The 57671-nt window shown below is 36.5% G+C and carries 46 protein-coding genes, 4 tRNA genes and 1 pseudogene (2 of these 51 cut by a window edge); 12 read left to right on the top strand and 39 right to left on the bottom strand.

Annotated features, from left to right (window positions below):
• From H7A25_03240 to H7A25_03225, 4 genes are all read right to left on the bottom strand, one after another.
• Nucleotides 1-24 carry the beginning of an ankyrin repeat domain-containing protein gene (locus tag H7A25_03240; GenBank protein MCP5498890.1) on the bottom strand. 576 nt of this gene lie to the left of the window's left edge, so 24 of the gene's 600 nt are visible here — the first part of the coding sequence; its start codon is at nucleotides 22-24; its stop codon lies beyond the left edge, outside the window.
• Between the two features lie 53 nt (nucleotides 25-77).
• Nucleotides 78-491: a MaoC family dehydratase gene (locus tag H7A25_03235; protein MCP5498889.1), complete on the bottom strand. Its 414-nt coding sequence runs from the start codon at nucleotides 489-491 to the stop codon at nucleotides 78-80.
• A gap of 3 nt (nucleotides 492-494) precedes the next feature.
• Nucleotides 495-953 carry a MaoC family dehydratase N-terminal domain-containing protein gene (locus tag H7A25_03230; GenBank protein MCP5498888.1) on the bottom strand — a complete coding sequence of 153 codons (459 nt, stop codon included), beginning with the start codon at nucleotides 951-953 and terminating at the stop codon, nucleotides 495-497.
• An 80-nt stretch (nucleotides 954-1033) separates the two neighbouring features.
• Entirely contained in the window at nucleotides 1034-1705 is a 672-nt protein-coding gene (locus H7A25_03225) for a DnaJ domain-containing protein (protein ID MCP5498887.1), read from the bottom strand.
• Between the two features lie 122 nt (nucleotides 1706-1827).
• Between H7A25_03225 and sixA the strand changes: the two genes are divergently transcribed.
• Both sixA and H7A25_03215 read left to right on the top strand, forming a co-directional pair.
• The gene (gene sixA / locus H7A25_03220; GenBank protein ID MCP5498886.1) at nucleotides 1828-2313 is read left to right on the top strand and encodes a phosphohistidine phosphatase SixA; all 486 of its coding nucleotides are present in this window, start codon (nucleotides 1828-1830) and stop codon (nucleotides 2311-2313) included.
• Nucleotides 2314-2357: 44 nt separating this feature from the next.
• Nucleotides 2358-2429 (top strand) — tRNA-Pro (locus H7A25_03215).
• Between the two features lie 161 nt (nucleotides 2430-2590).
• Here H7A25_03215 and H7A25_03210 read toward each other — a convergent pair.
• The 8 genes from H7A25_03210 to H7A25_03175 form a co-directional block, all read right to left on the bottom strand.
• Nucleotides 2591-3835, bottom strand: coding sequence for a GIY-YIG nuclease family protein (locus H7A25_03210; GenBank protein MCP5498885.1), 1245 nt, complete (start codon nucleotides 3833-3835; stop codon nucleotides 2591-2593).
• Entirely contained in the window at nucleotides 3828-5966 is a 2139-nt protein-coding gene (locus tag H7A25_03205; GenBank protein ID MCP5498884.1) for an ATP-dependent helicase, read from the bottom strand. The genes H7A25_03210 and H7A25_03205 overlap by 8 nt, the downstream gene beginning before the upstream one ends.
• 1 nt (nucleotide 5967) lies before the next feature.
• Entirely contained in the window at nucleotides 5968-7005 is a 1038-nt protein-coding gene (locus H7A25_03200; GenBank protein MCP5498883.1) for a virulence RhuM family protein, read from the bottom strand.
• A 69-nt stretch (nucleotides 7006-7074) separates the two neighbouring features.
• Complete coding sequence (locus H7A25_03195; GenBank protein MCP5498882.1) at nucleotides 7075-7995, bottom strand: Abi family protein; 921 nt, start codon at nucleotides 7993-7995, stop codon at nucleotides 7075-7077.
• Nucleotides 7985-8182 (bottom strand): hypothetical protein, encoded by a 198-nt coding sequence (locus H7A25_03190; protein MCP5498881.1) that lies wholly within the window; start codon nucleotides 8180-8182, stop codon nucleotides 7985-7987. Before H7A25_03190 ends, H7A25_03195 begins: the two co-directional genes overlap by 11 nt.
• A gap of 1 nt (nucleotide 8183) precedes the next feature.
• Nucleotides 8184-8930 (bottom strand): Uma2 family endonuclease, encoded by a 747-nt coding sequence (locus tag H7A25_03185; GenBank protein MCP5498880.1) that lies wholly within the window; start codon nucleotides 8928-8930, stop codon nucleotides 8184-8186.
• On the bottom strand, nucleotides 8927-9301 hold the full coding sequence (locus tag H7A25_03180; GenBank protein ID MCP5498879.1) for a GxxExxY protein: 375 nt from the start codon (nucleotides 9299-9301) through the stop codon (nucleotides 8927-8929). The genes H7A25_03185 and H7A25_03180 overlap by 4 nt, the downstream gene beginning before the upstream one ends.
• A 115-nt stretch (nucleotides 9302-9416) precedes the next feature.
• Nucleotides 9417-12071, bottom strand: coding sequence for a class I SAM-dependent DNA methyltransferase (locus H7A25_03175; protein MCP5498878.1), 2655 nt, complete (start codon nucleotides 12069-12071; stop codon nucleotides 9417-9419).
• A gap of 690 nt (nucleotides 12072-12761) precedes the next feature.
• On the opposite strand from H7A25_03175, the pseudogene H7A25_03170 reads away from it, so the two are divergent.
• Nucleotides 12762-13022, top strand: a pseudogene (locus H7A25_03170) (transposase).
• 190 nt (nucleotides 13023-13212) lie between these two features.
• Here the strand turns inward: H7A25_03170 and H7A25_03165 are convergent.
• Nucleotides 13213-13836 (bottom strand): uracil-DNA glycosylase, encoded by a 624-nt coding sequence (locus H7A25_03165; protein ID MCP5498877.1) that lies wholly within the window; start codon nucleotides 13834-13836, stop codon nucleotides 13213-13215.
• 156 nt (nucleotides 13837-13992) lie between these two features.
• On the opposite strand from H7A25_03165, the gene H7A25_03160 reads away from it, so the two are divergent.
• From H7A25_03160 to H7A25_03140, 5 genes are read left to right on the top strand one after another with little or no spacing between them, the layout of a single operon-like run.
• Complete coding sequence (locus tag H7A25_03160; GenBank protein ID MCP5498876.1) at nucleotides 13993-15051, top strand: DMT family transporter; 1059 nt, start codon at nucleotides 13993-13995, stop codon at nucleotides 15049-15051.
• Nucleotides 15052-15076: 25 nt separating this feature from the next.
• Nucleotides 15077-15427: a hypothetical protein gene (locus tag H7A25_03155; GenBank protein MCP5498875.1), complete on the top strand. Its 351-nt coding sequence runs from the start codon at nucleotides 15077-15079 to the stop codon at nucleotides 15425-15427.
• A 43-nt stretch (nucleotides 15428-15470) separates the two neighbouring features.
• Nucleotides 15471-16736, top strand: coding sequence for a TolC family protein (locus H7A25_03150; GenBank protein MCP5498874.1), 1266 nt, complete (start codon nucleotides 15471-15473; stop codon nucleotides 16734-16736).
• 9 nt (nucleotides 16737-16745) lie between these two features.
• Complete coding sequence (locus H7A25_03145) at nucleotides 16746-19913, top strand: efflux RND transporter permease subunit (protein MCP5498873.1); 3168 nt, start codon at nucleotides 16746-16748, stop codon at nucleotides 19911-19913.
• On the top strand, nucleotides 19894-20910 hold the full coding sequence (locus H7A25_03140; protein MCP5498872.1) for a zinc-binding dehydrogenase: 1017 nt from the start codon (nucleotides 19894-19896) through the stop codon (nucleotides 20908-20910). Before H7A25_03145 ends, H7A25_03140 begins: the two co-directional genes overlap by 20 nt.
• A gap of 121 nt (nucleotides 20911-21031) precedes the next feature.
• On the opposite strand, the gene H7A25_03135 is transcribed toward H7A25_03140, so the two are convergent.
• The 12 genes from H7A25_03135 to H7A25_03080 form a co-directional block, all read right to left on the bottom strand.
• A complete protein-coding gene (locus H7A25_03135) occupies nucleotides 21032-21730 on the bottom strand; it encodes a hypothetical protein (protein MCP5498871.1) in 699 nt (232 codons plus the stop codon).
• Nucleotides 21724-22332 (bottom strand): hypothetical protein, encoded by a 609-nt coding sequence (locus H7A25_03130; GenBank protein MCP5498870.1) that lies wholly within the window; start codon nucleotides 22330-22332, stop codon nucleotides 21724-21726. Before H7A25_03130 ends, H7A25_03135 begins: the two co-directional genes overlap by 7 nt.
• A gap of 78 nt (nucleotides 22333-22410) precedes the next feature.
• Nucleotides 22411-23622: an ATP-binding protein gene (locus tag H7A25_03125; protein MCP5498869.1), complete on the bottom strand. Its 1212-nt coding sequence runs from the start codon at nucleotides 23620-23622 to the stop codon at nucleotides 22411-22413.
• 274 nt (nucleotides 23623-23896) lie between these two features.
• The gene (locus H7A25_03120; GenBank protein MCP5498868.1) at nucleotides 23897-25999 is read right to left on the bottom strand and encodes an Ig-like domain-containing protein; all 2103 of its coding nucleotides are present in this window, start codon (nucleotides 25997-25999) and stop codon (nucleotides 23897-23899) included.
• A 158-nt stretch (nucleotides 26000-26157) separates the two neighbouring features.
• The gene (locus H7A25_03115; protein MCP5498867.1) at nucleotides 26158-27408 is read right to left on the bottom strand and encodes an ATP-binding protein; all 1251 of its coding nucleotides are present in this window, start codon (nucleotides 27406-27408) and stop codon (nucleotides 26158-26160) included.
• Nucleotides 27409-27866: 458 nt separating this feature from the next.
• Entirely contained in the window at nucleotides 27867-28073 is a 207-nt protein-coding gene (locus H7A25_03110) for a DUF2283 domain-containing protein (protein MCP5498866.1), read from the bottom strand.
• The gene (locus tag H7A25_03105) at nucleotides 28057-28344 is read right to left on the bottom strand and encodes a DUF4258 domain-containing protein (GenBank protein MCP5498865.1); all 288 of its coding nucleotides are present in this window, start codon (nucleotides 28342-28344) and stop codon (nucleotides 28057-28059) included. Before H7A25_03105 ends, H7A25_03110 begins: the two co-directional genes overlap by 17 nt.
• Nucleotides 28345-28692: 348 nt before the next feature.
• Nucleotides 28693-29949: a group II intron reverse transcriptase/maturase gene (gene ltrA, locus H7A25_03100; GenBank protein MCP5498864.1), complete on the bottom strand. Its 1257-nt coding sequence runs from the start codon at nucleotides 29947-29949 to the stop codon at nucleotides 28693-28695.
• A gap of 655 nt (nucleotides 29950-30604) precedes the next feature.
• A complete protein-coding gene (locus H7A25_03095; protein MCP5498863.1) occupies nucleotides 30605-32647 on the bottom strand; it encodes an Ig-like domain-containing protein in 2043 nt (680 codons plus the stop codon).
• 74 nt (nucleotides 32648-32721) lie between these two features.
• Nucleotides 32722-34227: an AAA family ATPase gene (locus H7A25_03090; protein MCP5498862.1), complete on the bottom strand. Its 1506-nt coding sequence runs from the start codon at nucleotides 34225-34227 to the stop codon at nucleotides 32722-32724.
• A 270-nt stretch (nucleotides 34228-34497) separates the two neighbouring features.
• Nucleotides 34498-36696, bottom strand: a complete 2199-nt coding sequence (locus tag H7A25_03085) for an Ig-like domain-containing protein (protein ID MCP5498861.1) — start codon at nucleotides 36694-36696, stop codon at nucleotides 34498-34500.
• Between the two features lie 114 nt (nucleotides 36697-36810).
• Nucleotides 36811-37947: an ATP-binding protein gene (locus H7A25_03080; GenBank protein MCP5498860.1), complete on the bottom strand. Its 1137-nt coding sequence runs from the start codon at nucleotides 37945-37947 to the stop codon at nucleotides 36811-36813.
• 526 nt (nucleotides 37948-38473) lie between these two features.
• On the opposite strand from H7A25_03080, the gene H7A25_03075 reads away from it, so the two are divergent.
• Entirely contained in the window at nucleotides 38474-41830 is a 3357-nt protein-coding gene (locus H7A25_03075; GenBank protein MCP5498859.1) for an AAA family ATPase, read from the top strand.
• 10 nt (nucleotides 41831-41840) lie between these two features.
• Nucleotides 41841-42830, top strand: a complete 990-nt coding sequence (locus tag H7A25_03070) for a phosphoglycerate dehydrogenase (protein ID MCP5498858.1) — start codon at nucleotides 41841-41843, stop codon at nucleotides 42828-42830.
• Here the strand turns inward: H7A25_03070 and H7A25_03065 are convergent.
• From H7A25_03065 to H7A25_03015, 11 genes are all read right to left on the bottom strand, one after another.
• Complete coding sequence (locus H7A25_03065; GenBank protein MCP5498857.1) at nucleotides 42827-43345, bottom strand: YkgJ family cysteine cluster protein; 519 nt, start codon at nucleotides 43343-43345, stop codon at nucleotides 42827-42829. The two genes, H7A25_03070 and H7A25_03065, sit on opposite strands and share 4 nt — an antisense overlap.
• Before the next feature lie 14 nt (nucleotides 43346-43359).
• On the bottom strand, nucleotides 43360-44337 hold the full coding sequence (locus H7A25_03060; GenBank protein MCP5498856.1) for a DUF4340 domain-containing protein: 978 nt from the start codon (nucleotides 44335-44337) through the stop codon (nucleotides 43360-43362).
• Nucleotides 44334-46190 (bottom strand): Gldg family protein, encoded by a 1857-nt coding sequence (locus H7A25_03055; GenBank protein ID MCP5498855.1) that lies wholly within the window; start codon nucleotides 46188-46190, stop codon nucleotides 44334-44336. Before H7A25_03055 ends, H7A25_03060 begins: the two co-directional genes overlap by 4 nt.
• A complete protein-coding gene (locus tag H7A25_03050; GenBank protein ID MCP5498854.1) occupies nucleotides 46187-46912 on the bottom strand; it encodes an ABC transporter permease subunit in 726 nt (241 codons plus the stop codon). The genes H7A25_03055 and H7A25_03050 overlap by 4 nt, the downstream gene beginning before the upstream one ends.
• Nucleotides 46909-47838: an ABC transporter ATP-binding protein gene (locus H7A25_03045; GenBank protein MCP5498853.1), complete on the bottom strand. Its 930-nt coding sequence runs from the start codon at nucleotides 47836-47838 to the stop codon at nucleotides 46909-46911. Before H7A25_03045 ends, H7A25_03050 begins: the two co-directional genes overlap by 4 nt.
• Before the next feature lie 53 nt (nucleotides 47839-47891).
• Nucleotides 47892-48500 (bottom strand): PilZ domain-containing protein, encoded by a 609-nt coding sequence (locus tag H7A25_03040; protein MCP5498852.1) that lies wholly within the window; start codon nucleotides 48498-48500, stop codon nucleotides 47892-47894.
• A gap of 18 nt (nucleotides 48501-48518) precedes the next feature.
• Entirely contained in the window at nucleotides 48519-49502 is a 984-nt protein-coding gene (locus H7A25_03035) for a zinc-binding dehydrogenase (protein ID MCP5498851.1), read from the bottom strand.
• Between the two features lie 192 nt (nucleotides 49503-49694).
• Nucleotides 49695-49768, bottom strand: a tRNA-Arg gene (locus H7A25_03030).
• 348 nt (nucleotides 49769-50116) lie between these two features.
• Nucleotides 50117-50575 (bottom strand): hypothetical protein, encoded by a 459-nt coding sequence (locus tag H7A25_03025; GenBank protein ID MCP5498850.1) that lies wholly within the window; start codon nucleotides 50573-50575, stop codon nucleotides 50117-50119.
• Between the two features lie 18 nt (nucleotides 50576-50593).
• Nucleotides 50594-50680, bottom strand: a tRNA-Ser gene (locus H7A25_03020).
• A gap of 11 nt (nucleotides 50681-50691) precedes the next feature.
• Nucleotides 50692-50780 (bottom strand) — tRNA-Ser (locus H7A25_03015).
• Between the two features lie 125 nt (nucleotides 50781-50905).
• On the opposite strand from H7A25_03015, the gene H7A25_03010 reads away from it, so the two are divergent.
• Entirely contained in the window at nucleotides 50906-51700 is a 795-nt protein-coding gene (locus H7A25_03010; protein ID MCP5498849.1) for an SDR family oxidoreductase, read from the top strand.
• A 77-nt stretch (nucleotides 51701-51777) separates the two neighbouring features.
• On the opposite strand, the gene H7A25_03005 is transcribed toward H7A25_03010, so the two are convergent.
• Entirely contained in the window at nucleotides 51778-54066 is a 2289-nt protein-coding gene (locus H7A25_03005) for a response regulator (protein MCP5498848.1), read from the bottom strand.
• Between the two features lie 108 nt (nucleotides 54067-54174).
• Between H7A25_03005 and H7A25_03000 the strand changes: the two genes are divergently transcribed.
• Entirely contained in the window at nucleotides 54175-55119 is a 945-nt protein-coding gene (locus tag H7A25_03000) for a class I SAM-dependent methyltransferase (GenBank protein ID MCP5498847.1), read from the top strand.
• A 52-nt stretch (nucleotides 55120-55171) separates the two neighbouring features.
• On the opposite strand, the gene H7A25_02995 is transcribed toward H7A25_03000, so the two are convergent.
• Together H7A25_02995 and H7A25_02990 are read right to left on the bottom strand one after the other, a co-directional pair.
• Nucleotides 55172-56269: a hypothetical protein gene (locus H7A25_02995; protein ID MCP5498846.1), complete on the bottom strand. Its 1098-nt coding sequence runs from the start codon at nucleotides 56267-56269 to the stop codon at nucleotides 55172-55174.
• Between the two features lie 22 nt (nucleotides 56270-56291).
• A protein-coding gene (locus H7A25_02990; GenBank protein MCP5498845.1) for an N-6 DNA methylase crosses the window boundary here: on the bottom strand, nucleotides 56292-57671 show its 3' portion. 594 nt of this gene lie beyond the right edge of the window; 1380 of the gene's 1974 nt are visible here — the last part of the coding sequence; its start codon lies beyond the right edge, outside the window — the gene reads right to left on this strand; the stop codon is at nucleotides 56292-56294.

Raw genomic sequence — 57671 nt, 5'->3', positions numbered from 1 at the left:
TTTCATGGTGAATTTTAAAATCATGGGATAAACTCCTCTGGACAGGCGATGCTTAAGACACCGCCTTTATTAAAGAATTAACAGGTAATTACAAGATCACCGGAAACTTTGACTTCGCCTTTTTCATCAGCAGCCTGTATTGCTACTGTAACGAGTTTTTCTCCGTTCACTTCTTTTTTCATTTTTACAGCTCCGGAACAGATAAGTGTCTCTCCCGGTTTGGTCATGCTTTTAAACTTAACACCAAAATTTTTGATCTGAGACTGGTCTACCCAGTTTGTGCAAAACCTTCCGAGGTACCCCATAATCAGCATCCCATGGGCTATAGTTCCATCGAGTCCCTGAGATTTTGCAAAATCGTTGTCATTATGAATCGGGTTAAAGTCTCCACTGGCCCCGGCATAACGTACAAGATCCATCTGGCTGATAGGGCCTATTTTTAATTCCGGTAGGGTAGTTCCTTTTTCAACACTGTCAAATTCGATTCTCATGCCTTACTCCTTCGGTCTGATGAAGATTCCCATTTCTGCTTCAATGCAGGCTTCATCTTTTTCATTGTAGAAAGTGGTTTTAAAAGTCACTGTGTTCATCTTACCGGTTTTTACATCGGAAACTTCAGATTGAGCCCACATTTTACCGGGATAAATTGGTTTGAGGTATTTATAATCTTCCTTCAGGTGAACCAGTCTACCTGTATCAACTCCGATGGACTTCATATCTTCCCAGATTTTTGGATACCCCCAGAAGAGGATGGCTGTTTGAAAAGTAGGAGGTGCCGGTATATCGGTATAGCCTGCTTTTTTCGCAGCATCCAGGTCGGTATAGATTGGGTTGGTTTCTCCCAGAGCGAGACAAAATTCCTTGATTTTCCCTCTCTCCACTGTAAATTCAAAACGGTCTAATTTTTTCCCTATAATGTCTTTAGACAGTTCGGGCAGGTTATTTTCACTCATAACTTAAGTACTATCCCTCTGTTTTTATAAAAACAATTTTCTTACAAGAGACCAGAAGAAAGAGAAATTGTCCAGTAATTTCAGGCTTTTGGGTTTCGTTTTAAAATATAGGTTTTCAGGCTCAAAGTTTTTTTCTTAAAGTGGACAAAACGTTCCGGTCGAAATTTCCCGAGATCGAATACAAAAAGTTTGTTATGGATAATCTGACCCGGCTCAAAGCTAATTCTGAGTATTCTGGTTCCTTTATAGTTTCCCTTTCCATTACAGGATTCACAGAATAAATCCGAACCCAGGCAGGAGGGACATAGAACTCGAACGGTAAGGGGTAAGTTTACATGTACAGTTTTTCCACATTCCTCTTCTTTTAAGATAAGGTCTATGTCATGCTGTATTCCCATGTATTTTTCCCTATCTTTGTTTCGAAGACCCACACGCATAAGTCCCCTTCTGGCCAGTTCGGAAATATTTTTTGTATAGATAATACGATTATAAGGTAAAATGAATATGCTATCTACCTGTACAGATTTCAGGTAGACGTCATAGGCTTCTCTTTGCCTCGGTTCTACTAAAAACTTATAGGCACTGTGGATCTGGATAAACCTGTCTCTTGAACCGGTCTGGGGGTTGTCGGGATGGTATAGTTTTGCCAGACGTCGAAAGCTTGCTTTCATTTCATCAGGGCCACAATCTCTTGTTAGCTCCAGAAGAGCATAAAGATCGGGGATAATTCTTTTATCCGGAATGCGAGGCATAAACTTACTTACAATTTATTCATCCGAAAACGGAAATGCAAGAAAGATTTCCCGGTAACAGGAATTTTGAGCTTCATAAAAAATAAATAGAGAAAAAAAAATCCCTTAAAAAAATGGTATCTATGAAACTAATCATAGCCAGGCATGGCGAAGCGGAAATGTTCTCTTCTTCCGGCATGGATAGAAATCGGCAGCTTACCGAAAAAGGTAAAAGTGATATATTAAAAATGTCGTTATTTATCCAGAAATCCCCTATTAAAATAAATCAAATCTATTATAGCCCTTATGATAGGACGAGAAATACGGCTGAAATTTTTTCACAAAATATTGGAATGGAAACAAAGTTAATCGAGGAGAATTGTCTGGCACCGGGTGGGAACTATGATAGCATATTAAAAAGAATATGCTCCTTTTCTAATTCTGAAGGGATTTTATTGGTGGGACATAATCCGGATGTCAGCTTTTTTGCAGCAAAGCTAATTCAGGATCCAACCTTATCTCATAACCTGATTTTTCAACCGGGCACTACTATTGCGTTAAACATTGCGAGGGAAAAGTTCTGTAACGGTCAGATTCTCTGGGTTTTATCACCTGACTTTTTAGGATAAAAAGAGTTTACAAGTAAGCCTTAATTTGAAATAATGTTCAGTAACGGGGTGTAGCGCAGCGGTAGCGCACTTGTCTGGGGGGCAAGTGGTCGCTGGTTCAAATCCAGTCACTCCGAGTCATCATATAAAAAGTCCGTATGCAAATGCGGGCTTTTTTTATGCCTGCTCCCCCAAAACCAATCAGCAGATTTAAATACCTTTTCTCTTCTCTGCTGGCAATCGCTTTTCTAAATATTCCCTGATTGCAGTTCTTAACATGCTGGAAATATTTTTACATTTACGTTTTTTGAACAATAGACCTATTTTTATTATCATATATATAGTGTATAATTTCTCCACTTATGATTAATTCGATTACCCGCTGAATTATTTCTAAGGGTGCTATGAACCATTCTCTGGGACTATGTCTTCTTCCTTTTTCATCATATATCTCTATATCAAGACATGAGTTCCCAAAAAAATTATGCAACAACTGCTCAAGGTTCTGAGGATTCAAATTATAACATTTCCATGTTCCTACAACTTTTACCGATGCCATTAAAAAAGTAGGATCCTTTTCTGCATTACTTATTCGCTTCTCTACATTCATTTTGGAGTAACCTATTTTGTATAAGTTTGAAATATTTTTAATTTCCTCTTTACTGCTCAGAGATTTTAGAACATAGATATATCCTGCTTCTTTGTCTTCTTCAGTTATTCCATTAAAATTTTGTAAAAATTCTTCGTTCACTTTATCGATATTTTCAGTTACGACCATACCATTTTCATATAGTATTTTTTCAACAGAACGTTTTAACATATTAGATTCAGTACCATTTTCAAAAATACAACGAGTTCGACCATCTTCACGAACTCTTGTTCCATCATCCTTATAATGTTCTTTTTTAGTGATGTTGATTTTTTCTAGATAAAACAAGATTCCGTTGTGAATATAGAAAGAATTTATTTTAAGATTATTTTGTACAAATGTCTTTAACTTTCGCTTCCCTATTGCTAAATCTTTTTGTACATCTTTAAATAATTTCTCATATTTCTTAAAATTTTTGCAGGGCTTTCTGCGGGCGATAAAATCAGCTTCTGCTCTATTCTCTTCTTTAGGTATATTTTTTAAATCAAAAATTCCTGCATCGTCATCATCTAAAATGCCGAAAGAGTCATTGCTAAATATATCATCAATTGACTTTATCTCTTTTTGCTCTTTAAGTTTTTTTTGTCGTTCTATTGTATTATGCTCTACTACTTCGGGTAAGAGATTGTAAATATCATGAGGTTTTAGTTTTACTATTTTTTCGTATGAAGATCTCAAAGATTTTAAGCGTGAATACAACTGGTATTCTGAAATATTAGCAAGGCTTGTTGCTTCGGGTTCTTTCTTATTAATTGTAATAAACTCATTAATTTCTAAAAATGAAGCAATAAGACGCTCATCTTCTGTGTGAGTATTTGATTTTCTGGGAATGATATTGAGAAGCCCCAGAGGATCGTTCATAAATATTTCATCCAAAACTTTATCTTTATCCATTTTTTTCAGCTCGCTTTCTCTTTTCTTCTTTTAGATAGATAATACATTCAGCCATGCGTTTTTCCAGAGGATCATTGGAGTTCATATTCGGTTCCCTATTATACATTTTGATAAATTCTTGAATCTTTGGCCAGAGAATCTTAGCTTCTTCAAAGTCCATTCTGATTCGGGTAGATTCTATGTGCTCTTGTATAATACGCAGGACTTTGGTTGTTACCGATTTTGAGAGAACTTCAAAAGCTTTTTGGAATGGATTTATTTTATCAATTAAATCGATGTGAATATCATCAATATCTACGAAGGAACCTGCCATTTTGATAAAACGTTTATCACCTATATCATCTTTAGTTTCCTCTTTTGCCTTGGGAATTCTTTCGAGCATATTTCCAAAATCTTTCGCTTCTTCATTGTCTAAATCGGGGTAAATTGTTTTAATTACTTTAGGAATTAAGGTGTTGCGAATTTCTTCTGTGTTCTCTTTATTTTTTAGTGCAGTTTGGATTTCTGAATTTTCTCGTATAGCCTGTTTTATCTCGTTTAAGTCTACAATATTATTATTTTTAATTAAAGACTCGACGACTAGGTACTGACGAATTTCTTCCACCTGTTCTTCTTCTAAATCAGGATATTTTTCTCTAATTACATCAGGGATAAACTTTGTATTCATTAACTCCGGATCAATTCCACCCATCATTCCGGCACGTACCTTGTTGTCCTGCAAAACTCCGGCTTTTAAGTCATTTAGATCGGACTCAATAATATCCTTTACCCTTTTGGAACTTGGCTCTTTGAAACCTCTGATTTTCAATTCACCCGGTTTTGGTTTGTCATCATCGTTTTCCTTATTTTTAAATTTCCAATTTGGTGCCAATACCTGTTCCATAAGGAGAGACGCAGTAATTGCTTTCAGCATATTATTCACAGATAGGGTTATTAAATCTTTCGCAGCCTCCGGTTGAGCGATAAGATTAGTGAATTGGGCATGGGTTTTATTTTCACTGTCTCTGGTGGCTCTTCCTATGATTTGAATAATTTCTGTAAGCGAACCGCGATAACCGACAGTTAAAGCATGTTCGCAATAGGGCCAATCAAAACCTTCCTTTGCCATACCGAGTGCAATGATTAGGTCCATATCATCCACAGAAGAAATATTACGAAGATAGTTTACAATCTTGTCTCTTTCTTTTGGGTTGTCTTCTACCAGGTCGGCAACTTTTATAATTTTTCCATCTTTATGACGTTTTACATGAATCACTCCGGTTTCTCGTTCTTGCTTTATTACTGTTCCTATTTGGTCAATAATAAAGTCTACTTCATCATGCTTATATTTGGTAGACTCTCCTGAATTTACATTGGGAATATGCAGGATAGTTTTTTTATCAGTGTCGAGCATTTCCATGATAGCTTCAGTATATTTACCCTGATAGAAATGATAGCCAATACCGAGTGACTTCAAATATTCATAACCATTCAATTGTTCATAATAATTGTAAGTGACCTTACTAAACTTCTCTTCATCTTCCGGCAGAAGCACTGGAACACTATCTCCTCGAAAATAGGAGCCTGTCATGGCTATAATATGAGCAGTAGACTTTTTCATAATGTCTCGCAGTAAGTCACCGAGACGATTATCTGAATCAGCAGATACATGATGAAATTCATCAATAGCTAATAAAGTTTTATTGAACTTACTTTCTTCGAGTTCTTCACAGGCAAAACGTAAGGTGGCATGTGTGCAAATTAGAATTTCTTCTTTACTATCCAGGAATTCATGGAAGGTTTTCACTTTGCTTTTGCTGCCGTCGCTGCCGGGAGTGCAGAGGTTGTATTTGTCTTTTGGATTCCAGTCTGCAAAAAAGCCATATTTCTTTAAATTTGTTGGTGCAAAGGAGCTACCGATAGAACGTTCGGGAACTGCGACTATCACTTTTTCGATATTTTGATTGATTAACTTATCCAGACCCAAAAACATCAAAGCTCTAGATTTTCCTGAAGCAGGTGGAGACTTTATCAAAAGATACTGTGCATCACGATATTCAAAAGCACGCTCCTGCATTTGCCGCATTCCATACTGGTTGGTGCTTTTACTCTTTCCTGTTTGCTGATATTTCACATTTACGATATTCGGCATCTTATTTTCTCTCTTCTTCTAATACTCTCTTTATTTCTCTATCAAAATCACTTTCAAATAAACGATCTTGAATAATACGGTATTGTTCAAACTCACTTTCTGCATGTGCTCTGGCAATCTCAGCTGTTACTTTTCCAGCATCCTGTAAAATTTCCCTATCTGTTGCTTCTATAAATCGATTTAGTCGTTTTTCCCAATCTTCCATAGTCATGGGAATCTGCCTTAATGCCATATCTTCAGCAATATCAAGATAAGCAGAAACAAGACGTTGTAGCTGTTCTAATTCTTTTTGTGACAAATAGTTCTTTGCAATAATGACATCAAATTTTTGGATTTTACCTTTCGGGGCATCTTTCCAAGTTGTTAGTCCCATATTTTCTTTTTTATGATCTGCTCTATCTACAATCATCTCTGCAGCAGTTTGTCCGTGAATTGCCCAGTGTAATTTATTCTGAACCGTTGCAAAGAAACGCTTTGTAGCTTTTGCAGTAACATCATAATCTATTGAAGTCGCATAAATATCCGTAATTTTTTGGTAAAACTTTCGCTCACTTAAGCGAATTTCTCGAATTCGCTCTAATTGTTCTTCAAAATATTTTTTTCCAAGAATTGTTCCATCATTTTTAAGACGCTCGTCATCCATTGAGAATCCTTTAATGGTGTATTCCTGGATAATGGTAGTTGCCCATTTACGGAATTGTATCGCTCGCTCTGAGTTCACTTTATATCCAACAGCAATGATAGCCGAAAGGTTGTAATGATTCGTAGTGTAGTTTTTACCATCTGTCGCAGTTATTCGAATTTTTCGAATAACTGAATCTTCCCGTAGTTCACTGTCCGAAAAAACTTTTTTTAAATGATAATTAATGGTATGTGTTTCAACATTATATAAAATACCCATCATCTTTTGAGTGAGCCAGATATTTTCATCTGCATATACTGCTTCAACACCACCTTCACCATTTGCTGCTATAAAGGTTAAATATTCAGCAGCAGAGGAACGGATTATTTCTTTGATTTGCTTTGAATTTTTAGCCATTAGATTTCCCGGTTGGTGCTTTTACTTTTTCCTGTTTGCTGGTATTTTACATTTACGATGTTCGGCATTTTATTTTGTCTCTTCTTTTAAAAGGATATCTTGATTTTTCCAAAATGCAATACTCCTCCAGTTATCAGGAAAACCCATTTCATTTTTTGGGATTTCCGGATAACGATCCAGTAAATCCAACAAGCGATCTTGCCAGTTACTTTGAGGAGCTATAAAATTTAACATATATCGAATTATACATAAAATGACAAAAATTCTATTTGTTTTTATAACTACCGGTCTTTTCCAGGTTTGATCTTTATTAGGAATCATTGGCTTATAACCAAGTTCTCGATTCCAGAAACGCGAATGATGTGCACAAATATTTCTTACTGTATTTAGACTACCCAACCATGAGACCAAAACTTTTTCAGATAACTTATATTTTTTTGCAATAGTTTTTACGGTAACTTTTTTAGCTCCACGGTACATAGTAAATAAGGTACCAAAAGATATTAATTCAGTGACCATCCATATAGGTAATACATCATGCTCATCACCATATTTAGTTTGAAAATGTGATACGAATGTTTCCTTACTTCTTGAATACTCTTTTTGTATTTCTTCCAAAAAAAGAGCATGTTTATCCGGTTGTAAATTGGGGAGATTACTGTTTTCTGTATATCCAAAGGGACCTGTTTCATGACCTAAAATGTAGGTAATATTTGTCCGCAGCGAAATTTCTATTCTTTCTATTCCATCTAAAACGAGGAGGCGTAATTGTCTGTCAAAAACATAACGATTCCAAATCGTCTTAAAATGAGTATCTTTTTTAAAGTGATCATCCGGGAATTTTCTAAAAGGGAACCAGTAGCCACTTAAGCGATAATAGCTTACTTGCTGTAGTTTGTGGATTAAATCGTCCCGATCTGCAATTAAACCTCGCTTGAGTAGCTGGTCGGCTTGTTGCGGGAAACTAAGGGGTGGTTTATTATAAATCATGCAACCCCTGAAATGAAAAGACCTGCCTTATTTGGGCTTGCGAGCAGAGGCCTGGCAGGTATGCTGCTACCATTGTCGATATCTGATTCTTTTTTATCAATAAAAAAAACTGTTTTTTCTGCTCAGAAAATGAATTTTTCAAGCTCTTTCCTGTTTGCTGGTATTTTACGTTTACGATGTTTGGCATTTTATTCTCCTGTCTCTTCCATTGCTTCTTTGAGTAGTTTATCAAATTCCAGAATTAAACCGGGTAATATGGGGTTTTTAAATGGCACTGAAAAGTTTTCTGTTTTATAATCGCCTTCACCGGTGAATACATAATATTTTTTCCGAAAAGGGCAAACGACAAGCCCGAGTTCTGTACCGGAGGGAATCCAGTCATTTTTCATTTTCTCCAGATTTTCTTTGAGGCTATTTTTATTAGAGACGATTTCAATACAAAACGTGGGAGAGCCGAGCCGATACCCTAAATCAATAATTTTTGAGTTAAATTTTTCATACTTAATAAAAGATATATCAGCGAGTCTTCTTTTACTTATGCCTTGAGAATAAATATCGTGATTGGTCGAAGAATCAAAAATCCTTCCCATTTTATGTTTTTTATTCCAGACGTAGATTGCCGCTATGATGACTATACTAAAAGCCCCCACTAAACCAAATGTTCCCATATGAATGATTATCCCCTCTGTATCAAACTCTAACCTGTGACTCCTGTTTGCCTCACCCATACTATCAAAGAAATTCTCTTGAATAGGAAATGGAAAGATTACTTTGAAAAAATCTCTATCAAAAGAGCCTTTCACCTTTTCTTCGATCTTGAGATTATGTTCGAGAACCTCAAAAGAAAAGTTTTGGTTCAAAGCATGAATCTCATCTAATTTTTCTCTCTGCACCGGAAAGCCTTCCGGCAATGTAATTTGAATGGCTGTATTCATGACAGTTTCCTATTTTCTACCCTATGAAATTTTAGTTTTGTTTCTCCAAAATTTATGAGAAGCCCAATTTCTAAATTATATGCTTCTAAATAATTAATCGCCTGCGTCATATGGGCTGGTTCCATTTGGCTTACTGCTTTTATCTCCACACTAATTTTATCATAAACTAAAAAATCGACTCTTCTTGTTCCCACGTTTTTTTCTTTATAGAAAATATCCATTTCCACTTCTCTTTGATGAGGTATTTCACGAAGCTGCATTTCATAAGATAATGCCCTTTGATAAATCACCTCCTGAAAACCACAACCTAAATACGAATGTACTTCCATCGCAGCCCCAATGATATGACCGGTTAAATCAGAATATTTCATTTCCCCTCCCATTGTGTGAACAGGATGGTCAGGATTGATGGGATGAGCAGGATGTAGTACGATAAAAGCTTCATACTACTAATCCTGATTATCCTAAACATCATGAGCATCCTGTTCAAGACTTTTCCTCGGCTATCATTTTCTCATAAAGCTTAAACAAATACTCCAACCGCTCTTCGTCGCTTGTGAAAGGCTTACTGCGGTAACACTTCTCAATAATCAAATCATTCTGCCGGTGAGCCTCGCGTAAACCATCGGGCATCTTATCAGGGTCGTAAAGCTGAGCCAGAGTCTTATCCGAATGCTTCTCGCGTTCTTCCAAGATACGAAACACAGCCTGCGTGATTTCATTTTTCCGTTGTTCGGAGATGGGTGGGAAGGGGAAAGTGTTGTATGAAAGAGTATTAGAGTATCTTAAACTTGTTCCTAAATATCCAGATATAGTTCTAACCCATATCATATGTATATTAGATGATAAAACACCTATTAAAAATGGTTCTGCATTATAGATTACAAAAGCGAGGTTTGAAATAACTGTATCATCATGTAGATAGCCAATGGGTATGTAATCTCTCCGCTCGGATGAAACACTCGGGATAATTATCGCAGATGTTTTTTTATATCTACATTCACCAAATGCATAAGGCTTTTCTGATAATTTTTGAGTTGCAAGCTTTGTACTTTTAACTCTCATGTATTTAACTTGTTGAACTCTATTTTTTATTGACTCAATTTTCATCGCATCCTCAAGCTGGTCATCTTCGATCCATATACAATAGCGAATCTGTCCACGAATATACTCTTGTGAACCAATATACTTTTTAATAAAATTTAAAGAATCAGGTTCTTTATTGACTATTCTTTCCTTTTCTTGCTCCGATAAAATTAAATTTCCGCCATCAGTAGGCTGACTTCCTTTTTGCATTATAGAAAAATTTGAAATAGGCGTTGATCTCATTTCAATTATACAATTTGTTCCTGCTACTAAATATCCATTAATATTATTCACAACTCTTTTTGTTTGAGAAGAATACAAATAGCTATCTTTGTTATTTTTGTTTCTTAATCCAATAATTACAACTGTAACTCCAGCTTTACTCTTTGCATTGTTTGTCCATTTGAATGAAGTATGTGCAAAATTGATTTCAATGCCAAGTTTAAATATATGTGGCCAGAGCAATCCAACCTGTAAACCCTGACAGATTGAATTAGTTGATACAAAGGAACATTTTGAATTGATTCCCTTTATATATTGAGCACCTTTATAAAACCAGATAGAAATATAATCTAAATCTCGATAAGTTTTTAAAAAGGAAAAAACATAATCCATATCTGCTTTTTGTGCTGCTTGTTGCATTCTTGAACCCAAATACGGAGGATTACCCAAAATATACACTTCAGCAGGTTCACCGAACTTATTGGTTTTCGGACACACTTCTTCCCAATCCAAACGACAGGCGTTGCCCTGCACAATATTTCCCGCTTCGCTCAAAGGTAATGTCGGATTGGTTCTACCAAATTCTTTTCGGAATTCTACGTTCATCTGGTGTTCGGCGAGCCACAGGGAGAGTTTGGCGATTTCTCCGGCAAAGTCGTCTATCTCAATTCCATAAAACTGAGATAATTGTATGCCCGACAATGCCATCATGTCTCCTGCTTTAAAGATTTTCATTTCAAGGATACGTAATTCCTTATATGCAATGATTAAAAAATTCCCGCTTCCGCAGGCCGGATCAAAAATTTTTATATTGTGAATACGATGAAGTAAAGCGTCTAACTTCTTTTTACTTTTACCCGCTTTTTCCAACTCTTCATACAACTCACTCAAAAACAAAGGCTCTATCACCTTCATTATATTAGGAACCGATGTATAATGCTGCCCCAAATTTCCACGTTGTTCAGCACCGATAACCGCCTGAAACATAGAACCGAAAATATCAGGATTGATAGCACTCCAATCCTGTTCACCACTGTTGATTAGTGCAGCTCTGGATGTTTTAGAAAATTTAGGAGCGGGCACTGAATCTCGAAAGAGTCCACCATTAACATAGGGAAATGAATTTAAGTATTCCGGCAGTTCTCCGAAGGTTTTCTTTCTTTTATTTTTTGGAGTGTTTAAGACATCAAAGAATTTATCCAGATAGGTGTTTACATCGCTGCCGTCTACCTGTGTATGGGAATCTATAAAGTTTGTGAACTGGTTGTCCTCGAAAATATGAGTATCTTCAGCAAAATAACAGAATAATAGACGGGAGAGAAACAGGTTGAGTCCGTGAATGAACTCAGGTGAGTTATCGGGATTGTCCTTTTTGATGATGTCAAATAGCTTTGCCATCTTCTCAGCCGCTTTTACATCCGCAGGATTCTCATTTACATGCTGCGCTTTTTCCATTCCCGCTAAAGGAAGAAAGAAATCATAATGTTTTGCTAAATCTTTGATTGCACAATCGAGTTTATCTTTCGTTTTGGTATCAACAGCTACAATGGTTTTGTAATCTGTAACTATCACAAAACGCTCTTTATGGGTGATGTTCTCTTCCAGCTCTGCAAGAGTTTTGTGTAATTTGGACTTCTTCTCTACTTTGAAAAAAATGACTTTCTTCCAGCAGATTTCTCCTTCTGTTTTTGCCATGTTCAAATTGCCCTTTTGTAAACGGGTAATCGAAGCCTTGGGTTTACCATAGGCTAATAATAACTCAAAAATAAAGGTTTCTTCAGAAAAAGAGCTTATCAAGTTGTGGATATTCGCCTCTATTTGTGCAATATTCATTAGTTATCCCCTCACCTTATACGGTATTATTTTTTGAATAGAAACAATTATCTAACTTGCAACTGAATTTCTTTTAGAAATTCTATACCGTTTCCTGTTAAAAACAAAAGAATAAATATAATTCCTGTTTTCATAATTCTACATTTATCCTATAATAAAAAATCTTTAAATATTTTTTACTTATTCAAATTCCAAAAACAAGAAGAAAACAAATTGATGTTTAAAAAAAATATTTCTGTTGATCTAAAATCAAGCATTTTTGCTTAATTCCTAAACCTTTCCTGAAAAAAAATTGTAGTATCTATTTTAGAATTATTCAAAAAATTACCCCCACATAGGCAATGTATTTCCCATTTATGAAGTTTTTCTTCAGTGCCTCTTTGTCCATGCTGGAAAAATTCACCAATTGGTGAGTGGTATAGATGAGCTTGATATGCTGTCTGTCAATGGCCATACAGGAAAGTTACGGTATAGTGGAAAATCCTACCAAAAGATTTGACTCCACCTGTAGCAAAGAAACAAAAAGAAGAATCTTTAGCAGCTACAACTTAAATTCTATCTCCGGGCTCAGCACTGCCGGGAGTGGGTTTATGAAACACTTACCTTCAAGTAAATATATAACATTAGGGAACCTCTAAAAACCTCTAAAAAAAAGGTACACAAAAAAGGTAGTCAGTAAATATTTGTTTTATGAGCAATATGAACATATTTGAATCCCAATCACGGAAAAAAAAGCTGGAAAAGATAGGTGATCCATTAAAAAAACTTTCAGAATTAATAGATTTTGAAATTTATCGAGAAGAATTAGAAAGCATGTATCGTTCCGGAACAGAAAAAGGTGGTCGTCCTCCTTATGATCCGGTAAAGATGTTTAAGATCATATTATTACAGAAACTCTACAATTTGTCAGACCAGCAGACAGAATTTCAAATAAACGATAGAGCCTCATTTAAATTATAAAAAAACCTGGCCTGGTGATTTGCTTACTTCTCAGAAAAATGAGGACAACTATAACTTAGTAGTTCTTCCAGAGCATTACAGCTACAATCAAAACACTGATTGCTAATATTACAACTTTAACAATAATCAGAACCCGCAGTAATTTTTTTGCATTCATTATAGATTCCCAAAAGCAGTATATTTAATCCTTCCAGTTTATTGTGGTTCGAATAGGCCAGCCAAGTTGTTTCATAATAAGTTGAAAATCTGACCAGATGTCTTTTTTAACCTGGCTATCTTCTCCTCCGTTTCGTAGAACAAAGCTCGGGTGGTAGGTGGGCAAAACCGGTATTCCTTTAAATTCTTTCCATTTTCCACGAAGTTTGGTAATGCCTTCTGTAGTCTGGAGCAAGAACTGAGTAGAAGGGTTTCCGAGAGTAACAATTACTTTAGGTTGTATAATATCAATTTGTTGTAAAAGAAAGGGGCTACAGGCCTGTGTTTCTTCTTTATCCGGTGCTCTGTCTTTTTGAAGTTTCAAATCCACTGTTGGACGGCATTTTACAATATTCGCGATGAATACACTGGAACGGGGAACTCTCATACCTTTTTCTATTAAGCGAGTGAGTAATTCACCTGCTCTTCCAACAAAAGGTCGTCCGCTCAAATCTTCCTGTTTACCGGGTCCTTCTCCAATAAACAGAAGCTCAGCTTCCGGATTCCCCTCTCCAAAAACTACCCGGCTTCGGGTTCCCGCTAATTTGCAGGATTTACAGGCCTCTACCTTTTTTTGTAGTTCTAAAAGTTTTTTTGCTTTCTCAGACATGAAAATCTTCCTTATCGTATATCATCACTACTCGCAGGATGGGCTTAAAAATCCAGAAAAAACTATTTCTAGATTTTAATTATTGCATTCCTGAGCACAAATTCCGACATTAAACATAGATAGGGCTGACCGAAAAAAAACAGGAGTAGTATTTGAATGGGGCAGACAGAAACCAAAACCCGTACAATTCGAGAACTCAAATCCAAAGACACAGAAGACAAGGATACATCTAGTAATTTTAAGCTGGGAATAACCCTGGTTCTAATCGCATCTTTAATGCTTTCCTTTCAAAATGTTGTAACGAAAGTGATTCTTAGTGAAAAACATGTATTCGGTATTTTCACAATGGGTGGGATACTCAAGCCCAGTATGGGAAATTCCCTTCTCCTGATGATTTTACGTATGGTTGTTACTTTGCCGGTTATGGCATTTATTGTAGCTCCCAAAATTCATAAAAATACCTGGGTTGATATAAAAAGCCTCATCCACTATACTAACCGGGGTCGCTTAATAGCTGCCTTCGGAAGTGCCATGTGTCTATTTGCTTCCCAATTTTTTATTTATCTGGCCCTCGGAAGTATTCCGACCGGGGTCGCTACCACTATATTTTTTGTTTATCCAACTATTACTATACTTCTGGTCTGGATCTTTTTTGGAGAAAAGCCACCCCTGTCCCTTGTTTTTGCCATGCTCACGATTTATATTGGAGGCTTTCTTACTATTCCGATTACAGCCTTTGAAGGTAGAACCGGTGGAATTTATAATTATCCGCTCGGAGCCACCACGGGAGTATTATCCGGAATTTGCTTTGCCGGTTACATGGTTTTAATTAAGCAGGCCAGAATGCACCCGGTACCATTTACCATTGTAAGTTTCTCAACAATTTTAGTCGCCGGAAGCCTGATGCTTCCCCTGTTTCATTTTCATGTAGAATCTCAAAACTGGATTCCTCTTGCAATCGGTGTATTAATTTTGGGACTCACTACCCTTGTAGGCTATCTTCTAAACAACTTCGGGGTTCCCCTTATCGGTCCTTCTCTAACCTCGGTAATTGGTTCGAGCGGGCCTGCGATGACTGCTTTTATGGCCTATTTTTTAATTGCTGAAAAGTTAAACCTCTACCAGGCTCTGGGTGTATTTCTGGTTACACTCTGGGTGCTGGGCATCAGTGTAGAGAATATGAAGAAAACTCAGAAGCCTCCCGCTCCCAAATAGCGGGTTTCGTTTTGAGAAGGAAATCATGAAAGCCTTCACAAAATTTATTATTTTTCTTCTCTTAATCCTTTTTACCTATCAGCACTATGCAGATAGTAGTATTTTTTGCGGAGAAGTCGGTGACGTGGAAGATCACTGTGCCTTTTCCATTCATAACCTTCTTCCGGATTCTGAACATGACAGGGATTCAGAAGAATGCGAGCATATTTGCATTAACTGTCCCTGTAATTTTATTTATTTCTCCAATGTGTCTTTATATCTAAATAAGATTTATACACGAGAACTTCTCTCCTATCGAATCTACGACCTAAAAGATACTTACTTCTTTCTATACAAGGAAAAGCTAATACGCCCTCCAAGGCAAGATATATCCTGAACCATTTAAGCGAAAATGAATTTTATTATATTAGGATATATTTATGATTTGGCATATTATTACATTAACTCTTATATGCTTCTTTTCTCTTGAGCTTCGTGCTGAAGAAATAGAAAGTATAAAAATCGAAAACCTGGCAAAAAAAGCGATTGAAAACTCCAGGTTATTGGCAGCAAAAGATTTACAAATCTTAGCAAAAAGAAACTACAGTGAACAGGCTACAGCCTTCCAGAATCCTCAACTTTCTTTCAGTATTGGAAAAAGGGAATCCCAGGGGGGTAGTTTTTCTATACCGTATTCAAATATGGTTAATGGAGAACAATATCAATTTGGAATTTCTCAACCCTTTTACTTTCCAGGAAAGCGGGATTTACAAAAGAAAATCTTTGAAAAAGAAGGTGAATTAAGTGAGATTGAAAAATCTGAACTTGAATTAGAGATTTATTATACCATCTCTTTTTATGCCTATGAAACCTTCGTTACCGGCTTAAAAGAAAAACATGCAAGAGAGCGAGCCAGACGATTTCGGATGCTACAGGGTTTTTTAAGAAGTAGACCCTTTGCTTCCCCCATGCAAAAAGCCCAGAAAACTATTGCAGAAAATAAATTAAAAATATTAGAATCACAAATAGTAGATATTCAGTATAAAAGAGAAATCTTAAAGAATCAGATTCGTTTATACACAGAAGTCCCGGAAAAATTCTCTATTCAGTCCCGGCTTTTCTCAGAAGTTCCGGACTTGAATAAGGAGGAATTATTCGCAGAAGCCAAAAAGAATTCCTTAATCCTTAAAAAGTTAAATAAAGAAAGAGAAAGTAAGGACCTACAGGCCAAATATTCGGCAAAACAAATGTATCCGGATATAACGGTTTCCGGCTTTTTCGGAAAGCAAACTCTCGACAATAAAGAAACGTATTACGGACTGGGTCTGGATATTCCCATTCCAATTTTAAATCAAAATAAAGCAAAGATTAAGGGCTTAGAACAAGAAATTTCTTCATACCAAATTCAATATGAATTTGAAGAACAGAAATTAGAAAGAGAGATCGGAAAACTTTTTTTACGATATACTGCTGCTAAAGAAAAAATTAAATTATTATCTCCTAATTTATTGGAAGCCGGTCATAGACAGATGAATTATGCAGATTCTATTTTTCGAAGAGGTCTAATTGGCTTCACAGATTATTTGAATGCCGAATCAGAAGATGATCTTTTGCATAAAGCCATTCTGGGTTCCCATCTGGAAATGGCCGGTATTCAATTACAGGCCTGGAAAATCACAGGTAAAATCAATCCTATTACATTTTAAGGAATTATTATGCTCAATCTACTCATAGAAAAATTTTTAGAAAACCGAATTACCGTTCTTTTCTTTTTTTTGGTGTTTGTTATTTTCGGTTTATTTGCTGTTAAGCAATTACCTATAGATGCCATACCCGACATTACTCCCACACAGGTAATGGTGAACACAAAAACCGGAGCCTTAGATCCGGAGCAAATAGAAAAAACGGTAACTTACTATATCGAAACGGAAATGGCGGGGATTCCCAAAGTTCGAGATGTGCGCTCTCTGTCCCGTTTTGGTTTATCACAGGTAGTCATTGTATTTGAAGAAGGAACGGACATTTACTGGGCAAGGCAGTTAGTCCTTGAAAGAATACAAAACATCAAGGATAAACTTCCCGGAGGTCTAAACCCGGAACTCGGTCCCATCAGTACCGGTCTTGGAGAGATTGTTCTTTTTAGTGTAGATGCCAAAAAAGACACTGAACTATGGAAGAAACCGGAAAAAGAGAGATTAATCTATCTAAGAACCATAACAGACTTTGTAGTAAGACCTTTTCTAAAATCTCATATTCCTAATATTGCTGATATTGATGTTACCGGAGGATACAAGAAGCAGGTTCATATCGATATTCAGCCGGAAAAAATGATACAATACGGCCTGACTTTCCATGAGGTCATTGCAAAGGTAGAAAGTCTCGGTGACAATTTTGGGGGTGGATACATACAAAATGAAGGTAAACAGATTATTGTCAGGACAAATGGATTGATTAATAATTTGGAAGCCATTCGTAAACTTCCGGTAAAACTAAATTTCTACGGAAAAGCGATTCAACTCGGAGATATTGCCCTTATCCGGGAAGACCACATGGAAAGGGTGGGAGCAGCGATTCTCGAAGGAAAAGAAACCGTTGTAGGAACTGTATTTATGCTCTTAGGTGCCAATAGCCGGGAGGTTTCCCAAAACGCTGTGAAGGCAATACATGAAATTCCTCTTCCCTCTGATGTCCAAATCCGTGTGGTTTATGATAGATCCTTTTTAGTGGATGCTACTATCAAAACGGTAATTAATAACCTCTCAGAAGGAGCTATATTAGTAATTATTGTTTTACTCATGGTTCTGGGAAATTTTCGAGCTGCGATTATTGTATCCCTGGCCATTCCTATTTGCATGGTTTTTGCTTTGACGGCTATGAAGCACTTGAATATTTCGGCAAACCTCTTAAGCTTAGGAGCTATAGATTTCGGTCTTCTGGTAGATGGTTCCGTTGTTGTGGTAGAAAACATTATCCGTAAATTACAAATCGCGAAAAGAACAGAAAGCCAAACCAGTAGTTTTCAGATTATTTTAGAAGCTTGTAAAGAAGTTGTACAACCGGTTACTTTCGGACTTGTGATTGTTATGGTGGTCTACATTCCTATTTTGAGTCTTGAAGGTATAGAAGGAAAGATGTTTAAACCTATGGCGGTTTCTGTGTTTATGGCGCTGATAGCCTCTCTAATTGTCGCCCTATTTATTATGCCCATTTTTTCTTTCTTTCTTTTGAAGCGCGATAAGATGAGTCATAAGGATTCCTTCGTTTTTCATTATGTACAGAAAGGGTTTTCTCCTCTTCTTAACTTTGCTCTAAAATTCAAGATATTGGTACTTACCATAGCCTTTCTGTTTGGCTCTCTCTGCCTTTTCTTATATATGAGGATGGGAAGTGACTTCATTCCTCCCCTAGACGAAGGAGATATGAGTATAGGCTTTGTCAGGGATCCAAACATTGGTATTGATGAATCTCTTCGTCAGCAGAAGTTAATAGAAACAACTATTTCTAAAATACCCGAAGTAGAGCTTGTATTCTCCAGAACCGGAACTGCCGAGTCGGCTACCGATCCGATGGGTGTAAATATGAGTGATACCTATGTCATGCTAAAAAAAGATAAAGACACCTGGAGAAAAGTTAATGGAATAACGATTGAGAAGTATGCAATTTATAAGGAAATAAAAGAGAAGTTAGATAAACTGGTTCCCGAACAGGAAATGGGTTATACCCAACCTATTGAGCTTCGATTTAACGAGATTTTAGAAGGTTCCAGGGCCGATGTGAGTTTGAGAATTTTCGGTCGTGATCTGGAGAAGCTTTTAGAATACCAGGAAAAAGCCAGAGATATTTTACGAAAGATACCGGGCTCTTCGAGTGTAGAACTCGATGCAATTACCGCTCTCCGACGGGGGCATTATTTGAATATAAATTTGGACTATAATGCGATTGCTCGATATGGCTTGAGTCTACCTGAAGTAAATTCGGTTGTAAAGACATCTATGAGCGGAGTTGAACTCGGAAGCTTTTATGAGTATGATTGGCGCTTTCCTATAGTCCTTAGACTTTCCGAGGAATATAGAAATGATGTAAAGGAAATTGAAAAAATACCGGTTGGCTTCCCGGAAGGGGGAAGTATTCCGCTTAATAGTATTAGCAAGATCCGCTATGAAAGCCAGATTTCCAATATTGCCAGAAGTAATGCCAGACGTTATGCGGCAGTTGCAGTAAACTTGCAGGGTCGTGATGTGGAAAGTTTTGTTCTCGAAGCCAAAGAAAAGGTAGCCAAAGAGTTAAAACTTCCGGAAGGTTACTACACTTACTGGGGTGGACAGTTCAAGAACCTGGAAAAAGCAAAGGCCAGATTAGCGCTAATTGTTCCGGCAACTCTAATTGTCGTATTTCTCCTGATACTTAAAACCTTCGGAAATGTGAAGCACGCTCTTTTGGTTTACTCGGCCATTCCCTTTGCCCTGACAGGAGGAGTCTTATCTTTATATTTTCGAGGAATGAGTTTGAGTATATCTGCTTCTATAGGCTTTATAGCTATGATAGGAATCGGAACACTGGATAGTATGGTTTTAATTTCCTTTTTTCAACATTTAAAAGAAGAAGGAAAAACTGTAAGGGAAACTGTAATCGAAGGAACCATGACACGTTTACGTCCGGTTATTACCACATCGATTGTGGCAGGTTTAGGGTTTTTGCCTATGGCGATTAACACCAGCATGGGAGCCGAGGTGCAAAGGCCACTGGCAACGGTAGTGATCGGAGGCCTCGTAACCTCTACCTCTCTTACGCTTATTCTCTTACCTGTGTTGTATGAGTTATCAGAAAAAGATAAAAGGAAAGAAGAGGAAGAAAAAGAAGTCGATGAAGAGAAGAGTTCATAGAATTGAGAGAGCCGGAGATCTCAGGCGTTTAAAATTACAGGAAGAAGATTTAGCTTCTCCCGGAAAAAATGAAGTTTGCATTGAGGTAAAAGCAGTAGGTTTAAATTATGCAGACATATTTGCTCTGATGGGAATGTACAGTGCCACTCCCAAAGGAAGTTTTATTCCGGGTCTTGAGGTTTCGGGACTCGTTCAGTCTGTAGGAAAAGAGGTTAAAAATTTAAAAGAAGGAGAACGGGTGATTGCAGTCACCCGATTCGGCGGCTACAGCTCTCATCTGAATATTTCCAAAGACTATGTATATCCATTAAAATCTAATTGGAGTTTTGCTGAAGGAGCTGCATTTGCTGTGCAGGCTTTAACTGCCTATTATGCTTTATTTCCCCTCGGAAATCTCAAAGAAGGAAATGTAATATTAATTCAGAGTGCTGCCGGAGGAGTCGGACTCATGGCAAATCGTATCGCTAAATTATATAAGGCTTATACAATTGGAAGCATCGGTAATCCGGAAAAAATAGAACTGCTAAAGAAAGAAGGCTATGATAGATATATTATCCGGGATGAGCATTTTGGAAAAGAGCTTCAGCAAATTCTTTCCGACAAAGAATTACATCTGGTATTGGAATGTATAGGAGGAAAAATATTTGAAGAGAGTTATAAAGCACTCTCTCCTACCGGAAGGCTTGTGACATACGGTTCTGCCCATTTTACACCTATGGGTAAAAAACCAAATTATATCAAATTAGCTTATCAATATCTAAAAAGACCGAAGATAGATCCCTTACAAATGATTTCTGATAATAAAAGTGTTTTAGGTTTTAACCTCATCTGGCTATGGGAGAGATTGGAGATATTACGTCCTTATTTCGAAGCCTTATGGAACCTGGAATTAGAGCCGCCCTATATAGGTAAAACATTTTCTTTTGAAAAGGCATTAGAGGCTCTCGAATATTTCAAGACAGGAAATTCGGTGGGAAAAATAATTTTAACTTTATAATATGCAACCGGGCTTTATTATCGTGCAACTTAATTGTATAGTTTTCCCGGTTCTTGACAATTCGATAAAGCAATAATAGCTAAAAAAGCTAAACTAATTAATCTAAGCTACATTTTATCTCTCAAAAATGTTTTTTATATGCAATAATTCCCTGGAAACCGGTGTATACATTAACTCCGGGCAAAGTATCTGCGGAAAGATTTACCTCAACTTTCCTGGGTGGTAGTTCACCTTCCGCATAATATACAACATCGAGTATATTAATCGTCCATAGAGCTGCCAAAAAATAAGAAGCATAAGCGACATTCTTTTTTGCTGCATCCACCCGGGAACGATTAGTATTATTCTGCATATAGTTCAATAAAAATGTATTTTTGTAATAGAGCTGCATATAACTCGAAGAAGCCAGGTAAGGAATTCCCCGGAAATCTTCATACACTTTGTTTTCCTTTAGTAGTTTCGCATACATATAGCCGTAGGTTGCTATCCCAAAAAGAGTTCCCCCAAAAAAACTATAAGCTTTTTTAATGGAACCATCTCTTTTTTGACCCCAACCGGGAACAAGAGAGGAACGCCATATCATCGGCCATTTGACGACCGCTCCCTGATACGGGTTAGGCAAAACTTGATTTTCGAGATAAGACATCGTTCCACCTGTAATTTTCTTAGCAAAAAACTCAATAGACTTTTCCATTACATCTTTATTGGTTTCTTCAAAAATAACATTTTCTGAAAAATCGACTCTCTGTGTTTTAATATCAATCACATCACCGTTGATAAAAATAAAATTCCCGGACTGGGTGATATTCCCTGTTAGCATTTTGTTTGCCCTGAGTTCGGGTGGAATGAATGCGGCACACTCAATCCCGGTACATTTTTTTTCTCCAGGGCTTTTTGAATGCTCCGGCTGTCTATGAGCACAAACAATCCGGTTTTAGAAACCTTAGTGCGAATAATGTTACTCAAGGCTTCCGCCTTGGCTTTGGAAATCCCCTGCCCGGCACGAAAATCAATAAAAATCAGGCGGGGCTTTTCTCCTTCGGGAAGCACCCATTCGCTATTGGCAAGGAGTGCATCGGCAACCCGGATGCGTTCTTTTTCATACAGGTCTTTTTGAAATTCACCCGGTGATAATTCATTCGTCCATATAACCGGTTTTAACTTCAGAGTCTTAACTGCTACTTTTTTGATTAATTCCTGTCTACCGCTTGAATGTTTTATGCGAAGATACTTTTCTTCTATTGTAGCTTTTACATTCTCAATAGTTCTTCCGTCTTTTAGAGTCAAAACATCCGCATTTAGAATTCGAAAGGGATTTAGAACCAGGAAAAGGAGGAAGAAATTGAAAATTTTCATGACTCTTGATTTATAAAAAGAACAGGAAATAAGGTCAAATTCTTTTTGCTTTTTTTTAAACATCATAGGCCAAAGTCTTTTGCCGGACAATATATCTTTAGAATTTGAAAAAACTCTTTTTGAATCAGATAGGATCGTTACAATTTAAATTTCAGCGTTTGTTAGCATTTTATACCAGGGTATAAATTCTACTGAAGTACTTTCTATATCTATAATATGGGAATAGTTCAGGTTTATGATCAAAGCCTTATGAGGTTGGTAATGAGTTAAAAAACTTCTAAACCCTCGGGATAATTCCGGTTTCTTATAGTGCTTGTATTTTATCTCAATAGGAATGATTTCTTTTGGAGTCTTCATAATAATATCTACTTCCGCACCATCTTTTGTCCGCCAATAATGAAGGGATACATTTTCATAACGATATTTATCCCTTAAATATTGAAAGATAAAGTTTTGAAAAATAAAACCTAAATCAGATGTCTTTAGATCAATATGAAAATTACCGGAAGAAAAATTTAAGAAACCTATATCTCGAAAATATACAATCGGTGATTTGGTTAGCTCCTTTCTTTTGTTCTGAAAATAGGGATAAGAAAAATCGATTTGAAATGTCTTTTCAGCATACCATAAATATTGTTTCGTAGTTTGCAATGATAGGTTTAAAGAATTGGATAATTCATTATAGTTTAGGATTTTTCCGGACTGAGATGCCAGTATTTGAAACATCTCGCTGAATTCTCTTGTTTTAGAAATTCCTAAATCTCGTATATCTCTATCCATATAACTTGTATATATTTCTTCCATACTTCTTCTTTTTTCTTGAATCGTTTCATCCAAAATTATTCTTGGAAACCCTCCAAAACACAAATACTCTTTGAAAAGTAAATCTCTTGTTTCAACATCTATTTCAAAAAATTGTTTCTCTTTATTTTTGTATTTATATTCTGTTTTATAATGAAAAAACTCTAAAAAATTCACCGGGTTTAACTCATACATTCTCTTTCTTCCGGATAATGATTCCTGGATTTTCTCTTTCAACTCCAGGCTTCCGGAACCTGAAACAATCCATTTATAGGGTAACTGCTTATCATAGATACCTTTTAAAAAGAGTCCAACATTTTCTTTTCGTTGGACCTCATCAATAATTACATAACCTTTATTCTTTCCGAGTTCCAATTCAATTTTAGACAAAAGTATAGCCTGGGATTCGAAATATTTCTTATCTGATTCAAAATCTAGATTAAAAAATATTGTGTTCATCCCTTTTACTTTCAAGTACGATTCCAATTCTAAAAGTTGGGTGGTTTTTCCAATTTGCCTGGGACCGATAAGGATTAGAATCTCGTTTCGATTCATTTCTTTTAATAATGAATCCTGTATATTTCTAAGTATTTTACCCATAATATGATTTTAACCCGAGTATTTCTAAAGTCAATCTTAATTTTTCTCGGTTTAAACCTCGTTTTTACCCGTAGAGATTGGTCACGACCATTCTCTACAATTTAAAAATTTCGCGATCCGCCCGTAAGGGCGGAAGCAACACCCCTTACAGCAATGCTATCACATTGACTGTAAGGGAATAATCAAATCACCAAATAACCAACCATTATACCCGTGCGGGTATAATGGTTCACGGTCCGGATACACAACGTACATAGTAGTTACCGGTCTTAACGCTGCCGCCCACAACGCCATCGGAGAAAAAGACGTACCACGCGCCCGTTGTACTAGGCGCGCAGGTAGTAGATCTCCAATAATAGCTAGCAACCGTATCAAGAAATAAATTATTGATAAATGGACTAATACTTTTGTCTATTATACTCTCCAGCTCCTGAATAGTTGGCACACGCCAGTTGGTTTTTCCGGCAAAAGTAAGATTATTGCATTCATCAAACAAGGCTCCTGAGGTAAGGATTGCTCCATTATCACAGGCAGAATTATTTGATGGACAAAATTGTAACCTTTTCAAATCAGCTCCATAATTATCTGTTGAACTACCTTTCCCCTGGCAGTCATTTTGTGCCTGCAGCCATCCCTGTCCTTGGCTACACTTCATCCACATAAGCCCTGTATTGTTATCAGTTATGGTTCCGTCCAAGTTGTCTGTGAAATTGGGTGGTGTCTGTCCGGGTAAATAAGTACAGGCTATAATGATAGTGCTAATATCTCCGATTACATTTGTTCCACTTCCACCCGTTATCATACAGAACTGATTGGTTGGATGCGTAGTTACTGTCACAGTGTAATTACCACCATGAGCTACTTTGTTTGTAAAACTAAAACTTCCATTTGCACCTATTGTTTTATTATCTGAATTTACAGTATTTTGTATAACAACATTCAAGCCTGTTCCAAGTCCGCTTACAAAACCACCTATCGTATAAGTCGCAGTAGCACAGGTAACATTTACATTCGTCACATTGGATGAGGCTGTTCCGCTGCCATTGGTGATTGTGCAGGTCTGGCCTGTGGGCTGGGTTTTCACTGTAACAGAGTAACTGTTTGCCACTGCTGTAGAAAAGGTAAAGGTTCCTGCGGATGTCAGGCTTAGATCATCCCCTCCGTTATTCTGCAATACAAGAGTTCCACTCAGTCCACTGATGCTTCCTCCGATGGTATAGGTTACAAGTCTCGCGGTAGTAAAGGTAATTACCTTACTTTCCGCCAAAGCGTTCCCTGCCATATCTGTGAGAGAATTAGTAAGAGTAACTCTGTGCTTTCGTTCTGTAGTGAAACTTTTCTTTGGCTTAAAAACGAGACTTTTTCCTTCTAATGTAGTGCTACCCATCACAGGTAATGCTACAGTCTCAGAAGCCAGTTCCTCTACCATTAAAACTCCATTTTTGATACTTGTCACATCGGGAGTTTCTGAGAGATTGAAAATAATAGGAGTATTATTCGAAATATCCACAGCAGTATCCGAAGGAATAGTAGACTCGACCGCTGGTGGAGTTTTATCGGATGTATCATTCGTGGTGAAGCTAATCGTCTGTGCGGATGCAAGGGCATTGCCGGCAAGGTCTTTGATACCGGTGTTGATGTTTATCTGATATGTAGTGAAGGATTGCATTCCTTCGCTACTGATAGGTTTTATCTGCACGACACTTCCGTAATAGGTAATGGTTTTTTCTACAATATTATCTCCCTGTTTTAGAACCATATTCTCATCTGTCACAGTTTGTGGATCCAAAACCTCTGTAAATACCAGGTTGATCCCCGAATTAATAGCCACATCTGTCGCACCTGTTGAAGGAGTACTTTCCTTAAATGCGGGAGAAGTGGTATCTATATCGTTGCCCGTACTAAACTCAAGAGTTTCTTCCTGAAAAATAGGCTTTACATTCCCACTCAAATCCCTCACCGTATTTTGAATTTTCACTGTATGCTTAGTATTTGCCAAAAAATAGGTTTCGGGTTTAAAGCTAAGGGAATTCTTACTCGTCTTAATGCTTCCCTTCACCTCTTCACTTCCCGCATAGACTTTTATTGTATCAGATGTGACAGAGCTTGCCAGTATCGGTTCATCATAGACTACAAGTATAGAACGATTTCTCGAAATCTCCGTTTCATAGTTAGAGGGCACACTAAAGTTTATTTCGGGAGGAGTCACGTCTTCGAGTAGGGCAAGGTAGTGAAGCAAAAATCCCGGATTCGCTTCAAAAAGATTGTTAAAATGAATATTCGGCACACAGGAGGATAATAAGAAAAAAAATATAAATAAAAAAGATTTCATAGGATTCTCCATTTACAGGAAAAGAATTATTAAACCTATTTTATTTTACTAAAATACTTTCAGATTACAATCATAAATTATCATGTTTTATGGAATAGATAAAAAACAGAGAATTCAAAAAAGCTCTTTGTATCTTGCCTAAATCTCAGCAAATCTCTCTACAAAATCCAATAAGGTATAGCCATCCCATTTTCGGAGATAATCTGTGGAGCTTCAATAGAACAGACAATAAGCCCTCTCGCAATTTTTAGTTTTGGAAACGTGTCTCTAAAAACAGAAAAGCTTCTGGCATCATTCTTCCCAGGATGTGTTTTGGTTTTAAACTCTATAGGAAAAAGAGTTCCGCCATATTCCAAAATTAAATCTATCTCTGAACCGCTATGTGTTCTAAAATGATAAAAGTTTGGTTTCATTCCATAAGGAGAAACTAATTTATAAATTTCCATGAATAGGTATGTTTCAACCATACGTCCTAAGAATGGATGAGAGGCTAAAATATTATGAGAAGGAATTTTTTGAAAGAAAGAGATGAGTCCCGTATCTGTAAAATATCCCTTTTTCTTGCTACTGATTCTTTTAATTGCATTTCCTGAGTATGCCGGAATTTCGACCCATTGAAAGCTTGCTTGTAATAACTCCGACCAGGCAATTGCGGTCTTCCTATCGATACCTAATTCCCTTCCTAACTCATTATAATTGATTTCACCGGCAGTGAGAGCTGATAGCAAGGCTACAAAATTTCCAAAGGTTTGCAATGACTCTACTCTCGATAATACTCGAATATCTCTTTCGATATATGTTTGTATATAAGACTTCCAATAACCTGAAATCAAAGACTCGGAGATATGAAGAAGACCGGGCAATCCTCCTTTCCAGACTCTTTTTAATAAAGGCTCTTGCGGAGTTTGTACCGAACTACCGATTGCTTGAATATGAGAGATATCTAATTGTCCTTCCGATTGTAGCCATTCGGACAAGAATGATGGGGAGTTTGTAATTTGATCCTCTTCCTTCCCGCAGAGAGAATACAATTCCTGAATATAAACCCGCCCGGCTAGCGACTCAGAAATATTTTTCATAAGCAAAAAATTTTGAGAACCGCTTAGGATATACATTCCCTTCTTTTTTTCCTTATCTACCTTTCGTTTAATCGCTGGAAGTAGTTCGGGAACGTATTGGATTTCATCCAAAAAAAGAGGTGGGGGGTGATTTTGTAGAAAAAAATCAGGGTCTTTTCTGGCTCCGCCGATGTCCTCGATTGGATCCAAAACTACTGTCTTTAATTTGTCTCCAAATACCTGTCGGATAAGGGTGGATTTTCCAACCTGTCTTGCACCAATCAGAGCGAGAATAGGAAAATTGCTAAAAATCTCCTGAATTTTATCCTTTAATAGCCGATCTACTTCCATAATATGTATATTTGGGAATGCAATTCCCAAATTTCAAGGATATTTTAAACAATTTAAAAATTTTTTGGGACAAGATCACAAGGACTTATTGAAATAGAATAAGCCATTTTAGCTCAATTCTCTCTAGGCACTCCTCAACTAGTTTTCCTATCGAAGTTTCAACATCGAACATAGGTACTATGGATTGCTTTCAACCTAACCCCTAATTTGTCCGTGATTGTAAAGCTTTACCCATTCAATCCCCTTCCCTAAAAGTGAAAGAGAGAATTTATAGACACAACCATAATTTTTGATTAGCTTTTGCGAGGGTAAGAGAAATTGCTTCCTTTTGAAAACTCAAAGTAAAATTCCTTCTTTTAATTATACCCAAACAAGTTCTTGTCAATGATAAATTTAGGAGAGTAATTTTGATCTACAGTTCTTGAGCAAACACTACATAACCGCATAGATAAACCCATTCATGCTATCTGTTCTATATGGATAGGTAATATAGTGGATAAGTCTATTGAATTAGAAGCGTCTAAAATTTCTATACCTACAATTTTTCCATTCTTGCCTATATCTAAAACTATACCATCTGAAACTTTTTGATTTTCAACTTCTTGAATTTCTTCAACAAACCGAATGTATAAAAGATCGGTTTTAGAGTTATAAACTATCTGCATCTACTTTCTCCCATTTTCCGTAAAAAACATAAACAGTTACGGTTATGATTTTGTTTTCTTCCGGTATATAAATTACTTCAATTTTCTTCTGTTCGTATATTTTACCATTCCTAATTTTTTGAAAAAGAAAAATTTTATACTTTCCAAGTCTACCTTTTTTAGCTTCAAATTCCGTTCCGGTTTTAATTACATCTATAATTTCTTCCTTTGAAGCTCCCCTTTCTTCAGCTCTTAATAAAGTATGAGGATCTATTTGTATTTCTTTATTCATAATGCAATACCTCTTATTTTAACAGAAATTATTATGCTATATATATTTATAGTCTTTTTTCTTTGGGAGAGTAAGTTTGAACCTTATAGAACCCACCTATTAAAATTTTCGCCATCCGCCCTAATGGGCGGAAGCACTCCCCTTACAGCAATGCTATCGCATTGACTGTAAGGGAATAAGCAAATAACCAAATAACCCATGCTTCGATACACCAAAATAGGAAGCTGGCTACTCAGCAACCACCCGGACAAAAAAACGTCTGTCACTCCAACCCTCTCTATCGAGTAGGAGGGGGTTTTACGCCCCGTCCTCTCACACCACCGTACGTACCGTTCGGTATACGGCGGTTCACCAACCTTGACGATAAGCGTTATAACCCTCAACAAGATTTACAAGACCCCTTTCTTTCCAATAATCGATTCCCATCACTTTATGAATCTGTGGTGTCATACTCAATCTCCAATTTCCTTTCCTTGAGTAGCCAATTCGACGTGCTTCACCTTCACTTGCACCAAGTTTTCTTAGCTCTCTAATTCGAGTTTTTGACTTCTTCCACTGATGCAGACTACATAAACGCATACGTCTGCGTAGCCAGCCGTCCAGGGCTCCAATGTGCCATTCCGTATCACTTAGAGAATAATATCCCAACCAACCATTCAGGTATTTGTTCAAAGATTTTATTCTTTCTTCCATCGAAATGCTCCATAAGGAGTTTGTTAGCTTTCGTATCTTATCTTTCACCCGTTTCAGAGATTGTGGAGATATGATTATCTCTAAACTCTCTCGTATTTGAAAACTAAAGCCAAGAAATTTACGATTCATCGGTTTATCTACTGAACTCTTCGATTCATTCACTTTGAGTTTCAATTTCTTCTTTAAGAAATCTGTTATGCTCTTCTTTACTCGTTCACCGGCTTTTCGCGATTTTACATAGATGTTACAATCATCAGCATAACGACAGAACCTGTGCCCTCGTGATTCTAACTCCTTATCCAGTTCGTTTAAAAGAATATTCGCAAGCAAAGGGCTTATTACTCCTCCCTGTGGCGTTCCTTCCTCATTAGATGTGATTACTCCATTCTCAAGAATTCCCGCTCTCAGATAGTTGCCTATCAGTCTCAATACTCGCTTGTCTCTTACTTTCTTACTCACTAAATACATTAGAATATCATGATTTACTGTATCAAAGAATTTCTCAAGGTCAAGGTCTACTACGTATTCATACCCTTCCTCAATGTATTTCTTGGACTGTCTTACAGCGTCATGAGCACTCCGCCTCGGACGAAATCCGTAACTGTATTCCGAAAACTCCGGGTCAAATATCGGGTTTAACTTCTGTAGCATGGCCTGTTGGATAAACCTATCCATCACGGTAGGGATTCCAAGCATTCTTGTTCCGCCGTTTGGTTTAGGTATCTCAACTCTTCTTACTCCCTTCGGTTTATATTTTCCGTTCAAGAGCTTTGTTTTGATTCCTTCCCATTCTTCAGTTAGCTGTTTGTGGAAATCCTCTGTCCTGACTCCATCTATTCCGGCCGCTCCCTTATTACTGAGAACCTTCCATAAGGCTTCGCCAAGATTCGTTTCTGTTAATATGTCTTCCATCAGTTCCATGCCTGATATTTCCTTTGTCCTTTATCCTTTATCGCTGGATTCTTCTATTGCCTGCCAATTTGATTCCTCTCCTCTATACAGACGAACTTCGGGCTTCACCCTGATTCATTCTGTATAGTTTGGCTCCTTTCTGAATTCTAAAACCAAATTGAAGTTCACAATGGATTCCTCCATTAGTTAATGTTCAGCCCTTTAGTATCTTACATTCTTTTCACTCTACCCTTGAGTCTTTCTCTGTGCTACCGGTTCCCCGATAGCAGGGTATTCATTTCAATCTAAGATGCCTACTATGGCTTCTGCTGACTTCTACACATCGCATCTCTGTCCTATGTAGACCTCTCCGGGTAAGTGTAATCACCTTCATTCCATATATTCGCCTGATATACATTACTGACTCTTGATTGCATCGGACTTTGTTTTGCTTAGCAAACTCGTCCAGTCAGTGCTGCCTCAAATCAGATTCTTATACATCGAACCGGAACTTTGCCGCCGACTTCCTTCAGATTCCACCTCACGATGGACACCCTTGTCTTTAGCTAATGGTTGGTGCAATCAACCTCCATAAGGGACTTTCACCCTCAAGTTATTACACATGCCGGACACACTAAGGTGAGGCTTAAGCATCACCTTAAGAGAGGGCAACAAACTACGGTCCGGAGACACAACGTACATAGCCGCTACCGGTCTTAACGTTGTAGACGACACGGCCAATACTGAAATAGACGTACCACGCGTACGCCATATCAGGCGCGTAGGTAGTAGAACTCCAATAACCGCTAGTAACGGTATTTGGGAAAAAGGTTGTATTGATTACTGCACCAGACGTAACAGAATAATCCACAATACTCACTAATTCATCTTTGGACGGTAGCCTCCATGTTCTAGGGTTAGTTGTAGGTAAGTTACTTAAACCCGTACAATAGGATCCTGCATTTGCCCATTTCGCAGTTGTTGCAGTTCCTGAACAATCTATGCTATTTTGCTCCATAGAACATTTTTGCCAGATCAAACCGGTGTTATTATCTTTTATAGTTCCATCTCCATTATCGGTGAAACTTTGAACTGTTGTACCTGGTAAGTTGTTGCAATCGACAAGGATATTACTAATATCTCCGATTACATTCGTTCCACTTCCATCCGTTATCATACAGGACTGATTGGTTGGATGTGTAGTTACTGTCACGGCATAACTTCCATTGTAGCTTACTTTGTTTGTAAAACTAAAACTTCCATTTGCACCTATTGTTTTACTTTCTGAATTTACAGTATTTTGCAAAACAACATTCAAGCCTGTTCCCAGTCCACCTACCAATCCACTGATTGTATACGCTGCCGTCACACAGGTAACATTTACATTCGTCACATTGGATGCCGCAGTTCCGCTTCCATTTGTTATCGTGCAGGTCTGTCCTGTGGGTTGGGTTTTGACACTTACTATGTAAGAACTGCTAACCTGTTTGCTAAATGTAAAACTTCCGTTTGATGAAAGGCTTAGGTCATCACCTCCGTTATTCTGCAATACAAGAGTTCCACTCAGTCCGCTTACACTTCCTCCGATGGTATAGGTTACAAGTCTCGCGGTAGTAAAGGTAATTACTTTGCTTTCCAATAAAGCGTTCCCTGCCATATCTTTGAGAGAATTAATTAGTGTTACTCGGTGCTTTGTATTGGTTCGATAACTATCGTTTACCTGAAATATTAGGGATTTATTATCTAAGGATATGCTTCCTGCTACAGAACTACCTATGCCATTGGAATCCAGTTCCTCTACCTTCAATACGTCATTTTTGATACTTGTCACATCGGGAATTTCAGAAAGATTGAAAATAATAGGAGTATTATTCGAAATATCCACAGCAGTATCAGAAGGAATTGTGGACTCGACCGCTGGTGGAGTTTTATCGGATGTATCATTCGTGGTGAAACTAATCGTCTGTGCGGATGCAAGGGCATTGCCGGCAAGGTCTTTAATACCGGTGTTGATGTTTATCTGATATGTAGTGAAGGATTGCATTCCTTCGCTACTGATAGGTTTTATCTGCACGACAGATCCGTAATAGGTAATGGTTTTTTCTACAATATTATCTCCCTGTTTTAGAACCATATTCTCATCTGTCACAGTTTGTGGATCCAAAACCTCTGTAAATACCAAATTGATTCCCGAATTAGTCGCCACATCTGTCGCACCTGTTGAAGGAGTACTTTCCTTAAATGCGGGAGCTATGGTGTCTATATCATTTCCTGTAGTAAACTCAAGAGTTTCTTCCTGTAAAACAGGCTTTACATTCCCACTCAAATCCCTCACCGTATTTTGAACTTTCACCCTATGCTTCGTATTTGCCAAAAAATAGGTTTCGGGTTTAAAGCCAAGGGAATTCTTACTTACCTTAATGCTTCCCTTCACCTCTTCACTTCCCGCATAGACTTTTATTGTATCAGATGTGACAGAGCTTGCCAGTATCGGTTCATCATAGACCACAAGTATAGAACGATTTCTCGAAATCTCCGTTTCATAGTTAGAGGGCACACTAAAGTTTATTTCGGGAGGAGTCACGTCTTCGAGTAGGGCAAGGTAGTGAAGCAAAAATCCCGGATTCGCTTCAAAAAGATTATTAAAATGAATATTCGGCACACAGGAGGATAATAAGAAAAATAACAAGAGGAAGAATATAAAAAGATAAGATTTCATAGGATTCTCCATTTACAGGAAAAGAATTATTAAACCTATTCTATTTTACTAAAATAACAAGTGAAAGAGATATTTTAAACCATCACTTCAAAGATTTTTTTGTTTTCGACTTCGCTCCATTTGTTCGTATACTCCTTGTTTTGGTTAAAGTTAAAAGCAACCAGATAACCTACTGCATGGTTTCTACTGTCCAGATAGCCTGCTAATTGTAGCAAGCCTTCTTTGTGGTAGTCCGCTCCATACCAGAGTTTTAGTTCGAGGATATATTCTTTCTTATTAAAGGTAATTATCATATCACTTCTGCGCTCATAACTATGCTGTGCTTCCAGATAGTAAAAACCATTACCGTTTATGATGGGCTTAACAAAAGCGATAAGCAATAGCCTTCCATGCCTTTCGTAGAATTCGATGTCCCTGTCGGAATAGGTGCTTTTAATAAATTCCTGGAACTTGAGTAGAACACGTTCCATATCGAGGTTGCCGGATGAGTCTATATAAGCGTTTTGAAAGGTATATTCATCAATTGGTATATTTGATAATTCTATTTTTGATGTAAAATAATTAGATATCCTAATTTCAAATATTTTATTATCAATCAACAATTTATCCGATGAACCTCTCTTGAAAATACCATACATTACTCCCATATCGATAATGAAATTATCTATATTGTAATTATAACTTTTTCCATTGACTATTATGGATTGTAAGATTTCATTTAATTCAGAATGGTTTTCTATATTCTTAATCAAGTCATCAAATAATGTATTCTGCTCTGCTAATATTATATTTATTGCTTTTTTGATTCCCTCGATAGTCCACTCTCTATCCAAATCTTCATCGATAAGCTTACAAATCTTGCTAACCAGAAAAGGATAACCGGATGTAAATTTATAAATCTCCTCACTTAATAAGGGTACATCCATCTTCCTATCATCATTTTCTTCTTTCCATTGATTCAACATTGACTGAATTTCTTCTGCACTAAAACTCATATCTATTTTGAATTCAGTCGCTATGTTCCAGGGACTGTTGTAATAAGCTTCACTATCAGGACGCAACTTCTTCTTGATATTTTTCACGTCATGAACACCGGCTAATATTACACTGTGGAAAGTAAAATCACTTCCCTTATCCCTATTCAGATATTTATTTCTCAACATTCCGAGGAAATTCAGAAAAATAGAATGATTGCTTGCTTTATCCACTTCATCTATTATTAAAATGACTTTCTTTTCTTGTTGTTTTACGAATTTGGCAATCGCTTCCGATACCTGTTCGAATGTTTTTAGACCATTTCCTAATTTCAGAAATTTTTCCTTAAAGTCATCACTTTCGTAGATTAAGCCTTTGGAGAGTGTATAAAAAACAGTTGAGCAAAGGTTCTCTTCCGTTTCAAATTTCGTTTCTCCAACCCCCTCAAAACTGGTGGAAATTAAAAGGTATTTGTCTTTGAGTGATTTTTCTAAAAGATATAAAGTCGTGGTTTTTCCGTATTGTCTCGGACGGCTGATTGTAAAGTATTTTCCCCGCTCAACTAAATTCATGATTTGCTGAATTTTTTTGCTTACATCCACCATATAGTGCTTTTCAGGGATACAGGTGCCGGTGATGTTGAATTCTTTCACAAGAGCAAAGCTAAAGTGGAAATGTTTCCGAGTCAAGAGGATTTTTCTGCCCTTATAAGGGGCTGGCGGTCTCCGAAAAACCGGGATTTTTTATTGCTCTTTGCATGTTGCTAAAAAATTTTTAGACCGCCCTTACGGGCGGAATTAAAATCCCCAAATTATCAAAGCACCAGGCTACTTGTAGTGAGCGTATCGAACTCACTTGTAGTGAGCGAAGCCGAACTACGGTCCGGATACACAACGAACGTAAAAACTAGTGGCCTTACTGATACTGGATATACCTCCAAAATGGAAGACAACAGTCATGGCAAGGCTATTGTGGCCTCGAAAAGCAGACGATGACCAATAGTAGTAAGCAAGAGTGTCAGGAAAGAAGTTTCCATTGATTTTAGCATTTGATACTGCTGGATAATTATTTCCAGATAAATCTATTAGAGATTCTAATTCAATTAAACTTGGAAGACGCCAATCTACCCTACCTGTGAAACCTCCTGTTGGAGTTGTATTAGCATCATTGCAGGCTTTATAAGCTATATAATGATTCCAAACACCTGTATTATAAACTGTTCCATAGGAACCAGAATAAGTTCCAGAAAATCCACTTGTTATAAGAGTTCCATAGGTTCCCGAAGTTGTTCCTCCATTACAATCACTATCTGCTTCTCCACAATATTTATATAGTCCAATAGTACCAACGGAACAATCATCTCCCGTTCGAGGGACGCCAGGGTTATTACTCATACTACATTTCATCCACGTTAGTCCTGTACTTTTATCATAAACCGTTCCATCTCCATTATCCACATACCAAGTCTTTGGCTCCATATAGGGGTCGCAAGATATTATAATATTGTTGACATTTCCAATCGCTGATCCTGTCCCTCCTAACACTGTACAAGTTTGTGTGGAAGGATTCGTTTTTACTGTTACAGTATAGGAACTGTCATAATTGATACTTGTTCCAAATGTAAAACTACCATTTGCGGACAACGTTAAATCATTTCCGGAGTTTAATTGCAAAATAATATTTTTCCCGCTTCCCATTCCGGAAAGATTTCCACTGATGGAAAAAGTAGATGTTGCACAACTAACACTGACACCAGTTACATTTGCTGTGGCTGCTCCATTGCCATTGGTGACTGTGCAGGTCTGGCCTGTGGGCTGAGTTTTCACTGTAACAGAGTAACTGTTTGCCACTGCTGTAGAAAAGGTAAAGGTTCCTGCGGATGTCAGGCTTAGATCATCCCCGGCGTTGTTCTGCAATACAAGAGTTCCACTCAGTCCACTGATGCTTCCTCCGATGGTATAGGTTACAAGTCTCGCGGTAGTAAAGGTAATTACCTTACTTTCCGCCAAAGCGTTCCCTGCCATATCTGTGAGAGAATTAGTAAGAGTAACTCTGTGCTTTCGTTCTGTAGTGAAACTTTTCTTTGGCTTAAAAACGAGACTTTTTCCTTCTAATGTAGTGCTACCCATCACAGGTAATGCTACAGTCTCAGAAGCCAGTTCCTCTACCATTAAAACTCCATTTTTGATACTTGTCACATCGGGAGTTTCTGAGAGATTGAAAATAATAGGAGTATTATTCGAAATATCCACAGCAGTATCCGAAGGAATAGTAGACTCGACCGCTGGTGGAGTTTTATCGGATGTATCATTCGTGGTGAAACTAATCGTCTGTGCGGATGCAAGGGCATTGCCGGCAAGGTCTTTAATACCGGTGTTGATGTTTATCTGATATGTAGTGAAGGATTGCATTCCTTCGCTACTGGTAGGTTTTATCTGCACGACAGATCCGTAATAGGTAATGGTTTTTTCTACAATACTATCTCCCTGTTTTAGAACCATATTCTCATCTGTCACAGTTTGTGGATCCAAAACCTCTGTAAATACCAAATTGATTCCCGAATTAGTCGCCACATCTGTCGCACCTGTTGAAGGAGTACTTTCCTTAAATGCGGGAGAAGTGGTATCTATATCATTTCCTGTAGTAAACTCAAGAGTTTCTTCCTGTAAAACAGGCTTTACATTCCCACTCAAATCCCTCACCGTATTTTGAACTTTCACCCTATGCTTCGTATTTGCCAAAAAATAGGTTTCGGGTTTAAAGCTAAGGGAATTCTTACTCGTCTTAATGCTTCCCTTCACCTCTTCATTTCCCGCATAGACTTTTATTGTATCAGATGTGACAGAGCTTGCCAGTATCGGTTCATCATAGACTACAAGTATAGAACGATTTCTCGAAATCTCCGTTTCATAGTTAGAGGGCACACTAAAGTTTATTTCGGGAGGAGTCACGTCTTCGAGTAGGGCAAGGTAGTGCAGGAAAAATCCCGGATTCGCTTCAAAAAGATTGTTAAAATGAATATTCGGCACACAGGAGGATAATAAGAAAAAAAATATAAATAAAAAAGATTTCATAGGATTCTCCATTTACAGGAAAAGAATTATTAAACCTATTTTATTTTACTAAAATAAAAAGAGCAAGAGATATTTCATTCAAAAGGAGGATGGAATACCTTTTCGTAGATTCTCTTAAAGGCTTAATAAATACTCTTCATAATTATCTGTAGAAATTATCTCTGACTTTTCGATACAGTAATTTTCGGTAAAAGTTTTTGGAAACTTATTTTTAGTTTTAGGACTCCACTTATATTCATATATACAAAGTTTACCATTCTCTTCTTCGACCACATCAATTTCTTGTTGAGCACTTGTTCTCCAAAAATATTGTTGTATATCTTTTTTATTGTTTAGAATCAATTTTCTCCTTTCACTCATCAGATAATTTTCCCACAAAGCTCCTTTGTCGGTTCTGAGTTCCAAAGGTTGGTAATTCCTAAGAACTGCATTACGAACCCCATTATCATAAAAATAAATTTTCTTTCCTTTTTTAATTTCATTCCTCACATTTTTACTGAATGCCGGAACAATAAAAACAACAAATGCTTTTTCCAATATATGAATATACTTTTCTACCGTAGCAGGATCGGAAGATACTGTCTTTGCCAGTTCATTATAAGAAACCTCACTTCCGATTTGTAGTGCTAATGCTTTTACAATTTTTTCTATGAATACTGGTTTATGAATATTATCCATCATTAAAATATCTTTATATAAATAGCTTTCGGTTAATAATCCGAGTAGCTCTTTTTCTTCTCCCGGGTGAGTAACAATTTCGGGGTAACTTCCATAGATAAGACGATTTTCCAGTAGTCTTTTTTCTTCCAGAATACTAAACGAAGATGAGAGTTCATAAAATGAAAATGGAAAAAGTTTCCATTCGTATTTTCTTCCTGTAAGGGATTCACCCGTCCGGTTTTGCAAATCAAAAGAGGAAGAACCGGAAGCGATTACCTGCACTTCCTTGATTTGATCTATAATAAGTTTTAAAGATAGCCCGATTTGAGAAATTCTCTGAGCTTCATCTATAAAAATAATTTTTTTATGTCCAATCAGGTTTCTTAATTTTGTGGAAGTAATATTTTGGAACAATTCTCGAATGTCAGGTTCATCTCCATTTAAAAAAAGGACATCATCCTTGCTATCTTCCAAAATCTTGTGAATAAGAGTAGTCTTCCCTACCTGTCTTGCTCCATAAACAAGAATTGCTTTTCCTCTAAAAAAAAAGCTTTTTATCGATTTTTCTATATATCTATCAATATTCTGCATGACTAATTGCTATATTATTATAATATTTTTGGATTACAATCATAAATTATTATGTTTTATGGAATAGATAAAAAAACAGAGGATTCAAAAAAGCTCTTTGCATGTTGCCTAAAAATCTAAGCAACTACCCGGACAAAATACCGTCTGTCACTCTACCCATTGCTAAAAATGATGCTACAGGCTCTTGCAGCTTGCTTTTCTTTAATAGATAAGTCTATTTTAAGACACGCTGTAAGAGTTTTGAAAGGTATATTCATCGATTGGTATATTTGATAATTCTATTGATTACGAGGTTTTTGTTATACCACTTATCTTATATGTGGTAAAGTTCCAGCCGAAAGTATGCACAAAGCCGTTACCACGTCCTTATTAGGAAAGTTCAGGGTTTACTTTTTTTTAATTTATTCTTTTCATTAATATAGCCTATTACAGATTAAACCCTGTGGAGAGAATTTATTACCGCATTTTTTTAATAGCAGGCTTTATCCTCAGCATTTTTTTTCATAAGTCAGTCTTTGAAAGAATTTTGCAATGGTTGAATATACAATTTAGCTTTTCAGAAACCTATGTTCCAACTTATTTTCTTTTAACCGGGGCTTTCGTTTCGATTTATGTCGTATATTATCTTTATATATACCTTCAAGATACAGATCTTAAAATGCCGGAAGATCCACAATCTCCTATCAAAGGTCTGCAATCTTTTCGTCAGGAAGACTATGCACTTTTCAAACGCCTGCAAAGAGAAGATATTGCCGGTGAATGTTTCCAATTTATTACATCTAAAAATTACAGATTAGGAATTCTTTGTGGGGAATCGGGAGTGGGCAAGACCTCTCTCATTCAGGCCTCTCTAATTCCTCGTTTATCCGGTGAAAATTCAACTTTTCAATGTGTATATATCAAACTCTCCAACGAGTATGTTATTAGCTCTATCCGCAATGCATTCATTAAACAATTAGACTTACCGGAAGAAGAAACCCGTGATAAAGATTTTATAAACCTCTTAAATAAGGCCAGGGAAAAGGTGGGTGGGAAAACCCTGGTCCTAATCTTTGATCAATTTGAGCAATTTTTTGTTCATCGAAAAACACGAGAAAAGCGAAAACCATTTTTGGACATCATCGAAGACTGGTATAAAAATTATGGTCGATACCCGATGAAAATATTCATCTGTATTCGTAACGACCTGATGGGATATTTATTTGAATTTCAGGAAACTATCGAATATCCTTTAATTGCCACCCAAAACTATTTTTATATAGAAAAATTTACACCCAACCAGGCATTTCAAATTATTAAAGTGATTGCTGAAAAAGAGAACCTGACTTTTGATGATGAGTTTGTTCGTGAACTTACCGAAACAGAGTTAGCCGATAGACAGGATGGCCTTGTTTCTCCTGCTGATATCCAAATATTTGCTTTAATGGTAAGGGAACATAAAATCAGGGGAGCCAAGGCCTTTACCCGTGAAGCCTATGAAAAATTGGGCGGGATAGAGAGTTTATTATTCCGCTTTCTCAGAGAGCAACTTTACCGACCCGGACGTAAGAAAAATGTAGCTATATATATTCTAATTCTTCTTACCGACCTGGAAAGAAACGTTCGTTCGGGTGTTAGAACTCTAAAGTATATTCAAAATCGCTTAAAAAGTATCGCCGGGGAAAAAACGATTCAATCCAGTCTAAATTGGTTAAAGCGCCTGGGTATTGTAGCAGAAGTTCCTCAGATGGGAGAAGACAAATTTGCATATGAACTCACTCACGAAAAGTTGATTCTTCCGCTTCAGAAACTTGCTGGCCCTCTTATCTATTCATCAGAAAGAACCAATCAGATTCTTGATAACTATTACCGAAGATGGCTCGGAAATGAACATGCAAAAAAATTTCTTTTAGGTTTTAGAGATTATTTAAAGGTTCGAAAATATAGACCTTTCCTGAACTGGGGTACAGAAAAAGAACAGAAAGAAGATTTTATTATCCTCAGTGAAAAAAATCTTTTAAAGACTTTTCTTCTTATCTGCTTTTCAATTCTCTTACTATTTTCTCCGGCTATGCTCTGGTTTTCCAATACAGGACAAATCTGGCAGATACAAAAAGATATTATTTCTCTATTAAAGAAAACGGAAAAAAACTCTTCCTGGTTAAAACGGATCGCTGCTTCTTTTCTTATTAAAGGAGAAATCGAAAAACTAAATAAAGTGTTAGAAAATATAGAAGAACCATCTCTAAAAGTTAAAACTTATTTAGAACTATTTCGTATAACTTCTATTCTTTCAAAAAGAGAACTCTCCGATCTCTTCTTTAGAGAAGCAAGAAAGATTCAGGATGAGATAGAAGATATTCCTATCAAAGCCCGTCTACAGATAGAAATAGCAGATAGAATATGGGAAAAGCCTGAAAGAAGAACAGAAGCCGTTTTTCTTCTAAAAGATGTTCGAGATAGCCTTGTTCCTAAAATTGAATCAAATAAAATTAAGGTAGATATTTTACTGGAAATTGTAGATTACCTTTTTAAGAAGAAGCAGAAAGAAGATATTATAAGCTTTATAGATGCAGCAGAGCCGTACACAGATGGAATTGATGATAATGTCCATAAAAGTATAGCCCTATCTAAGCTCTTTAAATACTCCGTATTAAGTGGCAAACCAAAAGAATTAAAATCATTTTTAAAAGATATAAATACCATTCATAAAAAAATAAAAAGTTACACATATAAAACTGAAGCAGAAATGATACAGGCTTTATCTTTATCTGAAATAGGCAAAATAACAGGAGAAGAAGAATTCTTTAAAGAAGCGGCAGATATAGCTGAAGATATAAAATTAAAACCGGATCGTTATGCTACCTTGAGAGATATTTCTTCTCAAGCCCTCGATAAAGCCAGGGAAACAAATGAGATAAAATTTGTAGAGCTTGCAGCAAAGGTTGCAAAAGAGATAGGTTCGGACTCGGATAGGGCCTATTGCTTACTACAGATAAGTAAATATGTATCATCAAAAGACAATGAAGGAGATATTGATTTTTATCTAAAAAAAGCAGAAGATGCAATGGACGACATTAGCCTTGCAGAATCAAGGGCAAATATGTACAGCGAATTAGCAGCTTTGTATATTCAAAAGAAAAAATATGATAAAGCCATGAAACTCTTAAAGGCAGCACTCAAAACTTCCAAACGTATCCGATATCCTTATGAGAAAGCAAGTGTCTTGAGAGAAATTGCAAGACTCAGTTTACAAATCGGTGATAAAAAGCAAGCCTTACAATTAATTAATATATCAATGGAACAGGTAAAAGATGTTCGAGAAGATTTTTATAAAGTAAGTTCAATGGTGGAGCTCGGAAAATTATACGCAGAATCGGGGGAATTAGAAAAATGTATCGAGATATTAAGGAACGCTACGGAATTAGCCGCCCTGATTTACTATGAATCCTATCGCTCCGAATCTTTGCGAAATATTGCGACAACAGCAGCAGAACTCGGTATGAATTTCCATAATGAAAGCTTATTAAAATATTCTATATTTATAATTAACACGATAAAGACCAGTGCCGATAAAGCAAGAGTATTAAGAGATATTTCAATTATCTACAGTAAACTCGGCAAAAATAAAGAAGCCAATAAACTTCTTGCTGAGTCACTTAAAAGTGTAAAGGATATACCGGAGGAACATTTTCGTTTCGCAGCCTTACGCAGCATTGCAGAACTTTATGTTCAAAACAAAAACTGGTTTAAAGCCCGGAATATTATAAATCAAATTACGGATCCGGCTACTCGAATTCAAGTTTTCGGATACCTATTGCAAAAAGAAGCAGAAACTAAAGAGCCGGACTTGAAAAAATTAGAACTGGATAAAAGTTACGAAGAGTATACTTTTTTATGGTAAGCTATATTCTATGAAAAAAATTTTTGCTTCTGTTTATCCTTTTGGCAAATACGAACCGGCTTGCCTGAAAGTTCTAAAAACGACAGGCTATGAACTTATACAAAGTCCCCATAAAAGGAAATTAAGTCCTCTTGAATTAGTCGACTACGGAAGGGATGCAGATGTTTTAATAGCAGGCACTGAAAATTTAGAACCATATATTCATTCTAATTCTAACCTAAAGTTTATCTCCAGGGTAGGTATCGGCTTAGATTCCGTACCTTTAAAACTCTGCCGGGAAAAAGGTATTCGAGTATCCTATACTCCTGATGCAGTAACTATGGCTGTAGCGGAAATGACAGTTGGACTTATTCTTATTCTCCTTCGTAAATTGCAGTTAGCTGATATGGAAATAAGAAGCGGTGCTTGGACGAGATATGTGGGTAAAAGGATCGAGAATATTAATATTGGCATTGTGGGATTCGGAAGAATTGGAAAAGCCTTAACTCGTCTTCTTTCTTCTTTCCGTCCAAAATCTATCCTGGTTTACGATATAAAAGATAAAACTCCTGAGATAAACCAATATCAAAAACAATACAGCATAAATCTTAGAGCTCTCAATTTACATGATCTATACAGAGAGTCAGATATAATCAGTCTTCATGTTCCCCTCTATCATAAAACCAGAGACATGATAGGAATAGAAGAGCTAAAGATGATGAAAAAAGATATTTGTCTTATTAATACAGCAAGGGGAGGAATTATTCGGGAGAGTGATTTATTACAATACCTTAAGGGAAATCAGGAAGCTTCTGCGGCCATTGATGTATTTACGAAAGAACCTTATTTTGGAGATTTAAAAGAGCTTTCGAATATATTTTTAAGTCAACACATGGGCTCCTGCTCTATCGATTGCAGGATAAATATGGAATTACAGGCAGCCGAAGAAGCTGTAAGGTTTATCTTAGGACAAAAACTTCACTCAGAAGTTCCGGATGAGGAATACGAGTACCAGGATTAAGCCCTCTTCTTTGTTGTTTTCTTCGTAGGCTCACTTTTCATTCCACCCTTTTTTACTTTTAATTCTGAATTTTGTTTTTTACTCTCACGCTTTAGCCTTCTCTTCTCTTTTTCTTTTTCCAGGTATTCTTGCATGGCTTCAGGAGTCTCAAATAATTCTTTATGATCTTTTCCTACCCTCGAACAGGAATCAGGTGAGTAATCTTTGCATAGTTGAGGTCTATCCTGATATATACCACATTTTCCGTCGCTTCCTAGTTGGGTACAGGGGGTAATAAAAAGAAGATTCCAATCATTATCGTTATCAATATATATTTGGACATTTCTATGCAGTAAGAACCAGCGATATTGATCCAAAAGCTCTTTGGAATTGGGTTTATCTAAACCTACTGCCACATACCTGCAGCAGCCGGTACAGGCAAGACAGATTTCGGATTCTGTCATCTGCTTTTCATTAGGAAAGCTGGGGAAAACAAGAGGTGTATCTCCCTTGCTAAATGTTTTTTTCTTTTTCATTGTAATGACCCGTTTTATTTTCCTTTTATTATAAGCTGTAAAAGGTCTCTTAATTCTTCTATTCTATTTTTTTGAATAAAAGCAGGACTCTGTTGAAGTTTTCCCTCTAATTTAATTTGAAGTGGAGAGTATTCCACAGAATCAATTAGAATACTTTTATATATGGATATGCTGTAAAAATCACCATTTGTGAGCTGTATTTCCAGACGACTTTGTTCTGAACTCAATGAATGTATAATTGATATTTCATCTGCATATTTATCAATTGATAAAGATAGAATGAATCCCGAAAGCTTTGAAGAATGAGGAGGAGATAAAGGTTTATCAGTTTTATTGTTCAACCAGAATTTAGATTTTCTATTTGCAAGGTATTTGAAATCAGCAAGAAATTTAGTATTTTCTGAATACTTCAAAGATTCAAACTCATATCCTTTAAGAGAAATAAAAGAAGGATTGCGAAATTCCCTTAACTTTCTTTTAAACCTATCCAAAGTATAGGCAGGTAACCTGGTAATTTTCTTATCGGCTAAAATGTAGCGAAAAGATTTATCTCGACTCAATCGACCTAAAAAAATAGTTACAGTCTCTTTATTAGTTTTATGTAATTTTACAATAGGACATTTGTCTTGAATATGAAATTCTAAGCGATTCTTTTCTGTATCAGCTAAGGATGTGTCTGAACGTAATACGGCTAACTCCTTCAATAAGTTTTTAGTCAGATACCCTGCTTCATAAACAAATCCTTGAGAATCGGTAATTGAAAAAACAGGTTGTTCACGTAAAGAATGAGGAAGTCGTTTTACAGTAAAAGAACTTTCTAAAAAGCCTGGACAGGCATTTCCTCCTCCGGAATAGGAATAAGACAGGGCTGTAAAGTCATGTTTCCAGATAACAAATTCATCTTCCTTCTCCTCTTTCTTTCCACTAAAAAGGAAAACAATAGAAAAAACAAGAAAGGAAGAAATTATGAGTAAAACTTTAAAGATGTTCATACATCACTTCTTTCACTCAAACGCTTCTTGTATATAAGATACGAGGAACTGATAAGCATTACAAATGCAGGAAAAATAAATAAGGAAACAATCCATATAAAAGTTTTCTGATATTCCTTTAATGAAACAGGTAAAATTTTACTCGATCGAATCGGAATTTCGGAACTTAAAATTCCTCCATTTAACCATAAGAAATTGTTTAATACAAAATGACTATTCGTGATAACTGAAATATCCAGAGGATTTTTAGTTTTAGGATAAAATCTATCAGTCAACCAGGATGTACCGGAATAAATAATCATCGAACCCGTATCTTTTCCTTTCAACAATACTCCTAAAAGCTTTGAACCTTTTTCCTCTGTCTTTGGATCAAAGGCCAAATTCTGATTCTTATCCAAAAAAGTTTCAATAGGAGATTTTAATAGTATAGTATATTCTAAATTACCATTTCTTTTTATCGGTTCAAAATAACCGGAGGAAGGAAAAAGAATTGTAGCTCCTGTGGGTATATCTTCATTGATAGGATGTGATCCGAAAGCATTAGTGCGAATATAAGCGGGTTTTCCGGAAAATTGCATTAAAGAGCTCGGCTTAAACTCTAAATTAGCTTTTTCTAAAATCCAATCAAATGTTTCTTCTCCTTTCGGGTCCAGACTAATAAATAAATTTCCTTTTTTTTCTGAAAAATACTTCCATATCGCTTTTCTGTGATTTTCTGAAAACTTTTGCACAGGACCGATTATTGCAATGGTATCAGCATCCTCAGGAATTTTTTCCGGCCAGGAATTAGAAACACCCAAATTTTCCACTGTATAATTCACATAACGTATATTATCAATCAGTGTTTGTATACTCTCATCCGGAATAGCTGAGTAAATAATGCTAAATCTTTCGCTATTATCCGAAGTAAAATAAATTTTCTTCTTCTCTTGACTAACACTCAAAATAGCCTGTATTAAATTTTTTTCCAGGCTATCTAATTGTTCCTTCCTGCTTACAATGAGAGTCTTTTCAGCAAATAAAGTTGTATCTAAAATAGGTTCATTTTTTATTGCACGAATATGAATCATTCCATTGGAAATTTTATCATAGTTATGTAATTTATTTGTTTCCACCTCTGCATTAATAAACTCAAATTGAATACGGGAAGGATTAGCAGAACGGATTTGTTCTAAGAGAATTTGAATTTCAGGGCGAATCGCTCCAAGTGCAAAAGCCTGTTTTTCATCAGCACTGGAAGAAGATTCTAAGGGTCTTGGATAAAAAGCAGTAATTTTAAGATTAACCTCAAGTTTCTTTAGAACCGAAAGACCGTACGGTGATAAAGAATGCTTTTTTTGAGAACTGGGATCGAAGTGAAAGTTTCGCTGAACCGCTATATAATTTAGAGCGAACAATAGGGGAAGAATAATTAAAAAACCGGAGAAAGTCTGAATAAATACACTGCGTTTATCCCTATCCTGAAAAGTTTGTGCATGAACGGAACGCAAAGCGAAATCAAGTAAAATACTAAAAATAATAAATAAGAAAGTAGATAAAGTTAAAAGAGCAAGAATAAAAGTTCGAACCGCCGATAAAGCACTTAGCTCTTCTGAAAGACCTGAGCGCGGGGGAACTTCATAATAATCATATAAAATGAATAAGAAAAAACTAATAAAACCAAGACCGCTTAGAAATAATTTAGCTCTTTTGTTTTCTGTAGTTTTATATAAAAGCTGAGTAAAGAAGCTTGAAATGCAAACTATACCCCAAATAGTTTTATAAAACTTTGTTTCAAGGTAATCATAGACCAAAAAATAAACGAACAGGGAAAGTAAAGGCAGGTAATGCAGAAATGGATATATAAATCTCATCCTCTCCACCTCCTTGATTCGAGATATTTTAAAGCCAGGAAGTTAAAGAAAAAACTACCGGATAAGAAGAAAACAATACCGCTAAAAGGAATGGTTCCTCTTGCAAAAGCAATAAAGTGAGAAAAAATATGGAAATGATATAATACTTTTCTCGTTGTCTCTGAAAATAAATGAGAAAAAAAGCCTAAAACCCAGAGAAAAAGAATAATCAAGATAGAAGTTAATAAAGAAATTACCTGCCTGGAAGCAATACTACTTCCAAAAATTCCAATTGAATACGTAAAAATACCCAGAAGAAAAATTCCCACCGAACCTGAAATGATTATATAAAAAGGTGCTTGCCAGAAATGTATTAAAAACAAAGGAAACAAAGCATTAATAAAAACTGTAATGATAAAACAAATGCTAAGTCCGAATAAAAATTTAGCAGAAATAATTTCCAGATCACTTACGGGAGATGAAAATAAAAGTTCAAGAGTTCCTTTACTTTTTTCTTCTACAATACTTCCCATAGACAGGATTAACATTGCAATAATAATCGTTAGCATAAAGGCAAGGAATGTAAAAATAGTAGCTTCTTCATGGTTGGAACGTTCATTAAAATTTAAAACCATAATGAAAAGAGAATTTAAGAAAGCTGTTCCGCCAAGCACCAGAGGAGCCATATAAGTTCCGAAGAAAAGTTTTAATTCTTTATAATATATCCATTTTATATTTTTCATGAATGCACCCTGTTAAAAATATCTTCAAGGCTCAGCTCCTGCCTGTATAAAGCTTCGAGGCTTAAGTTGCTTTGAGACAATTTATGAATTAACTCAAATTTAAAATTTTCTTCTTCTTTCGCTTGAATTAAGAAATTAAATCCCCTGAAACTTTCAGATAGAAATTCAAATGTAAAAGTCGTTTCAAGACCTTTTAGAAAAGACTCACAGATTTCTCTATCCCCCTTTCCAAGACTAATGATAAGCCGGGAGAGCTTTTCTAATTCAAGATCTAAGGACTCATGATCCAGATCATAAACCAGGCACCCCTCCTTAATAAAAAGAAAACGGTCACAGGTTTTATAAAGTTCAGATAAAATATGGCTTGATATTAAAACCGTATGCTTCCCGGAAAAACTTTTTATCAACTTTCTCATTTCAAAGATTTGTCCGGGGTCAAGGCCCGAAATGGGTTCGTCCAAGATTAAGACCCTCGGAGAAGCTAAGAGTGCCTGGGCTATTCCTGCTCTTTTTTTATAGCCCAGAGAAAAATGTGCAAGACGTTTATGTTGTACATCCTTTGTATCGGTCTGTATAAGGACTTTATCAATAGCAGAATCGATTTGTTTATCAGGAATTCCTTTTATCCTTGCAACAAAAGTAAGGTAGTCTTTCAGGCTAAGGTCTTCGTAGAGAGGGGGAGTTTCCGGGAGATATCCAATGAGTTTTTTGGTTTGTAAAGGTTCTTTAAAACTATCAATTCCATTGATTAACACTTTACCGGAAGAAGGTAACAAGAAGCCACTTAAAATTCTTAAGCTGCTGGTTTTTCCGGAACCATTTAAACCCAGAAGACCGACAATTTCTCCTTCTTTAATTTCAAAGCTCAGGTCTTTAACAGCCGGAAAGGTATTGTAGTATTTGCTTAGATTTTCAACCCGGATCATAATATAAAAGTCCTTTTCTATGAAAACAAATAGGGATATTTCTTCAATTACTTTTATATACTATCTTTTCCATCCGGTAGGGAATTTATAAATAATGAAAGTCTTGCCCGTATACTGTTAGAGACCGTCGTATAACGCAGAGCTACTTCAAAATAACCTCTTTCATCATATAGTTTACACCAGGCAACTAAACCCTGACCGATTATACGAACTTTTGCATCTCTTATATAAAGGGAAATACTTAAAATTTCTCCCTGCTTATGCGGCCTTCTACTGAGAAAACGAACTCCTGTCTCGCTTATATCTATAAGTCTTGCGTTATATTGAGGGTTTTCTTTCCAAACCGTGTATATAAGATCACAATAATGCTGCACTCTCCTCCCTTCTCTCAGGCGATTTTTTTGTATTTCTTCTGGCCTTGAAAGAATAATTTGGTAATCATCTTTTACTTCCATCACGCTGGTTTTGAAAGAAAAAGAATCCTTTTTGTTAAATAACTCAACTCGAACCGGATCATCTTTCTGAACGGGAATAATTTCAGATGTACTGAGTAAAATATTTTTTTCCCAGTATCCTAAGAAAATAGTCTGATACTTCAGACCATCCGGATTATGGTTTATCGGACAGAGAGAAAAGGGAAGATTTTTTGGAAGCGTTTTCATGGTTATTATTCCTGAATCTCAAGGTACAATTAGGACTTTACCCTTACTCATATTTTGTTTGTAGTATTCGAGAGCTTCATAAGCATCATCGAGACTAAATTTTTTATGAACATCTGTTTTAAGTTCGTCTGCTAAATTTTCCTGCACTTCTTTAGAAATGCGCAATACTTCTTCAATTCCTTTTTCATAAATCCAGGTGCTTAACCAAAATCCCTGAATTGTTTTCTTTTGAAAAATCATAAGCCCTGCGTTAAGCGGAACCAGAGCTTCGGACAGTGCACCATAAATCAATATTTTACTGGCAAAGGGTAAATCTTCTATCAGGATTCCGCACATATCCCCCGCTACTGCATCAAAAGCCATATTTGCATTAAGTTTTTTAGAAAGTCTTTTAAGTTCCCTTCTAAAATTTGGCTCAGAAGAATTCAAGATATATTCAGCTCCTATATCCTCAAGAGATTTTCTCTGTTCTTCTTTTCGGACAATATTGATTATGGGTAAGCCTTTCTTATGGGCTAACCTGATAATCATTTTTCCTAGAGCTCCGGCAGCTGCGGTTTGGACAATACCTCCGCGATTCTCCTGTATCGCCATATCTACCATAGCCATAGCGGTTAGAGGATTCACAAATAGGGTTGCAGCCTCTTCAAGAGAAAAAGAATCAATAAGAGGAAAACAATTTTCTTCGCCTGTAGCCATATATTCAGCCCAGGTTCCATCTCCGCTGTGAGGAGCGGCACAGGAAACTCGCATTCCTTCTTTTAAATGAGAGACTCCTTCTCCACATTTTACTATTGTGCCACTACCTTCGAAACCCGGTGCCGATGGAAGCTTTTTTTTAATTCCATAAAGTCCTCGAACATACATTAAGTCAGAAGGATTAATTGGAGAAGCGCTCATGCGTATCAAAACGTCTTTTTCCTTTAAGCGTGGAAGTGGTTTTTCTCTCAGGCGGAAATGCTCTTTTTGAGCATCATAGGAAGTAAGTTCAAAAACTTTCATAGTCTCAGGTAGGGATGAATGCATAAATTCCTCGAAATGAAGAGTAAGAAAAGAAAAATAAAAAGCAAGTGATTTTTTCTACTTAGTATCTAAGGTTTAGAAAACAAAATTTGGAGTAAGTTTTATAGTAGAATGAAGGAGATAAGAAGGATTTCTATGAATACCGGATGAAAAAACTTAAAGTAGTTTTATTACGCCCAGAAGGAGTCGAACCTCCGACCTTTTGATCCGTAGTCAAACGCTCTATCCAGCTGAGCTATGGGCGCAATTGAACCAGTGATTCTAAAAAGGCATATTGCCGTTCCAGAATTCCTATGGCTATTTTTTTAGACCTAAGCTCTGAGTAAATAAAAAATATATTTAATCCTAAATAAATTAAAAGTCCAAAAAGATGCAAAATCGGGGAAATATACGATCCGATAAACGGAAGCATCTGAAATAGGAGAGCCAAAAAAAGAAAACTAAAAAAGTAGAGAGTCGATAGACAGGAAAGAAGACTTGCTCGCTGTATATTCGGATTCTTTCGGTTTAAAGAAAAAATAGGAAGCCATAAAAAAAATACCGGTAAAAAAGCTAAAATAATTAAAACTTTCTCATTTTTCCAGAAAGCCTGCTCAGGATTTTTCTGATTTTCCATCGAGCTCCTCCAATTTTTTCTCTAAAATATCAAAATAAGGAAGGTAAATTTCTGCCTTTTCTTTGTATGCCTTGAAGGCCCCAAAAATACTGGAACCCAAAATAAAAACCCAGCACAAGAAAAAAAGAAAATCAGTTACTACAGGTTGTATAAAAAAAATTCTTAAAATAAAACTAATGGGAGGGAAATGGGTAATAAACCACAGAACTGTAAAAACCACAGCCGAAACCAGTGTAATTTTTAAAGATTGAAAGGCATGGAATACACAGAGCGACTGCTTGGGTCGCAAAAAATAAGTAAAAAACCAGCCTATAAACGGAATATAGGCCAGAGCTGCATATATTTCCGGATCTTTATCGCTATTGGAGTGCTCTACAAAACGCCTATATTGCAGTTTTAGATACTCTATCGGACTAATTTCTTCTTCAGGAGGCATAGTATAGATAAGAACTTGCGGAGACGCAGGGATTCGAACCCTGGGTACGGTTGCCCATACGACAGTTTAGCAAACTGCTCCTTTCGGCCACTCAGGCACATCTCCTTTCTTGTTTCTGGCGGAGAAGGTAGGATTCGAACCCACGGTGGGAGTTACCCACGACGGTTTTCAAGACCGCTTCCTTAAACCACTCGGACACTTCTCCACTGGTAACTAAAGTACAAAGAGCATTTTTACCGGTTTTTGTCAAGACTAAAAAACCCTCCTATTCTGAAGATTTTTCTAAAAAGCGATTGAGATTCTAAAGCCTTTATCCTATTGGCTATAATTATGAATAAGGAAGAAGTAAAGAGACAGAAAGCCTACATCACCGGTGCATCGAAAGGCATAGGAGCTGAATTTACCCGTAAACTGGCTCCCGAGTATGATCTGGTAATTATTTCCAGGCAGGAAGATGCCTTAAATCTTCTGGCAAAAGAGCTGGTTACAAAATATCCGGATACAATTATTGAAACCATAGGACTGGACTTAACCGATCCCAAGGCTCTTTTTAACCTTGAAGAAAAAATCAGACAGGAAAAAAATTTGGGACTCCTCATTAATAATGCGGGATTTGGAAGCATGAATCCTTTTGCTTTGTCTGATATTGAAAATGAATCCTTACAAATTGACTTAAACGTGCGTGCACTTACCCGTCTCAGTCATGCTGCCATCCATAACTTTCTGGCAAGAAAAGTTTCAGGAAAACTCATCAATGTGTCTTCTGTAATGGCCTATATGCCTGCTCCCGGAATGGCAACTTATGCTGCTACAAAAGCCTATGTGAAAAGTTTTACAGAAGCGTTATTTGAGGAGTTGCATAAAACCGGTCTTTATATCCAGCTTCTTTGTCCCGGAGCTACGAAGACAGATTTTCAGAAAAGAGCAGGTATGGATTTATCTACTATGCCTGATTTTTTTGTTATGAATGCAGAAGAAGTAGTGAAAGAATCTCTGGAGGCAATGAAGAAAAAGGAATTTCTCTGTATTCCGGGTCTCATGAACCGTTCAACGGCCACTGTTTTGAATATGTTACCCAGCGAACTCACAAGGAAAATTACAGGTTTCTTTGAAGGTCATAAATAATCTAGCATTTTAAAAGTGAGGAGTTTTTTTTGATGCGAGTCACCGATGGCTCGCTCAGCAAGCCGAAAAATGAGGATCTACCCTACCATTGAAGTTTTTTTATTTAAAGCATGTGCAAGTTCCGAATTCAAATTTTCTCTGGATATGGGCTTTATTATTAATCCATCGAATAGGTTCCGAATTTTTTTCTCAGTTTCTTTCATTACTGAAGCAGTTACCGCAATAATCGGAATATGTTTCAAATCCTCACTATCCTTCATGAGCTGAGTGGCCTGGTATCCATCTAACTTAGGCATAATCAGATCGGTAAGGATAATATCCGGTTTTTCTTTTTTGGCAACTTCTATAGCTTCACTACCATCAGCGGCTTCAACAATAACTACATTTTCTCCGTTAAAATAAAGTTTTAAAAGTTCGCGGTTAAAATCAAGATCGTCTACAATTAAAATTTTCTTTCCATCTATATGATAGAGCATTTCTTCTTCCTTTTCCTTTCTTTCAGCAGAACCCTGGTCTTCACTCGATACTTTAACATTTCCTAAAATCACAGTAAAAGTACTTCCTTCTTCGGGAACACTCTGAACCGTTATGGCTCCATTCATCATTTCAGCCAATTTACAGCTAATGGCAAGTCCCAGTCCGGTTCCTCCGTATTTAGTATAATCCTGTCCTTCTGCCTGTTTGAAAGCTTCAAAAATATGAGATTGATCTTCTAAACGTATGCCTTTCCCGCTATCCTGAACTGTAATACTTAAATCAACATGATTAGACTGAGAAATATTCAAATTAATTTGTGTGATGAGTATTTTTACAAAACCTTTTTCAGTAAATTTGATAGCATTCCCAATCAAATTCACCATAATTTGTCGTAGACGAACTTCATCGAGTAATAATAAACTCGGAATTGTATTCTCAATTTCAATGGTAAACTCAAGCTTTTTTTCCTTAATACGCTGTTCAAACATACATATTACATCATCAAAAAAAGAATGAATTTTAAGTGGTGCATAATTTATATAAAGTTTACCGGCTTCAATTTTAGAAAGGTCTAAAATATCATCAATAAGGCTTAGTAAACTTTTCCCATTCTTTAATATAACACTAATAAAACTATGATAATTCGATTGGGATAGTTGTTCATGCAGGATTTCAGAATAACCCAGAATAGCATTTAGAGGAGTTCGGATTTCGTGACTGATACTGGCTAAAAATTCAGATTTTGTACGGTTTGCGGCTTCAGCTGTTTCTTTAGCTTCTCTTAGTTTTTTCTCATACTCCTTCTTTTCTGTAACATTTTCTATGTTCAAAGATACAGCAAAGACTTCTTTTGTATCTGCTTGATAAACAGGTATGTACTGGATAGAAAAATATTGCTCTATATTATTTGTATCCAAAAACATTCTATCAACAGAAATCATTTCCCCATTAAAAACCCTGGCACAATTTGTTTTGACTTCATTAGCAATAGAATCAGGTACATGATCTAAAATACTCGAACCTATTTCCACTTTTTGGCCCATCAACAAAAGTGCATATTCTTTAGTCTTTCGATTAAAAGTAAGTATTTTATAATTTTTATCTACCAGTAAATAGGCTATATAAGAACTATCGAATAAAGCTCTTAAAATACTTTCATTCTTTTTTAAGGCATTCTGGGTTTTAATTTCTTCTGTTATGTTGGTTCCAACAGAAATAATGCCTGCATGTCTCCCCATGTGATCATAAATAGGTCGGTTATGCCAGCGAATGATTAAGGTATTTCCGGATTTGGTAACATTTTCATTAATATTCGGTACGTTATAATGATCTCCGACCGATTCAATAAACAACCTCACCATTTCCCGCATATCCCTTCCGTTACTGTCATGCTCATTAATAATAGTTCCGACCACATTCCTTCCCAACACTTCTTCCCGCTTATATTCAAATAGGGTTTCAGCAAATTCATTAAAAAAGATAATATCACCCCTGCGGTTCAACTTTAAAATGGCACTTGAGGCAAGACCGGCCAGTTCGTTATATTTCCTCACAACATACTTATACGGAGAAATTTCTTTAATTTCTAATAAAATATAGTCTTCTGTATCTGAAATCAACTTCAGGAAAAATTGAAACCAGATTTGACTTCTTTCTTCCAGTCGATCCTCAAACTCCATATTTCTCTTGTTTAAAAATACCTTCTCTATTTTATGAACTAGCTTTTCCTGGATGTATGGAAAGTTTAATTGCTTTAAAGAAGTTATGGACTCGTTTTGAAAATATTGTTTTGCTACCCGGTTGATGTATAAAAAATCTCCTTCCTGATTAAGGAAAATAATTCCAGTTTCTAATTTATCAAACAATTCTTTGGGATAGGGAGATTCCATATAATATTATCCAGACTTATTAATTAATAGTTTTATTCTAATTTTTCGTCAATAAAAATGGGTAATGAAGATAAAAAACTTTTCTCATATCCCCGAAGGAAAAGAATGATGAAAGTGGATAATTCGATTTTTTTCGGACGTGTGCAAAAAATGTTTCGACATTATTCGAAACGAGCCAAAAAGCAGTCAATTACTTGTTTTCGTTTTTATGATAGAGACATTCCCTCATTTCCTTTGAGTATCGACTTCTACGATCAGAAACTATACGTCTGTATTTATAAGCATCCTTATTATACTACAGATAAACAATTAGAAGAATTCTATCCTATTTTATACAAAATTTTATGTGAAAGCTGTGCTGTTAATTCTGATGATATTTTTATCCGCGAAAGAGAAAAAATGAGAGATAAAAATCAATACGAAAAACTCAACAAAAACGCTTCCATATTTACCATAACCGAAAACGGACTCAAGTTTTATATCAATCTTAGCGATTATCTCGATACCTGGCTTTTTTTAGATCACCGCCTGACACGAGCCTTTGTAAAAGAAGAGACTAATGGAAAAGATTTTTTAAATCTTTTTTGTTATACCGGTTCATTTAGTGTTTATGCAGCAGCCGGAAATGCGAAAAGTACTACGTCTGTAGATATCTCAAAAACCTATTTAGATATAGCAAAGAAAAATATGGCTTTAAATGGTTTTTCCGGCAACAACCATGAATTTATAAAGGAAGATGTTTTTCAATTCTTAGAAAATTCAAAGAGCAATTCTTATGATTTAATCGTTTTAGATCCTCCTACTTTCTCAAAAAGCAAAGCGATGAAACATATACTGGATATAGAAAGGGATCATCCTGAACTTATCCTGAACTGTTTAAGATTATTACGTAATAATGGAGTTTTATACTTCTCAAATAATTCAAAAAAATTTCGTCTGCGTATGGAGCTTCCGGAAGGTGTTGAATGTAAAGATTACACAAAGCGTAGTATTCCTTTTGATTTTCAGAGAAAAAACCTACCTCATGTCTGTTATCGGTTTAAAAAGAGCTGAGCCATTACTCCCTGACTGCTGGCTTAAACCAGCAGCCATAGGGTTATAGTTTCTATTTCCCTGTGAGAGAGTAGATAAATATTGCAAGACCGAGTCCGACAAGAACTGCAAGAGTAATTTTAATCCAGCTCCAGGGTCTTTCTCCCTGCACTTCTCCGGTTCTGGCGTTCACCATGAATCGATACACTTTTTCACTGTATCGGAAGCTGGAAATCCAGAGAGGAAGAAGAATGTGTTTAAAGGTAGTATCGTAATAGTTTGTATTTGTCGAATGAATTCTCTGTGTGTCTCCACCTATATCTCTTTCAATAGCCGTGCGGATTACATCTTTCATTCTTTCCTGGGCTTTTCCGTATCCTTCTTTTAGATCCACCTTATATCGTTCTGTTATAAAACCACTGAGATAAGATGCCTCGTAAGGTTTTAATTCCTGTAGATCCCAGGGTTCAAGTTCATTCACAATATCTTCCGGGATCGATTTGGAGGCACAGACTAACACATCATCAAAACTTACCCGAACAGTTCCTGAAGTCGGATACCAGCGAGTTTTTTGCACTTCTCTGGATTTCTCGTTTCCTTCGGCATCTGTATAATATTCGGTTTCGTAGTAGTATTCTCCCCTTTCTCCTGTGTAAGCGGTTGTTGTTTCTGCATCATAGGTCCAGTAGGGAAGGTAAACTCCATCCATACCTTTTTGTTGGGCTCTTTTTTTTAAGTCATTAGGTGCAAACCAGAGTCCGCTAATCCAATCTTTGAATTTCTGAGTGGCACTTTTTTTATCCACTTTAAAGGGAAGAATACTTTCGGGAATGAACATTTCTTCGGAGGAACTGGCTTCTACGACAACCGGAGAGGCGCAGAAAGGACAACGGTCGGATTGCTCTGTTATGATGGAACTGGCTCCGCAGCCGTTACAACGAATTTCTTTTCCTTTGTCGACTAACTTATCCGCAGTGAATTTTTTTGCGTTTTTTAGAGCATCTTCGAGGTCATACTCTTTTGCAACAAAGTCTTTAGCTTTTTCAGCACCCGGTATATCCTGCTTATGTCCGCAATAAACACATTCAATCTGATCCAGTCCGGGTTTAAATTCCAGTTTTCCACCGCATTTACTACAGGGAAATTCCTTTTTCTGCTCGTTCTCTGCCATAACTTCCTCCGGGTACGTTTTTTTAATTTATCTCATGAGCCAAAAATACAAGTCGATTCTTTTTTGAATCGAGTGATGTAAGTGTATTAGAAAACAAAGATGTTTTACTTATAATTTTTCCGCTTGCACCTGCCTGCAAAACCCAGCCCGGCATAGAAGGATGTATATCTAAAAGAATCGTTTTTTGCCCGAGCTGCGGGCAGAAAAGAGAGATTTCCACTTTCAACTTATTATAATTAATACTCAGAGTCTGAAAAAACATGCCGGCTTTCAAACAGGAACTTTCCGCTTCCGGGCTTTGTTTTGAGGGAAATAATTTCCAGGTTTCTCCGAACTCCTTTAAACCGGGCCTTAGCTCATTCCCGTACATACATTCTATACTCCGTATGTCTTCTTCTTGTAAGGCATAAGACTCATAAACGAAAAGGTCCAGTTCTTTTACAAGATTTAAGAAGATTATATCTCTATCTTTTAAGCCAGTATTTTTCTGAATTTCAAAAAGTTTTTTAACTTTTTCTGCAATTGTTTTTTTTAAAGATGGCTCTATCCAACTCTGAGGATAGGGAAAATCGCGATAAGAATTAATCGAAGTCCAGACAGTCTTTTTTAACTCAGTCAGATAGACACTGGCCAGAGGATGGTTAAATAGAAGCCAGAGCAGGTAAGCAGAATCTGTATCCTCTACATTTTTGGGAAAAATCGCATTAAAGGCATAGTAGGGAGCAACTCGGAAACTTCCTTCTTTATGCCGAACCAGGCAAGCGCGAATTCTTTTCGCTGTATTGGAAGGAACGAGTAACATGACTCTATAGGTATTTAAATAAGACCTTAAGTTTCGTCTCTGGGCCCGTTTTAAAATATTTTCATCCTTCATTTCAAAAAAAGAATATTTCGTTTTTTGTATATCTGTAAAGGGTTGAATTCCCTTTATTCCTCCGGTCCAGAGATAAAACTCAGGACTCGAATTTGTATGTTTTTTTTGTATAACCAAAGGATGAGCCGGTTGCAGGCCCGGTTCAATAAAAAATAAATCTTTTACTTTAAGAGAAGAAGTCTCCATTTTTTGAAAAACCGGATGAAAGAAAGAAACCTTTTTTTTATTTCTTTCATAAGATAAAAGTCTCACTGTTTGAGACGATTCAAAAAATAAACCTTCAAAATAACAGAAGAAAGGTTTGGAGAGTTTTCTTTTTTTCATAATCCAGGCCATAGCCGGCATATTTCCCTGATTAAAAACTTCTTTCGGAATACGGAAAGTTTCATAGATACAAAAATTCTGTAATATTTCATCTCTAAGTTTTTGTTCTTCTTTTTCAATTCTTGTAATAAAGGATTCAGGCAGGATAATTCCCATCAGGCCATTTTCCTTAAGCAACAAACAAAGCTGTTTTAAAATCCGGGA

Source organism: Leptospiraceae bacterium, assembly GCA_024233835.1.
In the GTDB taxonomy this organism is placed as follows: Bacteria; Spirochaetota; Leptospiria; order Leptospirales; family Leptospiraceae; genus JACKPC01.
This window is presented reverse-complemented; position numbering and strand designations above follow the sequence as displayed.

Bases quoted from the DNA above. Each gene is read 5' to 3' on its own strand.
- H7A25_03085 (MCP5498861.1), bottom strand. From the start codon at position 36,696: ATGAAATCTTTTTTATTTATATTTTTTTTCTTATTATCCTCCTGTGTG.
- H7A25_03035 (MCP5498851.1), bottom strand. From the start codon at position 49,502: ATGAAAGTTTTTGAACTTACTTCCTATGATGCTCAAAAAGAGCATTTC.
- H7A25_03190 (MCP5498881.1), bottom strand. From the start codon at position 8,182: ATGCCAAACATCGTAAACGTAAAATACCAGCAAACAGGAAAGAGCTTG.
- H7A25_03180 (MCP5498879.1), bottom strand. From the start codon at position 9,301: ATGAAATATTCTGATTTAACCGGTCATATCATTGGGGCTGCGATGGAA.
- H7A25_03155 (MCP5498875.1), top strand. From the start codon at position 15,077: ATGAAAGCCTTCACAAAATTTATTATTTTTCTTCTCTTAATCCTTTTT.
- H7A25_03235 (MCP5498889.1), bottom strand. From the start codon at position 491: ATGAGAATCGAATTTGACAGTGTTGAAAAAGGAACTACCCTACCGGAA.
- ltrA (MCP5498864.1), bottom strand. From the start codon at position 29,949: ATGGAAGACATATTAACAGAAACGAATCTTGGCGAAGCCTTATGGAAG.
- H7A25_03145 (MCP5498873.1), top strand. From the start codon at position 16,746: ATGCTCAATCTACTCATAGAAAAATTTTTAGAAAACCGAATTACCGTT.
- H7A25_03005 (MCP5498848.1), bottom strand. From the start codon at position 54,066: ATGGAATCTCCCTATCCCAAAGAATTGTTTGATAAATTAGAAACTGGA.
- H7A25_03200 (MCP5498883.1), bottom strand. From the start codon at position 7,005: ATGGCTAAAAATTCAAAGCAAATCAAAGAAATAATCCGTTCCTCTGCT.
- H7A25_03210 (MCP5498885.1), bottom strand. From the start codon at position 3,835: ATGGATAAAGATAAAGTTTTGGATGAAATATTTATGAACGATCCTCTG.
- H7A25_03135 (MCP5498871.1), bottom strand. From the start codon at position 21,730: ATGCTAACAGGGAATATCACCCAGTCCGGGAATTTTATTTTTATCAAC.
- H7A25_03175 (MCP5498878.1), bottom strand. From the start codon at position 12,071: ATGAATATTGCACAAATAGAGGCGAATATCCACAACTTGATAAGCTCT.
- H7A25_03150 (MCP5498874.1), top strand. From the start codon at position 15,471: ATGATTTGGCATATTATTACATTAACTCTTATATGCTTCTTTTCTCTT.
- H7A25_03050 (MCP5498854.1), bottom strand. From the start codon at position 46,912: ATGAAAAATATAAAATGGATATATTATAAAGAATTAAAACTTTTCTTC.
- H7A25_03140 (MCP5498872.1), top strand. From the start codon at position 19,894: ATGAAGAGAAGAGTTCATAGAATTGAGAGAGCCGGAGATCTCAGGCGT.
- H7A25_03105 (MCP5498865.1), bottom strand. From the start codon at position 28,344: ATGAATAAAGAAATACAAATAGATCCTCATACTTTATTAAGAGCTGAA.
- H7A25_03165 (MCP5498877.1), bottom strand. From the start codon at position 13,836: ATGTCTGAGAAAGCAAAAAAACTTTTAGAACTACAAAAAAAGGTAGAG.
- H7A25_03025 (MCP5498850.1), bottom strand. From the start codon at position 50,575: ATGCCTCCTGAAGAAGAAATTAGTCCGATAGAGTATCTAAAACTGCAA.
- sixA (MCP5498886.1), top strand. From the start codon at position 1,828: ATGAAACTAATCATAGCCAGGCATGGCGAAGCGGAAATGTTCTCTTCT.
- H7A25_03185 (MCP5498880.1), bottom strand. From the start codon at position 8,930: ATGAATACAGCCATTCAAATTACATTGCCGGAAGGCTTTCCGGTGCAG.
- H7A25_03010 (MCP5498849.1), top strand. From the start codon at position 50,906: ATGAATAAGGAAGAAGTAAAGAGACAGAAAGCCTACATCACCGGTGCA.
- H7A25_03060 (MCP5498856.1), bottom strand. From the start codon at position 44,337: ATGAACATCTTTAAAGTTTTACTCATAATTTCTTCCTTTCTTGTTTTT.
- H7A25_03115 (MCP5498867.1), bottom strand. From the start codon at position 27,408: ATGGAAGTAGATCGGCTATTAAAGGATAAAATTCAGGAGATTTTTAGC.
- H7A25_03205 (MCP5498884.1), bottom strand. From the start codon at position 5,966: ATGCCGAATATCGTAAATGTGAAATATCAGCAAACAGGAAAGAGTAAA.
- H7A25_03195 (MCP5498882.1), bottom strand. From the start codon at position 7,995: ATGATTTATAATAAACCACCCCTTAGTTTCCCGCAACAAGCCGACCAG.
- H7A25_03040 (MCP5498852.1), bottom strand. From the start codon at position 48,500: ATGAAAACGCTTCCAAAAAATCTTCCCTTTTCTCTCTGTCCGATAAAC.
- H7A25_03080 (MCP5498860.1), bottom strand. From the start codon at position 37,947: ATGCAGAATATTGATAGATATATAGAAAAATCGATAAAAAGCTTTTTT.
- H7A25_03090 (MCP5498862.1), bottom strand. From the start codon at position 34,227: ATGGTGGATGTAAGCAAAAAAATTCAGCAAATCATGAATTTAGTTGAG.
- H7A25_03130 (MCP5498870.1), bottom strand. From the start codon at position 22,332: ATGATGTTTAAAAAAAAGCAAAAAGAATTTGACCTTATTTCCTGTTCT.
- H7A25_03225 (MCP5498887.1), bottom strand. From the start codon at position 1,705: ATGCCTCGCATTCCGGATAAAAGAATTATCCCCGATCTTTATGCTCTT.
- H7A25_02995 (MCP5498846.1), bottom strand. From the start codon at position 56,269: ATGGCAGAGAACGAGCAGAAAAAGGAATTTCCCTGTAGTAAATGCGGT.
- H7A25_03065 (MCP5498857.1), bottom strand. From the start codon at position 43,345: ATGAAAAAGAAAAAAACATTTAGCAAGGGAGATACACCTCTTGTTTTC.
- H7A25_03230 (MCP5498888.1), bottom strand. From the start codon at position 953: ATGAGTGAAAATAACCTGCCCGAACTGTCTAAAGACATTATAGGGAAA.
- H7A25_03045 (MCP5498853.1), bottom strand. From the start codon at position 47,838: ATGATCCGGGTTGAAAATCTAAGCAAATACTACAATACCTTTCCGGCT.
- H7A25_03160 (MCP5498876.1), top strand. From the start codon at position 13,993: ATGGGGCAGACAGAAACCAAAACCCGTACAATTCGAGAACTCAAATCC.
- H7A25_03095 (MCP5498863.1), bottom strand. From the start codon at position 32,647: ATGAAATCTTATCTTTTTATATTCTTCCTCTTGTTATTTTTCTTATTA.
- H7A25_03110 (MCP5498866.1), bottom strand. From the start codon at position 28,073: ATGCAGATAGTTTATAACTCTAAAACCGATCTTTTATACATTCGGTTT.
- H7A25_03125 (MCP5498869.1), bottom strand. From the start codon at position 23,622: ATGAATCGAAACGAGATTCTAATCCTTATCGGTCCCAGGCAAATTGGA.
- H7A25_03000 (MCP5498847.1), top strand. From the start codon at position 54,175: ATGAAAGTGGATAATTCGATTTTTTTCGGACGTGTGCAAAAAATGTTT.
- H7A25_03055 (MCP5498855.1), bottom strand. From the start codon at position 46,190: ATGAGATTTATATATCCATTTCTGCATTACCTGCCTTTACTTTCCCTG.
- H7A25_03070 (MCP5498858.1), top strand. From the start codon at position 41,841: ATGAAAAAAATTTTTGCTTCTGTTTATCCTTTTGGCAAATACGAACCG.
- H7A25_03120 (MCP5498868.1), bottom strand. From the start codon at position 25,999: ATGAAATCTTTTTTATTTATATTTTTTTTCTTATTATCCTCCTGTGTG.